At 53.8% G+C, this 57,671-nt stretch carries 50 protein-coding genes and 3 pseudogenes (1 of these 53 running past the window's edge); 44 read left to right on the top strand and 9 right to left on the bottom strand.

Annotated elements, in window-relative coordinates; translation table 11 throughout:
* The 16 genes and pseudogenes from mobQ to ODJ80_RS13105 form a co-directional block, all read left to right on the top strand.
* Positions 1-1,365, top strand: partial view of a MobQ family relaxase gene (mobQ, locus tag ODJ80_RS13185; protein WP_263042441.1) — the 3' portion only. The gene continues 144 nt to the left of window position 1, outside the view; 1,365 of the gene's 1,509 nt are visible here — the last part of the coding sequence; its start codon lies off the left edge, out of view; the stop codon is at positions 1,363-1,365.
* A 15-nt stretch (positions 1,366-1,380) separates the two neighbouring features.
* Complete coding sequence (locus tag ODJ80_RS13180; RefSeq protein WP_263042440.1) at positions 1,381-3,282, top strand: AAA family ATPase; 1,902 nt, start codon at positions 1,381-1,383, stop codon at positions 3,280-3,282.
* Positions 3,283-3,367: 85 nt separating this feature from the next.
* Positions 3,368-4,906: pseudogene (locus ODJ80_RS13175) on the top strand (VirD4-like conjugal transfer protein, CD1115 family); the annotation flags it as partial.
* A gap of 215 nt (positions 4,907-5,121) precedes the next feature.
* The gene (locus ODJ80_RS13170; RefSeq protein ID WP_002588903.1) at positions 5,122-5,340 is read left to right on the top strand and encodes a Maff2 family mobile element protein; all 219 of its coding nucleotides are present in this window, start codon (positions 5,122-5,124) and stop codon (positions 5,338-5,340) included.
* Between the two features lie 83 nt (positions 5,341-5,423).
* Entirely contained in the window at positions 5,424-6,293 is an 870-nt protein-coding gene (locus ODJ80_RS13165) for a VirB6/TrbL-like conjugal transfer protein, CD1112 family (RefSeq protein WP_002578790.1), read from the top strand.
* A 20-nt stretch (positions 6,294-6,313) separates the two neighbouring features.
* On the top strand, positions 6,314-6,736 hold the full coding sequence (locus ODJ80_RS13160) for a PrgI family protein (RefSeq protein WP_002578789.1): 423 nt from the start codon (positions 6,314-6,316) through the stop codon (positions 6,734-6,736).
* Positions 6,737-6,746: 10 nt separating this feature from the next.
* Positions 6,747-9,128 carry a VirB4-like conjugal transfer ATPase, CD1110 family gene (locus ODJ80_RS13155; protein WP_263042444.1) on the top strand — a complete coding sequence of 794 codons (2,382 nt, stop codon included), beginning with the start codon at positions 6,747-6,749 and terminating at the stop codon, positions 9,126-9,128.
* Positions 9,129-9,130: 2 nt separating this feature from the next.
* Positions 9,131-9,499, top strand: a complete 369-nt coding sequence (locus ODJ80_RS13150) for a DUF3851 domain-containing protein (protein ID WP_263042439.1) — start codon at positions 9,131-9,133, stop codon at positions 9,497-9,499.
* A complete protein-coding gene (locus ODJ80_RS13145; protein ID WP_263042438.1) occupies positions 9,492-11,225 on the top strand; it encodes a CD1108 family mobile element protein in 1,734 nt (577 codons plus the stop codon). The genes ODJ80_RS13150 and ODJ80_RS13145 overlap by 8 nt, the downstream gene beginning before the upstream one ends.
* Positions 11,226-11,257: 32 nt before the next feature.
* Entirely contained in the window at positions 11,258-11,515 is a 258-nt protein-coding gene (locus ODJ80_RS13140; protein ID WP_002588926.1) for a DUF4315 family protein, read from the top strand.
* A complete protein-coding gene (locus tag ODJ80_RS13135; RefSeq protein ID WP_263042437.1) occupies positions 11,505-12,278 on the top strand; it encodes a DUF4366 domain-containing protein in 774 nt (257 codons plus the stop codon). Before ODJ80_RS13140 ends, ODJ80_RS13135 begins: the two co-directional genes overlap by 11 nt.
* Positions 12,279-12,473: 195 nt before the next feature.
* Positions 12,474-14,573: a type IA DNA topoisomerase gene (locus ODJ80_RS13125; protein WP_263042436.1), complete on the top strand. Its 2,100-nt coding sequence runs from the start codon at positions 12,474-12,476 to the stop codon at positions 14,571-14,573.
* Positions 14,570-14,836, top strand: coding sequence for an immunoglobulin (locus ODJ80_RS13120; RefSeq protein ID WP_263042435.1), 267 nt, complete (start codon positions 14,570-14,572; stop codon positions 14,834-14,836). The genes ODJ80_RS13125 and ODJ80_RS13120 overlap by 4 nt, the downstream gene beginning before the upstream one ends.
* A 129-nt stretch (positions 14,837-14,965) precedes the next feature.
* The gene (locus ODJ80_RS13115; RefSeq protein ID WP_263042434.1) at positions 14,966-15,532 is read left to right on the top strand and encodes a hypothetical protein; all 567 of its coding nucleotides are present in this window, start codon (positions 14,966-14,968) and stop codon (positions 15,530-15,532) included.
* A gap of 125 nt (positions 15,533-15,657) precedes the next feature.
* On the top strand, positions 15,658-18,045 hold the full coding sequence (locus ODJ80_RS13110) for an LPD16 domain-containing protein (RefSeq protein WP_263042433.1): 2,388 nt from the start codon (positions 15,658-15,660) through the stop codon (positions 18,043-18,045).
* A 1-nt stretch (position 18,046) separates the two neighbouring features.
* Positions 18,047-18,262 carry a transposon-transfer assisting family protein gene (locus ODJ80_RS13105; RefSeq protein ID WP_263042432.1) on the top strand — a complete coding sequence of 72 codons (216 nt, stop codon included), beginning with the start codon at positions 18,047-18,049 and terminating at the stop codon, positions 18,260-18,262.
* A 47-nt stretch (positions 18,263-18,309) separates the two neighbouring features.
* Here the strand turns inward: ODJ80_RS13105 and ODJ80_RS13100 are convergent, their stop codons facing one another.
* Positions 18,310-19,113: a hypothetical protein gene (locus ODJ80_RS13100; RefSeq protein WP_263042431.1), complete on the bottom strand. Its 804-nt coding sequence runs from the start codon at positions 19,111-19,113 to the stop codon at positions 18,310-18,312.
* On the opposite strand from ODJ80_RS13100, the gene ODJ80_RS13095 reads away from it, so the two are divergent.
* The 14 genes and pseudogenes from ODJ80_RS13095 (at position 19,112) to ODJ80_RS13030 (ending at position 34,515) form a co-directional block, all read left to right on the top strand.
* Positions 19,112-19,468 (top strand): TnpV protein, encoded by a 357-nt coding sequence (locus tag ODJ80_RS13095; protein WP_006571762.1) that lies wholly within the window; start codon positions 19,112-19,114, stop codon positions 19,466-19,468. The two genes, ODJ80_RS13100 and ODJ80_RS13095, sit on opposite strands and share 2 nt — an antisense overlap.
* Entirely contained in the window at positions 19,396-26,139 is a 6,744-nt protein-coding gene (locus ODJ80_RS13090) for an SNF2-related protein (protein ID WP_442863924.1), read from the top strand. The genes ODJ80_RS13095 and ODJ80_RS13090 overlap by 73 nt, the downstream gene beginning before the upstream one ends.
* Before the next feature lies 1 nt (position 26,140).
* Positions 26,141-26,842, top strand: a pseudogene (locus ODJ80_RS13085) (DUF3849 domain-containing protein); the annotation flags it as partial.
* A 359-nt stretch (positions 26,843-27,201) separates the two neighbouring features.
* Positions 27,202-27,546, top strand: a complete 345-nt coding sequence (locus ODJ80_RS13080; RefSeq protein WP_263042429.1) for a MobC family plasmid mobilization relaxosome protein — start codon at positions 27,202-27,204, stop codon at positions 27,544-27,546.
* A 151-nt stretch (positions 27,547-27,697) separates the two neighbouring features.
* Positions 27,698-28,006, top strand: coding sequence for a hypothetical protein (locus tag ODJ80_RS13075; protein WP_263042428.1), 309 nt, complete (start codon positions 27,698-27,700; stop codon positions 28,004-28,006).
* On the top strand, positions 28,003-28,293 hold the full coding sequence (locus ODJ80_RS13070; protein ID WP_263042427.1) for a CD1845 family protein: 291 nt from the start codon (positions 28,003-28,005) through the stop codon (positions 28,291-28,293). Before ODJ80_RS13075 ends, ODJ80_RS13070 begins: the two co-directional genes overlap by 4 nt.
* Positions 28,294-28,607: 314 nt before the next feature.
* Complete coding sequence (locus ODJ80_RS13065) at positions 28,608-29,729, top strand: DUF2971 domain-containing protein (RefSeq protein WP_263042426.1); 1,122 nt, start codon at positions 28,608-28,610, stop codon at positions 29,727-29,729.
* Positions 29,730-29,915: 186 nt separating this feature from the next.
* Entirely contained in the window at positions 29,916-31,328 is a 1,413-nt protein-coding gene (locus ODJ80_RS13060) for a relaxase/mobilization nuclease domain-containing protein (protein WP_263042425.1), read from the top strand.
* Between the two features lie 317 nt (positions 31,329-31,645).
* On the top strand, positions 31,646-32,020 hold the full coding sequence (locus tag ODJ80_RS13055) for a GntR family transcriptional regulator (protein WP_087231096.1): 375 nt from the start codon (positions 31,646-31,648) through the stop codon (positions 32,018-32,020).
* A 1-nt stretch (position 32,021) separates the two neighbouring features.
* Positions 32,022-32,882 (top strand): ABC transporter ATP-binding protein, encoded by an 861-nt coding sequence (locus ODJ80_RS13050; protein ID WP_263042424.1) that lies wholly within the window; start codon positions 32,022-32,024, stop codon positions 32,880-32,882.
* Positions 32,882-33,520 (top strand): ABC-2 transporter permease, encoded by a 639-nt coding sequence (locus tag ODJ80_RS13045; RefSeq protein ID WP_263042423.1) that lies wholly within the window; start codon positions 32,882-32,884, stop codon positions 33,518-33,520. The genes ODJ80_RS13050 and ODJ80_RS13045 overlap by 1 nt, the downstream gene beginning before the upstream one ends.
* 14 nt (positions 33,521-33,534) lie before the next feature.
* Positions 33,535-33,915 carry a DUF3592 domain-containing protein gene (locus ODJ80_RS13040; protein ID WP_263042422.1) on the top strand — a complete coding sequence of 127 codons (381 nt, stop codon included), beginning with the start codon at positions 33,535-33,537 and terminating at the stop codon, positions 33,913-33,915.
* A 128-nt stretch (positions 33,916-34,043) separates the two neighbouring features.
* A complete protein-coding gene (locus ODJ80_RS13035; protein WP_263042421.1) occupies positions 34,044-34,232 on the top strand; it encodes a cysteine-rich KTR domain-containing protein in 189 nt (62 codons plus the stop codon).
* 97 nt (positions 34,233-34,329) lie between these two features.
* Positions 34,330-34,515 (top strand): cysteine-rich KTR domain-containing protein, encoded by a 186-nt coding sequence (locus ODJ80_RS13030; protein WP_263042420.1) that lies wholly within the window; start codon positions 34,330-34,332, stop codon positions 34,513-34,515.
* 55 nt (positions 34,516-34,570) lie between these two features.
* Here ODJ80_RS13030 and ODJ80_RS13025 read toward each other — a convergent pair whose 3' ends face one another.
* Positions 34,571-34,921: a helix-turn-helix transcriptional regulator gene (locus tag ODJ80_RS13025; RefSeq protein WP_263042419.1), complete on the bottom strand. Its 351-nt coding sequence runs from the start codon at positions 34,919-34,921 to the stop codon at positions 34,571-34,573.
* Between the two features lie 304 nt (positions 34,922-35,225).
* Between ODJ80_RS13025 and ODJ80_RS13020 the strand changes: the two genes are divergently transcribed.
* The 7 genes from ODJ80_RS13020 to ODJ80_RS12990 all read left to right on the top strand — a co-directional run bounded on the left by ODJ80_RS13020 (position 35,226) and on the right by ODJ80_RS12990 (position 45,230).
* The gene (locus ODJ80_RS13020; protein WP_263042418.1) at positions 35,226-35,654 is read left to right on the top strand and encodes a sigma-70 family RNA polymerase sigma factor; all 429 of its coding nucleotides are present in this window, start codon (positions 35,226-35,228) and stop codon (positions 35,652-35,654) included.
* A gap of 532 nt (positions 35,655-36,186) precedes the next feature.
* Entirely contained in the window at positions 36,187-36,411 is a 225-nt protein-coding gene (locus tag ODJ80_RS13015) for a DUF6870 family protein (RefSeq protein WP_263042417.1), read from the top strand.
* A 122-nt stretch (positions 36,412-36,533) separates the two neighbouring features.
* On the top strand, positions 36,534-38,162 hold the full coding sequence (locus tag ODJ80_RS13010) for a recombinase family protein (RefSeq protein WP_263042416.1): 1,629 nt from the start codon (positions 36,534-36,536) through the stop codon (positions 38,160-38,162).
* A gap of 3 nt (positions 38,163-38,165) precedes the next feature.
* Positions 38,166-39,824 carry a recombinase family protein gene (locus tag ODJ80_RS13005; protein WP_263042415.1) on the top strand — a complete coding sequence of 553 codons (1,659 nt, stop codon included), beginning with the start codon at positions 38,166-38,168 and terminating at the stop codon, positions 39,822-39,824.
* Positions 39,809-41,335 (top strand): recombinase family protein, encoded by a 1,527-nt coding sequence (locus ODJ80_RS13000; RefSeq protein ID WP_263042414.1) that lies wholly within the window; start codon positions 39,809-39,811, stop codon positions 41,333-41,335. Before ODJ80_RS13005 ends, ODJ80_RS13000 begins: the two co-directional genes overlap by 16 nt.
* A gap of 122 nt (positions 41,336-41,457) precedes the next feature.
* Positions 41,458-43,476: an ATP-dependent nuclease gene (locus tag ODJ80_RS12995; protein ID WP_263042413.1), complete on the top strand. Its 2,019-nt coding sequence runs from the start codon at positions 41,458-41,460 to the stop codon at positions 43,474-43,476.
* Between the two features lie 5 nt (positions 43,477-43,481).
* A complete protein-coding gene (locus ODJ80_RS12990) occupies positions 43,482-45,230 on the top strand; it encodes an ATP-dependent helicase (protein WP_263042412.1) in 1,749 nt (582 codons plus the stop codon).
* A 53-nt stretch (positions 45,231-45,283) separates the two neighbouring features.
* On the opposite strand, the gene ODJ80_RS12985 is transcribed toward ODJ80_RS12990, so the two are convergent.
* The 7 genes and pseudogenes from ODJ80_RS12985 to ODJ80_RS12960 all read right to left on the bottom strand — a co-directional run bounded on the left by ODJ80_RS12985 (position 45,284) and on the right by ODJ80_RS12960 (position 49,952).
* Entirely contained in the window at positions 45,284-46,408 is a 1,125-nt protein-coding gene (locus tag ODJ80_RS12985; protein WP_263042411.1) for a tyrosine-type recombinase/integrase, read from the bottom strand.
* Between the two features lie 81 nt (positions 46,409-46,489).
* Positions 46,490-46,732: a helix-turn-helix domain-containing protein gene (locus tag ODJ80_RS12980; protein ID WP_178864971.1), complete on the bottom strand. Its 243-nt coding sequence runs from the start codon at positions 46,730-46,732 to the stop codon at positions 46,490-46,492.
* 17 nt (positions 46,733-46,749) lie between these two features.
* On the bottom strand, positions 46,750-46,920 hold the full coding sequence (locus ODJ80_RS12975) for a hypothetical protein (protein WP_263042410.1): 171 nt from the start codon (positions 46,918-46,920) through the stop codon (positions 46,750-46,752).
* Complete coding sequence (locus ODJ80_RS12970) at positions 46,917-47,477, bottom strand: hypothetical protein (protein ID WP_263042409.1); 561 nt, start codon at positions 47,475-47,477, stop codon at positions 46,917-46,919. Before ODJ80_RS12970 ends, ODJ80_RS12975 begins: the two co-directional genes overlap by 4 nt.
* 343 nt (positions 47,478-47,820) lie before the next feature.
* Positions 47,821-48,165, bottom strand: a pseudogene (locus ODJ80_RS14210) (relaxase/mobilization nuclease domain-containing protein); the annotation flags it as partial.
* A gap of 47 nt (positions 48,166-48,212) precedes the next feature.
* On the bottom strand, positions 48,213-48,542 hold the full coding sequence (locus ODJ80_RS12965; protein ID WP_263042408.1) for a MobC family plasmid mobilization relaxosome protein: 330 nt from the start codon (positions 48,540-48,542) through the stop codon (positions 48,213-48,215).
* Positions 48,543-48,902: 360 nt separating this feature from the next.
* Positions 48,903-49,952 carry an AAA family ATPase gene (locus ODJ80_RS12960; RefSeq protein WP_263042407.1) on the bottom strand — a complete coding sequence of 350 codons (1,050 nt, stop codon included), beginning with the start codon at positions 49,950-49,952 and terminating at the stop codon, positions 48,903-48,905.
* A 735-nt stretch (positions 49,953-50,687) separates the two neighbouring features.
* Here ODJ80_RS12960 and ODJ80_RS12955 point away from each other — a divergent pair.
* The 7 genes from ODJ80_RS12955 to ODJ80_RS12925 form a co-directional block, all read left to right on the top strand.
* Positions 50,688-51,230, top strand: a complete 543-nt coding sequence (locus ODJ80_RS12955; RefSeq protein ID WP_263042406.1) for an AbrB/MazE/SpoVT family DNA-binding domain-containing protein — start codon at positions 50,688-50,690, stop codon at positions 51,228-51,230.
* A gap of 2 nt (positions 51,231-51,232) precedes the next feature.
* Positions 51,233-52,045, top strand: a complete 813-nt coding sequence (locus tag ODJ80_RS12950; RefSeq protein WP_263042405.1) for a hypothetical protein — start codon at positions 51,233-51,235, stop codon at positions 52,043-52,045.
* Between the two features lie 97 nt (positions 52,046-52,142).
* Positions 52,143-55,178, top strand: coding sequence for an RNA dependent RNA polymerase (locus ODJ80_RS12945; protein WP_263042404.1), 3,036 nt, complete (start codon positions 52,143-52,145; stop codon positions 55,176-55,178).
* Entirely contained in the window at positions 55,171-56,073 is a 903-nt protein-coding gene (locus ODJ80_RS12940) for a hypothetical protein (RefSeq protein WP_263042403.1), read from the top strand. The genes ODJ80_RS12945 and ODJ80_RS12940 overlap by 8 nt, the downstream gene beginning before the upstream one ends.
* Complete coding sequence (locus tag ODJ80_RS12935; protein WP_263042402.1) at positions 56,061-56,633, top strand: SGNH/GDSL hydrolase family protein; 573 nt, start codon at positions 56,061-56,063, stop codon at positions 56,631-56,633. Before ODJ80_RS12940 ends, ODJ80_RS12935 begins: the two co-directional genes overlap by 13 nt.
* A complete protein-coding gene (locus ODJ80_RS12930; protein ID WP_263042401.1) occupies positions 56,630-57,040 on the top strand; it encodes a peptide deformylase in 411 nt (136 codons plus the stop codon). The genes ODJ80_RS12935 and ODJ80_RS12930 overlap by 4 nt, the downstream gene beginning before the upstream one ends.
* A gap of 325 nt (positions 57,041-57,365) precedes the next feature.
* Positions 57,366-57,671 (top strand): AAA family ATPase (locus tag ODJ80_RS12925; RefSeq protein WP_263042400.1); only part of this gene is annotated, 306 nt, incomplete at its 3' end.

Here is a 57,671-nt window from a genome sequence, read left to right as displayed (position 1 = left end):
CGCGGCGTTGTCCATACGGAAATCCTACTGCCGCCCCATGCCCCGCCCTCTTTCTCTGACCGCGCTACCCTATGGAACAGTGTGGAGCTTTACGAGAAAGCCGGGAACGCCCAGCTTGCCAGAGAGATTGACGCGGCACTTCCCATAGAGTTATCCAGAGAGGAACAGATCCGGCTTGTCCGAGAATACTGTTCCTCTCAATTTGTTTCCAGAGGAATGTGCGTTGATTTTGCCATTCACGACACCGACAGCGGCAACCCCCATTGTCATATCATGCTTACCATGCGCCCCCTTGACGAGCGCGGCGCATGGGCGGCAAAGTCCCAAAAGGAATATGACCTTGATGAAAACGGCGAGCGTATCCGCTTGCCAAGCGGCAGATACAAGACGCACAAAGTTGACCTGACCGGCTGGAACGACAAGGGCAACGCCCTCTTGTGGCGTAAGGCATGGGCGGATATTTCAAACGCCTACCTTGAACGAGCCGGAAGCCCGGAGCGTATCGACCACCGCAGCAACGCCGAGCGCGGCATTGGCGAGATACCCACCGTCCACATGGGCGTGGCGGCTTGCCAGATGGAGAAGAAAGGTATTGCCACCGAGAAAGGCGAACTGAACCGGAATATCCAAAAGGCAAACCGCCTTATACGGGAAATCCGAGCGCAGATTGGAAAGCTCAAAGAATGGATTGCCGACCTGTTCAAAGCGTGGGAAACCGCCCCGGAACAGCCGCAACAATCCCCCGGCCTTGCAAATCTGCTGATGAAGTATTTGAGCGTTCAGAGAGAAAAGAGCCGGAAGTATTCGCAGCGTTGGCAACAACAGCACACAGCCGATGAACTGAAAACCATAGCGGCAGCGGTCAACTATCTGACCGAGCATGGTATCTCTACCCTTGATGAGCTGGACGCAGCCCTTTCCTCTGTCAGCGAACAGGCCGACACTATCCGGGCAGGAATGAAAACCGCCGAGGAACGCATGAAGAAGCTGCAAAAGCTGATTGAATACGGGAAGAACTACACCGAGTACAAGCCCGTTCACGATGAGCTGAAAAAGCTGCAAAACGGCTGGACAAACAAGCGCGACAAGTACGAGGAAGCCCACCGCGCCGAGTTGACCCTATGGAACGCAGCAAGCCGCTATCTCCATGCAAATCTGCCGAAAGGGACAAAGACCTTGCCTATCTCTGAATGGGAAAAAGAGTACGCCACTCTCAGCGGGCAGAGAACAGCGGAATATACCAAGCTGAAAGAAACCCGCGCCGAGGTTGCCGAGCTGCACAATATCCGCAAGTGCGTTGATATTGCGCTGAAAGCCGACCAGCCGGAGCAGACCCGCACCAAGCAGCACGACTTAGAACGATGAAAGGAGTTGAGATTTTTGTACTACACCCAAGAACAGATAAACCGGGCGAACCAAGCCGACCTTGTTTCTTTCCTGCAATCACAGGGCGAGCAACTTACCCGCGCCGGGAATGAATACCGCTGGAAACGGCACGACAGCTTGACCGTCCGGGGAAACAAATGGTACAGGCACAGCCAGAGCAAGGGCGGCGGCCCCGTTGATTTTATCATGGAGTTTTTCGGCAAGAGCTTTACCGAAGCCGTGGAACTTCTCACAGGAGAAAAGGGAGCCGCACCACCGCCGGACAAACCTTGCCCCGCGTCCCTCTCTGACTTCCGGCTACCGCCCCCAAACAACGACAACAGAATAGCGAGGAACTACCTCACAGCCGCCCGCCGCATTGATGAAGATGTGACGGGCTTTTTCTTTGCCCGCGGCGATATTTACGAGGACACAGCCCACCACAACGCCGTATTTGTGGGGCGGGACGAGGACGGAATACCGCGCTACGCCCACAGCAAGGGAACGGCGGGAAACTTCCGGCTTGATGTGAAAGGCAGCGACAAAGCCTTTAATTTCTGCTACCGGGGCGAGGGTGACAGGCTTTTTGTCTTTGAAGCCCCCGTTGACCTGCTCTCTTTCCTCTGCCTGTTCAAAAAGGCATGGCAGAAGCAGAGCTATTTGTCATTGGGCGGCGTGGGAGAAAAAGCCCTGTTGCGTTTCCTCTCTGACCGTCCGAACATCAAGACCGTCTACCTCTGCCTTGACAGCGACCAAGCGGGAAACGACGCTTGCAGCCGCCTTGCGGAGCTTGTGCCGGAGGGCTTGACCGTCCACCGCCTTGTGCCGCTTTACAAGGACTGGAACGAGGTATTGCAGCACCGGGCAGAAATCACAGACGGGAAGTATATCCGGGAAGCGGTTTACGGCTTGAAAGAGCCGCCGCAGGAAGAAACCGTCGAGATTATCCGCATGAGCGAGGTTGACACGCAGACCGTTGAATGGCTATGGGAGCCGTATATCCCTTTCGGGAAAGTAACCATTGTGCAAGGCAACCCCGGCGAGGGCAAGACCACCTTTGCCCTACGCCTTGCCGCCGCCTGTACCACCGGGGGAACGCTGCCGGGAATGAAGCCCTTGCTGCCATTCCATGTGATTTACCAGACCGCCGAGGACGGGCTGGGCGATACCGTCAAGCCCCGCTTGATAGAAGCCGAAGCCGACCTTGACCGCGTGCTTGTGATTGATGAAGCCAAACGGGAGCTTACCCTCTCCGACGAGCGCATAGAAAAGGCAATCACGCAGAACGGGGCGCGGTTGATTATCCTTGACCCCATACAGGCGTACATGGGCGAAAAGACCGACATGAACAGGGCAAACGAAGTGCGCCCCATGTTCCGCCGCCTTGCCGATGTTGCCGAGCGTACCGGGTGCGCCGTTATCCTTATCGGACACTTGAACAAAGCCGCCGGAGGACAGAGCGCATACCGGGGCTTAGGTTCTATTGACTTCCGCGCCGCAGCAAGGAGCGTCCTGCTGATCGGGCGCGTGAAGCGGGAGCCGAATGTGCGCGTTATCGTCCATGACAAATCTTCCCTTGCGCCGGAGGGCAAGCCCGTTGCCTTTTGCCTTGACCCGGAAACAGGCTTTTCATGGATAGGCGAATATGACATAACCGCCGACGAGCTGCTATCCGGCGCGGGCGGGAACACCGCCACCAAGACCGAGCAAGCCGAGAAGCTGATACTTGACCTGCTTGCAGACGGGAAAGAACTTGCCAGCGAGGACATTGTAAAGGCCGCAGCCGAAGCCGGAATATCCGAGAGGACGGTACAGAACGCCAAGCGCAACATGGGCGGTATTTTAGGCGCAAGGCGTGTCGGCGGTCAATGGTATAACTTCATCAAGAAGAAGCAGCCACCCGAACCCGCAAGCTGAAAGTGCAAAACGCAGACCCTTTGCACTTTGCACTTTCGCACTTTCACAAGAATTTGCGTCAATAACTCAAAAAAGCACTTGACAAAACGCTTCATGGGGCACCCATGAGGACATCGCACCCTACATCGACCCGGTGTTCCAGAACAATGTGATTCTGACTAAAACCGAGAGCCTGACCATGAACAGCCGCCCCAAGGACCCCAAGACCGCCAGAAACAAAAATGTGCTGGTGATCGGTGGCTCCGGTTCCGGCAAGACCCGCTTCTGGCTGAAACCGAACCTGATGCAGATGCACAGCTCCTATGTGGTGACAGACCCAAAAGGCACCATCCTGGTGGAGTGCGGCAAAATGCTTCAGCGCGGCACACCCAAGCTGGGCAAGGACGGCAAGCCCATGAAGGATAAGCACGGCAAGGACATCTATGAGCCTTATCGGATCAAAGTCCTCAATACCATCAACTTCAAGAAGTCCATGCACTATAATCCCTTTGCCTACATCCACTCCGAAAAGGACATCTTGAAACTGGTCACGACGCTGATCGCCAACACCAAGGGCGAGGGCAAGGCCGGGGACGATTTTTGGGTTAAGGCCGAGACGCTTTTGTACTGCGCCCTCATTGGGTATATCCACTACGAGGCCCCGGTGGAGGAACAGAATTTCTCCACCCTCATCGAGTTCATCAACGCGATGGAGGTCCGGGAGGATGACGAGGAGTTCAAGAACCCCGTGGACCTGATGTTTGACGCGCTGGAGGCAGAGAAGCCCAACCACTTCGCCGTCCGTCAGTACAAAAAGTACAAGCTGGCTGCGGGCAAAACCGCAAAATCCATCCTGATTTCCTGCGGTGCGCGCCTTGCCGTGTTCGACATCGCGGAGCTGCGGGAGGTCACGGCCTACGACGAGCTGGAGCTGGATACCCTGGGAGACCGGAAAACCGCCTTGTTCTTGATTATGAGCGACACGGACGATAGCTTTAACTTCCTGATCTCCATGTGCTACACCCAGCTGTTCAATCTGCTCTGCGAAAAAGCGGACGATGTGTACGGCGGGCGGCTGCCGGTCCATGTGCGGTGCCTCATTGACGAGGCCGCCAATATTGGACAGATCCCTCGGCTGGAAAAGCTGGTTGCCACCATCCGAAGCCGTGAGATTTCCGCCTGCCTGGTGCTGCAAGCACAGTCCCAGCTCAAAGCTATCTACAAGGACAACGCCGATACCATCATCGGCAACATGGATACCTCCATCTTCCTGGGCGGCAAAGAGCCGACAACCCTCAAGGAGCTGGCCGCCGTGCTGGGCAAGGAGACCATCGACACCTACAACACCGGCGAGAGCCGGGGCCGCGAGACATCCCATTCTCTTAACTACCAAAAGCTCGGCAAAGAGCTTATGAGCCAGGATGAACTGGCCGTCATGGACGGCGGCAAGTGTATCCTCCAGCTGCGCGGTGTGCGGCCTTTCCTCTCGGACAAGTACGACATCACCAAGCACCCCAATTACCCGTACACCGCCGACGCGGACCCCAAGAACGCCTTTGACATCGAGGCGTTCCTGTCCACCCGGCTCAAGCTCAAGCCCAACGAGGTCTACGATGTGTATGAAGTAGACGCAGAGGGCGTGTAAATCTGTTCCGCTGTGAAAGGAGTGATCTTATCTACCCGCCTCAACCGCCCCGGATGGGGCCATCGGCGTACAAAGCGGACAATCACCAAAAAATAATGAAAAAAGGAGGACAGCCGGAATCAGGCCCCGGAAACCGGGTGCCGATTGTTCCGGCTTTTGTATGCCTATGAATGACTAAATCAAACTTTTCAAATGATTCCGGCTAACTATAATTTATGGCATTTTTCAATCAGGCTATCACCGTTCTTCAGACCCTCGTTATCGCTCTGGGCGCTGGTCTCGGCATCTGGGGTGTCATCAACCTGCTGGAAGGTTACGGCAACGACAACCCCGGTGCGAAGTCCCAGGGCATGAAGCAGCTCATGGCTGGCGCTGGCGTCGCCGTGGTCGGCATGGTCCTCGTACCCCTGCTCTCCAGCCTGTTCACCGTCTGATCGCTCCCGTCGTTAAGCTGTCATAAGAAATCCTTGCCGCCCCTGCCCCCAAGCGGGGGCGGCTGAAAGGAGGTTGACACCGTATGGATTTCTTACTCGATGCCCTTACTGACTGGCTCAAGGAAATGTTGGTAGGCGGCATTATGAGCAACTTATCGGGGATGTTCGATAGCGTGAACCAGCAGGTCGCAGACATTGCGACACAGGTGGGCCAGACCCCGCAGGGCTGGAACGGGAGTATTTTCAGCATGATCCAAAATCTCTCCAACTCCATCATGGTGCCGATTGCTGGCGTGATCCTGGCTATCGTGATGACGCTGGAGCTGATTCAGATGATTACCGACAAGAACAACCTGCATGATGTGGACACCTGGATGATCTTCAAATGGGTGTTCAAATCTGCCGCTGCCATCCTCATCGTCTCAAACACCTGGAACATCGTGATGGGCGTGTTTGACGCAGCTCAAAGTGTGGTGGCGCAGGCGGCGGGCATCATCGGTTCCGACGCTTCCATCGACATCTCCTCTGTCATGACCGATATGGAGTCCCGGCTGATGGATATGGACCTGGGGCCGCTGTTCGGCCTGTGGTTCCAGTCGCTCTTTATCGGCATTACCATGTGGGCGCTTTACATTTGTATCTTTATCGTGATTTATGGCCGTATGATTGAGATTTACCTTGTGACCTCGGTGGCTCCCATCCCTATGGCCACCATGATGGGCAAGGAATGGGGCGGTATGGGCCAGAACTATCTGCGCTCGTTGATCGCCCTGGGCTTCCAGGCATTTCTCATCATCGTCTGTGTGGCGATCTACGCCGTGCTGGTGCAGAGTATTGCCACCGAATCCGACATCATTATGGCCATCTGGAGCTGCGTGGGCTATACGGTCCTGTTGTGCTTTACGCTCTTTAAGACCGGCAGCCTCGCAAAATCCGTTTTCAATGCACATTAACCAGGAAGGAGGTAATCCCTTTGGCTTATGTACCCGTACCCAAGGATCTTACGAAAGTCAAAACCAAGGTCGCGTTCAACTTAACCAAGAGGCAGCTTGTCTGCTTCGGCGGCGGTGCGCTGATCGGCGTACCGCTTTTCTTCCTGCTCCGGGGGCCTGTGGGAAACAGCGTGGCTGCCATGTGTATGATGCTGGTCATGCTGCCCTTCTTCATGCTGGCGATGTATGAAAAACACGGTCAGCCCCTGGAAAAGATCGTGGGCAATATCATCAAGGTGGCCGTCATCCGGCCCAAGGAGCGCCCGTATCAGACCAACAACTTCTATGCCGTTTTGGAACGGCAGGAAAAACTCGACAAGGAGGTGTATGACATTGTTCACGGTAATCAAAAGCTGGCTGCACCGGCTGTTCGGAAAAGACGAAAAGACCGCGCAGCCGGTTAATCAGAAAAAGATGAAAAAGCTGTCCCGCGCCGACAGAAAGCAGATCGAGGCTGCCATTGCCCGTGCCAATCGCACAGACAAAAAGAAAAAATCGGCTCAGGACAGTATCCCCTATGAACGGATGTGGCCGGACGGCATCTGCCGTGTGGCAGGCAGCCGCTACACAAAGACCATCCAATTCCAGGACATCAACTATCAGCTCTCGCAGAACGAGGACAAGACAGCGATCTTCGAGGGCTGGTGCGATTTCCTCAACTACTTCGACAGCTCCATTCAGTTCCAGCTGTCCTTTTTGAACCTGGCAGCCTCTGAGGAGACCTTTGCCCGCGCCATCAACATTCCTCTCCAGGGGGATGATTTTGACAGCATCCGGGTGGAGTACACCACCATGCTGCAAAACCAGCTGGCAAGAGGCAACAACGGTCTTATCAAGACCAAGTACCTGACTTTCGGCATCGACGCCGACAGCCTCAAGGCCGCCAAGCCCCGTCTGGAGCGCATTGAGACCGACATTCTCAACAACTTCAAACGCCTGGGCGTGGCCGCCGAGACCCTGGACGGCAAGGCGCGGCTGGCACAGCTTCACGGCATTTTCCACATGGATGAACAGGTGCCGTTCCGCTTTGAATGGGACTGGCTGGCTCCGTCCGGTCTGTCCACCAAGGATTTCATCGCGCCGTCCGGCTTCGAGTTCCGCACCGGCAAACAGTTCCGTATGGGTAAAAAATACGGGGCTGTTTCTTTTTTGCAGATCCTCGCCCCGGAGCTGAATGACCGGATGCTGGCGGATTTTCTGGATATGGAAAGCTCTCTGATCGTCAGCCTGCATATCCAGTCCGTAGATCAGATCAAGGCCATCAAGACGGTCAAGCGGAAAATCACCGACCTGGATAAATCCAAAATTGAGGAACAGAAAAAAGCCGTCCGCGCCGGATATGACATGGACATCATTCCCTCCGACCTTGCCACCTACGGTGCCGAGGCCAAGAAGCTCTTGCAGGATTTGCAGAGCCGTAACGAGCGAATGTTCCTTGTGACCTTCCTGGTACTGAACACGGCGGACAATCCCCGGCAGCTGGGCAACAATGTGTTCCAGGCCAGCTCCATCGCACAGAAGTACAACTGCCAGCTGACCCGGCTGGACTTCCAGCAGGAAGAAGGGCTGATGTCTGCGCTGCCCCTGGGCCTCAATCAGATCGAGATTCAGCGGGGACTGACCACCAGCTCCACGGCCATCTTTGTTCCGTTCACCACCCAGGAGCTGTTCCAGTCTGGCCGCGAGGCGCTGTACTACGGGATCAACGCGCTGTCCAACAACCTGATTATGGTGGACCGGAAGCTGCTGAAAAACCCCAACGGCCTGATCCTCGGCACCCCTGGTTCCGGCAAGTCCTTCAGCGCCAAGCGCGAGATCGCCAACTGTTTCCTGCTCACCAATGATGACATCATCATCTGTGACCCGGAGGCCGAGTATGCGCCCCTGGTGGAGCGCCTGCATGGGCAGGTCATTAAGATTTCGCCCACCAGCAGCAATTACATTAACCCGATGGACCTGAATCTGGACTACTCGGACGAGGACAATCCATTGTCCCTCAAGTCTGACTTCATTCTCAGCTTGTGTGAGCTGATTGTGGGCGGCAAAGAGGGCTTGCAGCCGGTTCAGAAAACCATCATTGACCGCTGTGTGCGGCTGGTCTATCAGACCTACCTGGGTGACCCCCGACCGGAGAATATGCCCATCCTGGAGGACCTCTACAACCTACTGCGGGTGCAGGAGGAAAAGGAGGCACAGTACATCGCCACGGCGCTGGAAATCTATGTGACCGGCTCCCTTAATGTGTTCAACCATCAGAGTAATGTAGACATCAACAACCGTATCGTCTGCTACGACATCAAGGAGCTGGGCAAGCAGCTGAAAAAGATCGGTATGCTGGTGGTTCAGGATCAGGTGTGGAACCGCGTCACCATCAACCGTGCTGCCCACAAGTCCACCCGTTACTACATCGACGAGATGCACCTGCTGCTGAAAGAGGAACAGACCGCCGCCTACACGGTGGAGATCTGGAAGCGGTTCAGAAAATGGGGCGGCATCCCCACCGGAATCACGCAGAATGTCAAAGACCTGCTTTCTTCCCGTGAGGTGGAGAACATCTTTGAGAACTCCGACTTCGTGTATATGCTCAACCAGGCGGGCGGAGACCGACAGATTCTTGCCAAACAGCTGGGTATTTCCACGCACCAACTTTCCTATGTGACCCACTCCAGTGAGGGCGAGGGCCTGCTGTTTTACGGCTCCACCATTCTGCCTTTTGTGGATCACTTCCCCAAAAATACCGAGCTGTATCGCATTATGACCACCAAACCCCAGGAACTGAAAAAGGAGGATGAATGATTATGAACCCCAATACTGAACTGGATACCATGATGTTTTTCGACAATGCTCTGGAGAGTGAGCGCACCCAGCTGCTCACCGAGCTGGCCGATGCCGTCAGCGAGACCCGAACAGCGGCGGATCAGGCGGCGGAGCTGAACGAGGATGGTGAAGCGGCCCTGCTGCGCCTGACGGAAATCTGGTGCGCCATGAACGGAGTTCCCGCCATTGTCATCTTCGAGGGCGGGCAGTCCGAGCTGCTGGCCAATGTGGTGGCGCAGATCTACGCCCACCTGCTCCAGCATCATTTTCGTGACCCTGTGGGGCTGGCTGTCTATGTGGAGCTGCGCTACATGACGGCCTCCCTCATGCTGGGGGAATGGTTTGAATAAAAAAACGCGCCTGCGCTTTACGGAGGAAGAACGGGCTGACCCGGCGCTGGAGAAGCCCATCCGTAAGGTGGACAAGGCTGCCGCCAAAGCGGATAAGGCGCAGGCTAAAATTCCGAAAAAACAGGTCCGGCAAAAGACGGTAGACCCGGAGACCGGTAAAGTGACCACCAAGCTGGTGATGGAGGACAAGAAGAAGCCGCCCTCCAAGCTGTCCCATGCGGTGCGGGATACCCCCGCCAATGCCGCCCTGGGGAAAGTTCACAAGGAAATCCGGGAGACCGAACAGGACAATGTGGGCGTTGAGAGCGCCCACAAGTCCGAGGAGGCTGCCGAGACCGGCGCACGGCTGATGCGGGAAAGCTACCGCAGCCACAAACTGAAGCCCTACCGCAAGGCAGCCCAGGCCGAGCAGAAGCTGAAAAAGGCCAATGTAAACGCCCTGTATCAGAAGTCCCTGCGGGAAAATCCCCAGCTTGCCAGCAACCCCATTTCCCGCTGGCAGCAGAAACAGGCCATCAAAAAGGAATACGCTGCCGCCAAGCGCGCCGGTCAAGCTGCCGGGAATACCGCAAGCACAGCCCAAAAGACCGGCAAGGCCGCCAAGACGGTCAAGGAAAAGGCACAGGAGGCCGGGGCATTCGTCATGCGCCACAAAAAGGGCTTTCTGATTGCTGGCGCGATCTTCCTGCTGGTCTGTATGCTGCTCAACACCATGTCCTCCTGCTCCATGATGGCGCAGAGCATCGGTTCTGTGGTGTCCGGCACCACCTATCCGTCGGATGACCCGGAGCTGGTGGCGGTGGAGGCGGACTACGCTGCCAAGGAAGCGGCGCTGCAAGCCGAGATCGACAACATCGAAAGCAGCCATCCGGGGTATGACGAGTACCGCTACGACCTCGACATGATCGGGCATGACCCCCATGAGCTGGCGGCCTACCTGTCCGCTGTCTTGCAGGGCTACACCCGACAGAGCGCCCAGGCAGAGCTGGAGCGTGTATTTGATGCCCAGTATCAGCTGACGCTCACCGAGGAAGTTGAAGTACGCTATCGGACGGAAACCCGGACTGACAGCGAGGGCAATAGCTACACCGTTCAGGTTCCTTACAACTACTACATTCTGAATGTGAAGCTCACCAGCAAGCCCATTTCGTCCGTTGCCTCGGAGCTGTTGACCCCGGAACAGCTGGAGATGTACCAGGTGTACCGGCAGACGCTGGGCAACAAGCCGCTGATTTTCGGCGGTGGTTCCTCCGACACCAGCGATTCCGAGAGTTTAGCTGGTGTTGAGTTCGTCAACGGCACCCGCCCCGGCAATCAGGCCGTGGTGGATATAGCGAAAAGTCAGGTGGGCAATGTGGGCGGTCAGCCCTACTGGAGCTGGTACGGCTTCAATTCCCGTGTGGAATGGTGCGCCTGCTTCGTGTCCTGGTGCTACGGCCAGATGGGGCTGTCTGAGCCGCGTTTTGCCGCCTGCCAGTCTCAGGGCATCCCGTGGTTCCAATCCCACGGACAATGGGGCGGGCGTGATTACGCCAATATTGCCCCCGGCGACGCCATCTTCTTCGATTGGGACCTGGATGGCAGCGCCGACCATGTGGGCCTTGTGGTCGGCACGGACGGCAGCCGAGTTTATACGGTCGAGGGTAACAGCGGCGACGCCTGCAAGATCAAGAGTTATTCCCTGACCTACGAGTGTATCAAGGGCTACGGCCTGATGAACTGGTAACAGAGTTTTTTCAAGAAGAGGAGTGATTGATTATGGCTAAGAACAAAATCCAGCGCATTGACCAGGAGATTGCCAAGGTCCGCGAGAAGATCGCGGAGTACCAGGACAAGCTGAAAACCTTGGAGGCGCAGAAAACCGAGGCGGAGAACCTGGAGATCGTCCAGATGGTGCGCGCCCTGCGGCTGACCCCGGAGCAGCTGAACGCCATGCTCTCCGGTGGTACGGTCCCTGGCATGGCCGCTGCCTCCGCCAACTACAACGAACAGGAGGACACCGACCATGAAGAATAAGAGAATTTTCAAGACCTTTTCGGCCCTCTGCGCCGCCTTGGTGCTGATGATGGGCCCTTCCGTGACCGCCTTTGCCCAGGGGACGGACCAGCCCCCGGCGGAGGACGCCACAAACGACGCCAATGTGGTGGTGGAGGAAACCGAGGACAGTCCGGCGCTGACCCCGAATGGCAACGCCGCCCTGGTGGATGATTTCGGCGGCAACAAACAGCTTATCACCGTCACCACCAAGGCGGGCAACTATTTCTATATCCTCATTGACCGGGCCAACGAGGACAAGGAAACCGCTGTCCACTTCTTGAACCAGGTGGACGAGGCGGACCTGATGGCGTTGATGGAGGACGGTCAGACCACCCAGGAGCAGCCCGCCACCTGTACCTGTACGGAGAAATGTGTGGCCGGTGCGGTGAATACGGCCTGCCCGGTGTGTGCCACCAATATGAGCGCCTGCACGGGTAAGGAGCCGGAGCCGGAGACCCCGGAGGAAACCCCGGAGCCGGAGGAACCGGCGCAGAAACCTGCTGGGCTGAATCCGGCCATTCTTTTAGCGGTGCTGGCTCTGATGGGTGGCGGCGGTGCTTTTGCCTACTTTAAGCTGGTGAAAAACAAACCCAAGACCAAGGGCAACGACAATTTGGACGATTATGACTACGGCGAGGATGATACCGACCAGGAGGACGAGGACTCCTGGGAGACCGAGGAATCTGACGAGCTGGACGCTGACGGGGGCGGCGACGAGGAAAGCGAGGACAAGGCGGATTGACCCGCTTCACCGACAGCCCCTATGAACGCATGATGACACGCAGGCCGGAGGGCGGGAAGGAAACTTCCCGTCCTCCTACTTTATCTCCCGGCCACCCCTGTTATGGCTGCGGAAATTACCGTGACGGTCAGCCCTGCGTGGGATTCTGCCACCGGCAGCTGACCGCATGGCTGCGGGAAAGGAGGATGAAAAACCATGAAGCTGGTGATCGCTGAGAAACCGTCCGTTGCCCAAAGTCTGGCCGCCGTGATCGGGGCCACCACCCGCAAGGACGGCTACCTGGAGGGCGGCGGCTGGCGGGTCAGCTGGTGTGTGGGCCACCTGGCTGGGCTGGCCGACGCCGACGCTTATAACCCGGACTACGCCAAGTGGCGCTATGACGATCTGCCCATTCTGCCGGAACACTGGCGCTTTACCATCACCAAGAATAAACGGGAGCAGTTCGATGTCCTGCGTACCCTTCTGCGTCAGGAGGATGTAACCGAGGTGGTCAACGCCTGCGATGCCGGACGCGAGGGGGAGTTGATTTTCCGCACAGTCTACTGCATGGCAGGCTGTACCAAACCTATGAAGCGGCTCTGGATTTCCTCGATGGAGGATTCCGCCATCCGGGAGGGCTTTGCAAACCTGCGCCCCGGTGCGGACTATGACGGCCTGCGGGATGCGGCCCTCTGCCGCGCCAAAGCGGACTGGCTGGTGGGTATCAATGCCACCCGGCTGTTTTCCGTGCTGTACCACCGGACCCTCAACATCGGACGTGTCATGTCCCCGACGCTGGCCCTCATTGTCCAGCGGGAAGCCGAGATTGACACCTTCAAACCGGTGCCGTTTTACACGGTGACGCTGGAGCTGCCCGGTTTTTCCGCTTCCGGGGAACGCATGGCGGACAAGGCCGACGCCCAGAAGCTGAAAACGGCCTGCCAAGGTGCGGCTGCCACAGTGAAAAAAGTGGAGCGCAAGGAGAAATCCGAGAAGCCGCCCGCCCTCTATGACCTGACCACCCTCCAACGGGACGCCAACCGGCTGCTGGGGTTCACCGCCCAGCAAACCCTGGACTACCTGCAAAATTTGTATGAAAAGAAGCTCTGTACCTACCCTCGGACGGACAGCCGCTATCTGACTTCGGACATGGCGGCGAGTCTGCCGGAGCTGGTCCAGCTCACTGCCGGGGCGATGCCCTTTTCCAATGGCATGGAGATTGCCTGCAATGCCGCCCAGATTGTCAACGACAAGAAAGTGACCGACCATCATGCAGTGATCCCTACCCGCAACCTCCAGGGCGCGGACCTGTCCGGCCTGCCGGTGGGCGAAAAGGCGGTGCTGGAGCTGGTGGCTCTGCGGCTGCTGTGCGCCGTGGCCCAGCCCTATACCTTTGCGGAAACCGCCGTTGTTGTCGAGTGCGCCGGAGCGGAGTTTACTGCCAAGGGCCGCACAGTGAAAAATCACGGCTGGCGGGCGCTGGACGCTGCCTATCGCGCAGGGCTGAAGAATGTGGAGCAGGATAAAGAAACCGAGGACAAGGCTCTGCCTGAGCTATCTGAAGGTCAGACGCTGCCCCTTTCTGGTGCTGCCGTCAAGGAGGGCAAGACCACCCCGCCCAAGCACTTCACCGAAGATACGCTACTCTCCGCAATGGAGACTGCCGGGAAGGACGATATGCCGGAGGATGCCGAGCGCAAGGGCCTGGGGACCCCGGCCACCCGCGCCGGGATTCTGGAAAAGCTGGTTTCCACCGGCTTTTTGGAGCGCAAAAAGAGCAAGAAAACCGTGCAGCTCATGCCATCCCATGACGCGGTATCCCTTATCACCGTGCTGCCGGAGCAGCTGCAATCGCCCCTGCTGACCGCTGAATGGGAGTACCGACTGGGTGAGATCGAGCGCGGCGAGCTGGCCCCGGAGGATTTCATGGATGGAATTTCCACCATGCTCAAGGAGCTGGTGGGAACCTATCGGATGATTAAAGGCACCGAGTATCTGTTCACGCCGCCCCGCGAGGTGGTGGGCAAATGCCCCCGCTGCGGTGGCGATGTGGCGGAGCTGCAAAAGGGGTTCTTCTGCCAGAACGAGGGCTGTAAATTTGCCATTTGGAAAAACAACAAGTGGTGGGAGCTGAAGCGCAAGCAGCCAACCAAAGCCATCGTGACGGCGCTACTCAAAAATGGCCGCGCCCATGTAAGCGGCCTGCACTCCGAGAAAACCGGCAAGACCTACGATGCCACCGTGGTGCTGGAGGACGATGGGCAGTACGCCAACTTCAAGCTGGAGTTTGACCGGCAGAAAGGTGGTAAACGATGAAGCTCTCCCTCTATGAACAGGAAACCATCATCCTCTACAACCAGGCTGAAGCCACCGCCGAGGTCTATACCCATGACCCCCGGCTACTGGAAAAGCTGCGGCGGCTGGCGGAGAAATACCCGGATCAGATTGTGAAAAAGGACCGCCAAACCTTTCTCGTTCCCAAACGCTGCGTGTCCATCCGAGAACCGTACAGCGCCGAGCGCCGCAAGGCAGCCAGTGAACGGGCCAAGGCTGCCGGGTACAGGCCGCCTAAACGCTAATAAAGCAGTAATTTTAAAAAACGAACTACACTGAAGCCACACTCTTCCCTTCTACAAATTCTCTTCATTCTATGCTATACTGAATATAGTTTAAAATGAACGTTATGTTTTGGGGTGGGAGGTGTCACAATGGATTGGAATAAAGCAGGTGTCCCCCATAAGGGATGGTCTTGCGTTGGTGTAGAAGATATTGCAGATTCTTCTTGTGATGGTGAAGATATTGAATATGAGCGATGTGAAATGTGTGGACAGGAAAAGATTCGTTTTGTCCACATTATGAGGCATCCAGAATATCCATATGAATTACGGGTAGGGTGTATTTGCGCCGAAAAGATGTCCGATGACTATGTGAATCCTCGCAGGGCCGAGGATTCACTGAGAAATCGAGCATTAAGACGGAAAAATTTTGATAAGACAACGTGGAATTACAATCCACGCAAAAATACATACAGCAAAAAGTATAAAGGCGAATACATCACTATAATGCAAAGTCGATATGGAAATTGGGGAATATTTTTTGCAGAAAATCGAATCTGGGATTATAACGGAAGAAAAATACGTTCTATGGAAGATGCTAACCGAGTAGCATTTGAGATTTTTGAACAATATCATACCACACAAGAAGAACGAGACCGACGTTTTTGGAGGGAGCAGGCGGAGCGTGTACGTGATCTTTGGCCTGATCAAGACGAATAAATAACTATATTTTTGAACTTTAACAAGGGTTGTTTTGAATTATCACTTAGATTTGCAGGAGACCTATTTTAGGGCTCCTGCTTTTCTTTTGCCCGAAACAATGTTGAGAAAGGAGCGGAATTACCATGCAGGAAACTAAGCCCACCAACCGGGAACGGTTGCAGGAGATCACGGAGGGCATCGAACAGAGTATCAAGGAGCTGTTTGAGAGCGAGAAGTATATGCGCTACCTGTCCGTCATGTCCAAGTTCCACCGCTACTCCGTCAACAACACCATGCTCATCTATATGCAGCGCCCGGACGCCACTTTGGTGGCCGGATTCAACAAGTGGAAAAACCAGTTTGAGCGCCATGTGAAAAAGGGCGAGCATGGTATCACCATCATCGCCCCTACGCCGTTCAAGAAAAAAATCGAGGAAATGAAGCGTGACCCGGATACCCAGTCTCCTATTCTGGACGCAGACGGCAAGGCGGTCATGGAGGAAAAGGAAATCGAAATTCCCATGTTCCGCCCGGTCAAGGTGTTCGATGTGAGCCAGACGGACGGCAAGCCCCTGCCGGAGCTGGCCGTCAGCCTGTCCGGTACGGTGCCGCACTACGAGGCATTCCTGGAGGCGCTGCGCCGCTCTGCCCCGGTCCCCATCGAGTTTGAGCCGATGGCCGCCAATATGGACGGTTATTTTTCCTCCGAGCAGCAGCGGATCGCCATTCGGGAAGGCATGAGCGAGGTACAGACTGTTTCTGCCGCAGTCCATGAGGTTGCACACAGCAAGCTCCACGACCCGAAAAAATATGAAATCGAGCAGTCCTGGAAAGTTGTCATGGATAGCGGTGGAGGTACAGTAAGAGATTTTCAATCTGGATTTGCAACTGAGGCCGAGGCAGAACAGTTTGCTACCGAAATGGGCTGGCGCTTTGTGGACGAGAATCGGTTTGAGTGGCGGCTGGAGGTGGAGGAAGATCTGACGGCGGTGAAACAGGCCGCCAAGAACCGCAACACCGAGGAAGTGGAGGCCGAGAGTATTTCCTATGCGGTCTGCCAGTATTTCGGCATTCAAACCGGCGAGAACAGCTTTGGCTACATTGCTTCCTGGTCCAAAGATAAAGAGCTGAAGGAGCTGCGGGCCAGCCTGGAGACCATCAACAAGACTTCCTGTGAGTTGATCTCCGGCATCGAGCGCCACTACAAGGAAATTTGCAAGGAGCGCGGCATTGACCTGACCGTAGCCCCGGAGCCGGAGCAGGCACCCCAGCAAGCTACGGAGGCAAAGCCCCTTGTAGAAGAAGTTTCTCAGCCCAGCGCCGAGTACCGGGAGGCGCTGCTGGTGCTGGACGATACCACCTATCTTCATGTCCAGCCTTGTGATACCGGCTGGGACTACACCCTCTATGATGCGGCAACCGTGAAGCAGTTGGACGGCGGCCAGCTGGATGGGCCGGACTTGGGCCGCTCCGCAGTGGTCAGCCATATCTGCGAGGACCTGGGGATGGGCGGCAAGTCCATCAAATATGCTCCGCTGTCTATGATCGAGACCTTGCAGGAACAGGCCAGCCAGCAGACCGCAAAAGCCGTAGTCACCCAGCTGCCGGATGCCCAGGAGCAGGCGTTGGACGAATACCCCATGCCGGACCCGGCGCTGACCCAGGATGATCTGGAAAAGTGCGGATACCTGGACAGCGATCTTCTGCCGCTCTCCAAAGAACGAGCCTATGAGCTGATGGAGCGTGACCTGACCGTTTACATTATCCAAGAGGGCGAGAATCCGGCGATGGCCTTTGATACCGCCGACCTGGACGCCCATGACGGCATCTTCGCCGTGTCCCGCGAGGAATGGGAGGAAAGCCCGGAGTTTGATAAGCTGGTCAAGGACCGCATGGCCCACCAGGAGGAACGGGAGCAGGCGTTTCTCACCCACAAGGGGGACTGCTTCGCCATTTATCAGGTGAAACACACCGACGAGCTGCGGGACATCCGCTACGAGGGCCTGGAATGGCTCCAATCCATCGGGCAGACGGTGCAGCGGGACAACTATGAGCTGGTCTACACCGCTCCGTTGCTACCCTCTGATCTGAAAGGCGACACCGCTGAACAGCTCTTTTACCGCTTCAACAATGAACATCCTGTCGATTATGGCCATCCGTCCATGAGCGTAAGCGACATCGTTGCCATCAAGCGGGATGGCAAGGTATCCTGTCATTACTGCGACAGCTTCGGCTTTGAGCAGGTTCCCGGATTTCTGCCGGACAATCCGCTGAAAAATGCGGAAATGGCCGTGGAGGATGACTACGGTATGATCGACGGCATCATCAACAACGGCCCCAAGGAACCGACGGTGGCCCAACTGGAACAGCAGGCCCGCACCGGCCAGCCGATCTCTCTCATGGATTTGGCTGCCGCCGCCCACCGGGAGGACCGGGACAAGAAAAAGTCCGTCATGGAGCAGCTGAAAAGCCAGCCCAAGGCGGAACACAAAAAAACAGCGCCCAAAAAGAGCGCGGAAAGGGAGATTTGATATGGGAAACTTCACTTTTGAGGAAACGAACCTGCTTTGTATCTACAACACTGGCAGCCGTACCGGGCTGATCGAGGCTCTGACCGAGATGCGCGGTGAACTTTCGCCGGAGGAAATCGAACTTCGGGAACTGACGGACAGCGCCCTGGAAAAGCTCCAGGCCATGAGTGACGCCGAGTTTGCCGAGCTGGAGCTGTACCCGGATTTCGACGAGTAAGAACCACACCAAGACCCAGCGGGGCGGCCTGATGTGCCGCCCCATTTCTATTTAACATGAAGGGAGGACAGAAAACCATGCCATCCAAAGCTGAATTTTACCGGCAGATGGCCGAGCAGGTATCGACCCGGCTTGTGGGCAGCTGGAAGGAATGGACGGCCTTTCTCACTACTGCCGCCCGCCTCTACAAATATCCGTTCCATGAGCAGATGATGATTTACGCCCAACGCCCGGACGCCATCGCCTGCGCCGAGTACGACCTGTGGAACGACAAAATGGGCCGGTATGTGCGCCGTGGCTCCAAGGGTATCGCCCTGGTGGACGATTCCGGCGACAGGCCCCGCCTGCGCTATGTGTTCGATATTTCCGACACTGGCACCCGTGAACATTCCCGTACCCCCTGGCTGTGGCAGCTGGAGGAACAACACATCGGGCCTGTGTCGGCCATGCTGGAGCGCAGCTACGGCGTTGCCGGTGATGATCTCGCCCAGCAGCTCACTGATGTGGCTGGAAAGCTGGCGAGTGAGTATTGGGACGAACATCAGCAGGACTTCCGCTACATCGTTGACGGTTCGTTCCTGGAGGAGTACGATGATCTCAACATCGAAGTCCAATTCAAGTCTGCCGCCACCGTCAGCATCGCCTACGCCCTGATGTCCCGATGTGGGCTGGATACGGAGCAATATTTCCAGCATGAGGACTTCATGCCGATTTTCGATTTTAATACCCCGGCCACGGTTGGGGCATTGGGAGCGGCGGTCAGTCAGATGAACCAGCAGGTGCTGCGGCAGATCGGCGTCACCATCCAGAATTATGAGCGCGAACAACTCGCGGAAAGGAGCAACCACCATGAAGAACAACCTGACTTACACGCAGAACGGGGATTACCTGATTCCCGACCTGAGCCTGAGCGAACAGCCGGAGAAGCCCCTGGGCAAGTACGGGCGGCTGCGGAAAGCGTATCTGAAGGAACACCGGCCCCTGATTTACAACCAGCTGCTGCTGACCGAGAAGCTGTACCCGCACCTCATCGAGATCGACGAGACGGCGAACAGCCGTCTGGAGCAGATGATGCCCCAGCTGGCGGAGTCGGCGGGCGCGACGGAGGAGCTGAAAGCCCGCGATCCGATGCGCTGGGTGGGCCTGATGAACACCTGCAAGGCTCAGGCCGAGGAGATTCTGATGGCGGAGCTTATCAACAGCTGACCTTAAACCTGTTTCTTTCCGAAGCGGAACAAATCCAAAGAATAGATGAAGCAGAGAATGTGCAAACATCCTCTGCTTTTTCTTTTGCCCAAGAACAGCCGCAGCCGGAAACTACCGGCCATGAGGCAGAGGCGGCAAAACCTACCCTCCGCGAGCTGCATGAGCAATACAAGCCCATCGTGCTGGAGGCTGTTACCCAGGACATCAGATACCGGAACGCCTGTGGTCACAGTGACTATGAGAACGCTGTGATTGAGGGCAACGCCGCTATTCGCCGTGCCGTCCTGGGGTCTGACAACATGGGGCTGCTTCGCCTCTATTCGGATACGCCGGAGTTCCGGCATCGCCTTCATCGGGAAGTCATCGACGAGACCTATCCCAAGCTCCATGAGCTGCTGCGCCCACTTTCGGACAATGACATTGACCGGGCTATCCAGAACTGGAATGGCAAGATCGAGAGCAAACACGCCGTTGTCCGCTACATGAAAGACCATGCGCGGGAAAAAGACACCGCCGCATGGCTGGCTCATCAGTTTGACGGCGGTGACGGTAAAACCCCGTTTGCGGTCCGCCCGGAAAGCCCCGAAGGAACGGCGCTGCCCTGGCCCAAGGTACAGCGCCGGATTGCCCAGCTCATTAAGGAGGACCGTTTCTACACCCAGGTCGAACAGGACAATCTGGACGATGTGGACCCCATCGCCATCCGAGAGACCCTTGCCCAGCGCGGCATTGTGGACGGTCATGTGGTGGACCCGGAAAAGCTGGACAACGATCCCTTTGTTCAGCAGGTCATGCGGGATGTGGAGGCCATATCCAGAGCGACCGCCCAAGCAGACCAGCCGGAACAGCCTTCCTCCGGCAATTCGAGTGTTCCCGTGTCAACCGAAGAATACGCTGCGGCCCGTGGCACGGTCCGGGAGCGGACTTCCTATGATCCAACAGTCCCTCCCTACCATGTGGGGGATATTGTCTATCTGGATGACCGCGCTCACCAAATCACAGAGCTGCGGGATGACACGGTGCAGCTGCTGCCCACCGGCATGAGCTATCCCATCTACCGGGCCGAGCGTCAGGAACAGTTTGAGCAGCTTCTTCGGGCAGATAACCGCAACGACTTCTATACCGAGTTTCTTCCGGCAAACCCGGATGCGGTAGACCAGGACCTGCGGGATGTGCTGGCCCACGGCTTGATCGGTGAGGCGGACAAGGCGGAGCTTTCCCAGCTGCTGCACAATGGCAAGAGCAACCGGGAGGTTGCCCTGTGGCTGAGCCGAGCCTATCCCAACATTGTGGAGACGATGGAGCTGGAGACCGGCGACACCGCCGACTACCGCACAATGCCTGAAGGTATCGAGCTGGAAGTGCTGGACGCAGACGAAAAGCGGCTGGCCATGCTGTTTTTCCGCTGGGAGGAGGTTGCGCCTTTGCTGCGCGGGCTGTATGCCCGTCAGCTGGACGGTTTTGGGCAGGAACGCCCCGAACCGTCTGCCGAAACTCCGGCTTATCACGCCGAGACGGTGGCCGTCTATCCGGGCGATAAGAACCATCTGCCCTATGATGTGATCGTTCAAACCATGCGGACCAATGAGCCGGAGCCGCCAGCGCCTGCCGCCGAGCCGGAGAAAATCCCGGATGAAGTGCTGGACGAACACCCCATTTCTATCCAAGTTAATGGTGAGTGGCAGACCTTCCCCAATGCCAGGGCTGCCGAGGAAGCCGCCTACGGGGAATACAAGGAGAACCTGCGCCGCACCGCCGAGAATTTCCACATCATCGACGATCATCTGGGCGAAGGCGGCCCCAAGGCCAAGTTCCAGGCCAATATCGAGGCAATCAAGCTACTGAAATACCTGGAGGAAACCACCGGGCAGGCAACGCCGGAGCAGCAGCAAGTCCTCTCTCGGTATGTGGGCTGGGGCGGCCTTGCCGATGTCTTTGACCCCGACAAGGAAAGCTGGAGCAAGGAATATGCTCAGCTGAAGGAGCTGCTGACCCCGGAGGAATACGCTGCCGCCAGAGGGTCCACCCTCAATGCCCACTACACCAGCCCCACGGTGATTCGCGCCATCTATGAAGCCGTGGGCCGCATGGGGTTTGAGACCGGAAATATCCTGGAGCCGTCCTGCGGCGTGGGGAATTTTTTCGGTATGCTGCCGGAGAACATGGCCGGAAGCAAGCTGTACGGCGTGGAGCTGGATTCCATCAGCGGGCGGATTGCCCAGCAACTCTACCCCAAGGCCGACATCACCGTGGCAGGGTTTGAGACCACCGACAGGCGAGATTTCTACGATCTGGCGGTGGGCAATGTTCCGTTTGGCCAATATCAAGTTCGGGACAAAGCCTACGACAAGCTGAATTTCAGCATTCACAACTACTTTTTCGCCAAGGCTCTGGACCAGGTGCGTCCCGGCGGCGTGGTGGCCTTTGTCACCAGCCGCTACACGATGGACGCCAAGGATTCCACCGTGCGCCGGTATCTTGCTCAGCGCGCCGAGCTACTGGGGGCCATCCGTCTGCCCAACAATGCATTCAAGGCCAATGCGGGGACCGAGGTCGTATCGGACATCATTTTCCTGCAAAAGCGGGACCGTCCGCTGGACATTGTGCCGGAATGGACGCAGACCGGCCAGACCGAGGATGGCTTTGCCATCAACCGCTATTTCCTGGACCACCCGGAAATGGTGCTGGGCCGACAGGAACCGGAAAGCACCGCTCACGGCATGGACTATACCGTGAACCCCATCGAAGGTCTGGAACTGGCCGATCAGCTGCACGATGCCGTGAAGTACATTCGCGGTACCTACCAGGAGGCCGAGCTGCCGGAGCTGGGCGAGGGCGAAGCCATCGACACATCCATCCCCGCCGACCCTAATGTGAAGAACTACTCCTACACCGTGGTGGATGGAGTTGTGTATTTCCGGGAGAACAGCCGTATGGTGCGCCCCGATCTCAATGCCACCGCCGAAGCCCGTGTCAAAGGCATGGTGGGGCTGCGGGATTGCGTCCAGGAACTGATCGACCTGCAAATGGACGCCGCCACACCGGACAGCGACATCCGGGGCAAACAGGCGGAGCTGAACCGGCTCTATGATGATTTTTCCACCAAGTACGGCCTTATCAATGACCGGGCAAACCGACTGGCCTTTGCTGATGATTCCAGCTATTATCTGCTCTGCGCGCTGGAAATCGTGGATGAGGATGGCAGACTGGAACGCAAGGCGGATATGTTCACCAAGCGGACCATCAAACCCCATGAGGCGGTGACTTCGGTGGACACCGCCAGCGAAGCTCTGGCTGTATCCATCGCAGAAAAAGCCCGTGTGGACATGGAGTACATGGAACAGCTCACCGGCAAGACCAGCGACGAGCTGGCCGCCGAGCTACAAGGCGTGATCTTCCGTGTGCCGGGACAGGTGGAGAAAGACGGCACTCCCCATTATGTGACCGCCGACGAATATCTGTCCGGCAATGTACGGCGCAAGTTGCGTCAGGCACAGCGGGCCGCACAGCAGGACCCAGCTTTTGCCATCAATGTGGAGGCCCTGACCGCTGCCCAGCCTAAAGACCTGGACGCTTCGGAGATCGAGGTGCGCCTGGGCGCTACCTGGATTGATAAAGAGTATATCCAGCAGTTCATGTATGAGACCTTTAACACTCCGTACTACCTCCAGCGCGCCATTCAGGTCAATTACGCCTCTTACACCGCCGAATGGCAGGTCACGGGCAAAAGCTCTGTATCCGAAAAAGATGTGGCGGCCTACACCACCTACGGAACGAGCCGCGCCAATGCCTACAAGATTTTGGAGGATTCCTTAAACCTGCGGGATGTCCGTATCTATGACACTGTGGAGGACGCGGACGGCAAAGAGCGCCGGGTGCTGAATGCCAAAGAGACCACCCTGGCAGCCCAAAAGCAGCAGGCCATCCGGGATGCTTTCAAAGACTGGATTTGGAAAGACCCGGAGCGCCGTCAGACGCTGGTGCGCCAGTACAATGAGGAAATGAACTCCACCCGGCCCCGTGAATATGACGGGTCCCATATTACCTTCGGCGGCATGAATCCGGCTATCACTCTCCGAGACCACCAGCTGGGGGCTATCGCCCATATCCTCTATGGCGGTAACACGCTGCTGGCACACGAGGTAGGTGCGGGCAAGACCTTTGAAATGGTCGCCGCCGCGATGGAGGCAAAGCGGCTGGGATTGTGCCAAAAGTCCCTCTTTGTGGTGCCGAACCACCTGACCGAACAATGGGCGTCGGAGTTTCTGCGGCTCTATCCCTCTGCAAAAATTCTGGTCACGACCAAGAAAGACTTTGAGACCCACAACCGGAAGAAGTTCTGCGCCAGGATCGCCACCGGCGACTACGACGCCGTTATCATCGGCCACTCGCAGTTTGAGCGTATTCCTATCAGCCGGGAGCGTCAGGAAAGGCTCCTTCAGGAGCAGATTGACGAGATCACCGAGGGCATTGCCGAGGTGAAGTACAGCGGCGGGGAGCGTTTCACGGTCAAGCAGCTGGAACGCACCAAGAAATCCCTGGAGGCCAGACTGGAAAAGCTCCAGGCCGAGGGCCGTAAGGACGATGTGGTAACTTTCGAGCAGCTGGGCGTGGATCGGCTGTTTGTAGACGAGGCACACAACTACAAGAACCTGTTTCTTTACACCAAAATGCGGAATGTGGCGGGCCTCTCCACCAGTGACGCCCAAAAGTCCAGCGATATGTTTGCCAAGTGCCGCTATATGGACGAGATCACCGGCAGCCGGGGTGTTATCTTTGCCACCGGCACCCCGGTCAGCAACTCCATGACTGAGCTTTACACCATGCAGCGGTATCTCCAGTATGACCGCTTGCAGGAACTGAGCATGACCCATTTCGATTGCTGGGCGTCGCGCTTTGGCGAAACGACAACGGCGTTGGAGCTGGCACCGGAAGGCACCGGCTACCGGGCGCGCACCCGCTTCTCCAAGTTTTTCAATCTCCCGGAGCTGATGAACCTGTTCCGCGAAGTTGCTGACATTAAGACTGCCGATCAGCTGAATCTGCCCACCCCGGAGGTGGAATACCACAACATTGTGGCCCAGCCCACCGAGCAGCAGCAGGAAATGGTGAAGGCGCTATCCGAGCGTGCCTCCCTGGTACACAGTGGCACGGTGGACCCCTCCCAGGACAATATGCTCAAGATCACCAGCGATGGCCGCAAGCTGGGCCTGGACCAGCGCATTATCAATCAGGCACTGCCGGACGAACCCGGCACCAAGGTCAACCAATGTGTCGCAAACATCATGCAGATCTGGCGGGACGGCGAGGCTGACAAGCTGACCCAGCTGGTATTCTGCGACATTTCCACGCCCCAGGCCACCCCCTCAAAAAAGGTAGCCAAGGCACTGGACAATCCCACGCTTCATGCGCTGGAGCAGGCTGTGCCACTGGACGAACCGGAGCCGGTCTTTACCATCTACGAGGACATCCGGCAGAAGCTCATCGCCCAGGGAATGCCCGCCGATCAGATCGCCTTTATCCATGAGGCCAACACCGAAGTGCGGAAAAAGGAGCTGTTTGCCAAGGTCCGCACCGGCCAGGTGCGTGTCCTGCTGGGCAGCACCGCCAAGATGGGCGCTGGCACCAATGTGCAGGACCGGCTTGTGGCGCTGCATGACCTGGACTGCCCGTGGCGGCCGGGAGACCTTGCCCAGCGTAAGGGTCGTATTGAGCGCCAGGGCAACCAAAACCCCCTGGTCCATGTCTACCGCTATGTCACCGAGGGAACTTTCGATGCCTACCTATGGCAAACCGTCGAGAATAAGCAGAAGTTCATCAGCCAGATTATGACCTCTAAATCGCCGGTGAGAAGCTGCGACGATGTGGACGAAACGGCACTGTCCTTTGCCGAGATCAAGGCCCTGTGCGCCGGAGACCCCCGTATCAAGGAGCGCATGGACCTGGATGTGGAGGTCGCCAAATTGAAGCTCATGAAAGCCGACCACCAGAGCAAGCAGTACCGTCTGGAGGATCAGCTACTGAAATACTTCCCAGAGGAAATTGAAAAGCACAAAGGCTTTATTCAAGGCTTTGAAGCAGACCTGGAGGCCCTGGCTGCCCATCCCCACCCAGAGGACGGCTTTATCGGCATGGAAATTCGGGGGGATGTTTTGACCGACAAAGAGAATGCCGGTGCCGCCCTGCTGGATGCCTGTAAGGAGGTCAAAGGCTCCGAACCGGTGCAGATCGGCAGCTATCGGGGCTTTACTATGTCCGTGGAGTTTTCCGCTTGGAAACAGGAATATACGCTCCTGTTGAAAGGCCAGATGACCCACCGGGCAAGCCTCGGTACGGACCCACGCGGCAACCTGACCCGTATCGACAATGCACTCGCGCAGATGTCCCAGCGTTTGGATGCGACCAAGGCCCAGCTGGACAATCTGTACCAGCAGCAGGCCGCTGCCAAAGAGGAAGTGGGCAAGCCTTTCCCTTATGAGGATGATCTGCGGGTAAAGTCCGCCCGTCTGGTGGAGCTGGACACGCTTCTGAACCTGGATGGCAGAGGCCGTTCCCAGCCGGAGTCCGTGATTGCCAAGAGCGCACGGCCCTCGGTGCTGGACAGCTTGAAGCGCCCGGTGCCGCCCCGAAGCCCCGAAAAGAAATCGAAACAGCATGAGGAGGTGCGATAACATGAATACCAACGAATTGAATACGGCTCTCTATGAGAAGATGGCCGCCGAACAGGAAAAATACCGGGACTGGCTGAAAAGCCAGCCCCCGGTGGAGGTTCTGAACCACGCCTACGAATACACCGTCCGGGAGGACATTGTGATGGCGATGGAGGAGCTGGAGCTGACCGACGCCCAGGCCCAGGCGCTGCTGGATTCGCCCACGCCCCTGGCCGATGTGTACCGCCACTTTGAGAAGCTGGAGACCGGCTATATGGATGTGATCCGGGAAAGTATTGAGAGCCGGGCTGATGATGCTTGCAAGGCGCAGGCGGAGCTACGAAAGGCTGCCATCTATCCGCACTCCGCCATCTATGCGAAAGAGCATGGGGAGCTGGAGCAGTACCGGGCTTCCAATAACGCCAATCTCCAATGCAAAGAGGCTATTGAAACTGCGGTGAGGGAACATTTCGACGGGATGTATCTCAGTCACGATGCCGCCAAGGGCGTGATCGAGACCTACGGCATGGACCGGGTCATGCTGGTCCTTGCCAACACCGTCCAGCTCCAGGACTGGGACGCACGCTATTCACCCCGGAACAAGGAATGGGCCAAGACCATTCCCAACTACAACTCTGATACCGTCCGGTGCGGCTATGCCCTGAACAGCCACCCCGCCGTTCTGAATGGCTTTATTGATCTTGTGCGCGAGGAACATCTGCGCCGCCAGCCCTTGACGGCAGAGGACATCCAGGCAGAGGCAGAACGGATTTTGCGGGAGCTGCGCGCACCGGATGTGCCGAACAGCCCACACGGGACCCATTACATGGCCCGCATTTCCCCGGAGTTTCTGAATCGTGCCGGGAGCAAAGACCATGACCGGCTGATGAATCTCCTGCCGTTTCGCAGCTTGACTTTTACCGGCATGAAAGGGCTGCCTGGGACCTATGCCACCATCCTGGCCAATGAGGACCGCTCCAAAGAGCTGCGTCAGATCCGGCCCTCTGTCCGGGAGTATTTGAAGCAGGAGCCGAAACAGACAACCACGAAAGCTCCGGCCCATAAGAAACAGGAGCCGGAGCGGTGAGCGGCCCGAAACGCAAGCGTGATGTCCAGGTAAATTTCCGGGTCTCCCCGGAGGAGCTGGCGCTGATCGAGCAGAAAATGTCCCAACTTGGGACCAATAATCGGGAAGCCTATCTACGAAAGATGGCCCTGGACGGTTATGTGGTGCAGCTAGATTTACCGGAGCTGAAGGAGTTGGTGTCCCTGCTGCGCCGGAGCAGCAACAATCTGAACCAGCTTACCCGCCGAGTACATGAGACCGGGCGTATCTACGATGCTGATCTGGAGGATATAGCCCAGCGGCAGGAGCAGCTATGGGCAGGTGTGAAGGAAATCCTGACCCAGCTCTCCAATCTTTCGTGACAGGGGCATATACCCCATCTGCGGAGGGAGGAACGGCGTTCTTTTCGCCGCGCCTCCCTCCGCTTTTTCTTTTTGCCCGCATCCTTGCGAAGATAAGAAGAATGTGGGTACAATAATATCAGAAACAAACCTGTTGAGGATCTGACAAATCATGCTGACAGATAGAATTGTGTTTAAAATCTTTGAAGATTATTTGAAGGCAGATACAGCTTTAGAAGTTGTGCAAACTAAGCATGGCTATGCAGTCATGTTGTGGGATGCTGCCGCACAGGACTGGTCGGATGTTGTATGTTGCCCAACGCCGAAATCAATGTTTAATAAGCTACTCGAATCTGCTACTGCGTATAACGAGTATCTCATCTTGCGAAAGAGACATCTTGAGGTTTTGGATGCAGAAGGAGAAAAAACGATTGCGTATATCCGGCAGCACTATTTGGAATTGAAGGGGGCGATGGCATGAAAGTATTACTCAAAATCGTGATTGCGCCGGTGGTGCTGCTGCTCACCCTGGCCATCTGGATTTGCGTAGGGTTGATCTATGTGTCGGGTTTGGTGCTGGGGCTGGCCAGTATGGTAGTCACCTTTCTCGGAACTGCGGTATTGGTTACTTACTCCCCCAAAAATGGACTTATCCTATTAGCGATTGCATTTCTTCTCGGCCCGCTTGGATTGCCAAAACTGGCCTTTTGGCTGCTGGGAAAAGTGCAGAATTTTCGATATTTTCTGCAAGATACAGTTTATGGATAGAATGAACGCTCTATTTGATAAAGGATTGAATGATCCCATCAGATAGAGCGTTTTATTCAATCGCTAATGTTGTCTTTACTCCCCACCTTATTTCGACAACTTACATTGAAGATGGAACATAAAAAGGGTATACTGTAAAAAAGGTTAAAGGATTCAAGAATGTCAAAATAATCTATGCCGAGATATTTCCCAAATAGCAGTCTAGACTGAAGTCAGTTAGCAGTAATGGAAAATTAAAGTATTCCGGTATTTTACAATGTGGTTTTGGATTGCTTGCAAAACCATACCTATACTCACGTTGTTGGAGAATCACTATGGATAAAAGAATAGAATTTGAACGCTTATTATATGGAACAACAGTTGATAGCCTATCCTCTCAGGAAACTGCAAAAGTCAAAATAAAAACATTACAGGAATGGATAATTACTAATATTCCCGATCGTCTCTATCGTTTTCGAGCAAATACAGAATATGCAGTTAGTGCGTTGAGAAACGATGAAATATGGGGAAGCAATCTGTGGGAATTTAATGATCCCTATGAGTGTATTCCGTTTTATAATCTGGATACGATACAGAGCGAGTTGGAAAGAGAGCTATCTTTTGAACACATTTTAAATCTAATACAGCTGTTTAAAAGTGGAAATATCCCTGCAGCCATGACAAATGCTTTTGGTGCAGAAATGGTTGAACGGATAATTGCCAATATCCCGGACAGATTAGATGAAAGCGCCTTGCGAACAAACTGCGAAATAATGAAACAACAGATTATCGCTTTTATTGTTCAAAATTTCAATGACCTATGCGACCAGTTCTTTACTGGAATTCTGCAAGCAGAATCACAGAGACATATTGCGTGTTTTAGCGAGCATAACGATTCATCGCTGATGTGGGGCCACTATGCAAATGGGCATCACGGATTTTGTTTGGAGTATGATTTCAAATCTATTCTCAAACCATGTCAACAAGGGTGCACGGATATTAAAGGGTGTAACAATTTTATGATTACTCCGTCTATTGCACCAGTTATATATAGCAAGTCAAGGTTTGATGCAACATCGCATTTATTGACTGTAATTCAAGCCAATATAATAGCAAGGGCAGAAGCCCCCATGGAACTGTACTATGGAGATACATTGTTGATTTCTAAATGTTTGCTGACCAAATCACTTGATTGGGAATATGAAAAAGAATGGCGGCTTTTTTCGCCGCCAAGCATTGATTCTGTGACAAATCACAAAGTGATTTTTTCTTTAAAACCTACAGCAGTATACATTGGGCGTAGGTCATCAGCAGAACAAGCTCAAATATTAAACGAAATTTGCAAAGAGAAAGATATTCCTTGCTATCAAATGATTCAGAACTATCATGGAGATGATTTTAAATTGTTTCCAGTTTCATATGCGGAATACATGAAGGGTACTTCTCCGCGCAAATGACTAACAAGCATCCAGAAAGATAATCAGTATTGATTCAGTAAATCGCCTATTATAGTGTACATTTCCTGCATTTGTTCATACTGCTACATAGCAAATTTGTTCTTACAACACAACACTGTTTCGAAAAACTTATAGAGCGGTCTGCTTCGGCAGGCCGCTATTTTTTCAAAAGGAGGGTTCATAACAATGGCAACCACACGCATCATGCCGCTGCACATCGGCAAGGGCCGAACCGAGAGCCGAGCCATCAGCGAGATCATCGACTATGTGGCCAACCCGCAAAAGACCGACCACGGCAGGCTCATCACCGGCTATGAGTGCGACAGCCGTGTGGCCGATGCCGAGTTCATGCTAGCTAAGCGCCAGTATATCGCCGCCACCGGACGGGTTCGGGGCGCAGATGATGTGATCGCCTACCATGTCCGCCAGTCTTTCTGCCCTGGGGAGATCACGCCGGAGGAAGCGAACCGGCTGGGCGTGGAGTTTGCCAAGCGGTTCACCAAGGGCAAACACGCCTTTATCGTTTGTACCCACATTGACAAGGCCCATGTCCATAATCATATCATTTGGAGTTCGGTCAACCTGGACTGTGACCGGAAGTTCCGCAACTTTTGGGGCAGCACAAAAGCCGTCCGTCGATTGAGCGACACCATCTGCATTGAAAACGGACTTTCCATTGTCGAGAACCCAAAGCCCCACGGCAAAAGTTACGACCAATGGCTGGGCGATCAGGCGAAGCCCTCCCATCGGGAATTGCTCCGTGCTGCCATTGACAACGCCCTGGCACAAAAGCCTGCTGACCTGGACGAGCTGCTGAAGCTGCTCCGGGAATCCGGCTGCGAAGTATCCAAGCGCGGGAAATCCTACCGTTTGAAGTTCCCCGGCTGGAGAAAAGTGTCCCGCTTGGACAGCCTGGGCAAAGGCTACACTCTGGAGGATCTGCTGGCTGTCCTCGCCGGTCAAAAAGAACATACACCTCGTCAGAAACCAGTCAAGCAAGCAGATCCGCCAAAGGTCAATCTGTTGGTTGACATCCAGGCAAAGCTTCAGGCCGGAAAAGGTGCTGGGTATGTGCGGTGGGCCAAGGTCTTTAATCTGAAACAGATGGCGCAGACCGTGAATTATCTCACCGAGCATAATCTGTTGGAGTATGCAGTGCTGGAGGAGAAAGCTGCTGCGGCCACGGCCCACCACAATGAGCTGTCTGCAAAAATCAAGGCAGCGGAGAAACGCATGGCGGAGATCGCCGTCCTGCGGACCCATATCATCAACTATGCCAAGACTCGTGACACCTATGTGGCCTACCGAAAAGCTGGCTACTCAAAGAAATTCCGCGAGGAACATGAGGAAGAAATTCTGCTCCATCAGGCGGCAAAAAATGTCTTTGATGATATGGGGGTCAAGAAGTTGCCCAAAGTCAAGGAACTGCAAGCTGAATATGCTCGGCTGCTGGAGGAAAAGAAAAAGACCTATACCGAGTACCGGCGCTCCCGTGAGGAAATGCGGGAGCTGCTGGCGGCAAAGGCCAATGTGGATCGGCTCTTACATACGGAGACGGAACACGATACCGAAAAGGAAAAAGGCCACGAGCAGCGGTGATCTGATCGTAGTCAAAAGCGTCCATCGGACGCGTAGCCGCAGAATGAAATTCTGCGTTCATGGGGGCTTGGGGGATACCCTCAACAAGCAGCGCTGGAAGCCGAATGGCTATCCAGGGGCATTGCTTGCTACTTGACATCCCAAAAATGATGGCAAAGACAGCGCTCCTATCAGTTAGATTATAAGAATACAACGGAGATTGATATGAAATACTGCTCCTTTTTGGTGATTCGCAAGTGATTCTTGACTTAATTGTGTTTGTAGTGTATAGTGTGTATGTGAGAACATCACATTAAAGCACAGGAGGAAAATACTTTGTGAAGATATTGATTTCTAATACTTCGGAAAATCCTCTATACCAGCAAATCAAAGACCAGATTAAAGATGCTATCTTAAAAGAGGAATTAGTCGAGGGTGATCCACTTCCATCTATTCGAGCCTTCGCAAACGATTTGTCTGTTAGCGTCTTAACCATACGGCGGGTTTATGAGGAACTGGAAAAAGAAGGTTTTGTCACAAGTCAAGTAGGAAAGGGTACTTTTGTATCAACCAGCAATATTGAACTATTGCGAGATTCTAAGCGCCGCCTTGTGGAACAGAAAATGCAAGATATGATACAGACGGCGAAAACAATGGGAATTACCAAAGATGAATTAAATGCTATGATGGATATTCTGTACGAGGAGGATTGAAATGGACAATATTTTGAAAGTAACTGGCCTAAATAAATCGTATGACGATTTCAGTTTGAAGGATGTTTCCTTTACCCTGCCGGAAGGATGTATCACGGGATTTATTGGCGTTAACGGCGCAGGCAAAACAACCACTCTACGATCTATATTAGGGCTTACCAGTCGCATTTCTGGCCATATTAATTTTTTTGGTATGGACATTGAAAAAGATGCTCGTCAAATTAAAGATCGTATTGGCGTTGTCTTGGATGATGGCTGCTTTTATGACGAACTATCATTAGCTGAAATGAAAGATGTAATTGCCTCGGCATACTCGGCGTGGAGTGAACAGGATTTCAAGGAATATATGGAGCGGTTTGAACTCAGTCCAAAGCAGAAAATCAATACACTTTCTAAAGGCATGAAAATGAAATACGCTCTTGCACTGGCACTTTCACATAATGCCGAATTGCTGATTATGGACGAGCCAACCAGTGGCCTTGATCCGCTTATCCGCGGACAACTTTTAACCATACTGACAGACTACATGAGTAAAGGCGGAAAAGGTGTTTTTTTCTCAACGCATATTACATCCGATCTGGATAAGATTGCCGATATGCTTATTCTGATTGACAATGGACGTATTGTGTTTCAAGAGGAAAAAGATACCTTGTTGGATAGTTACCGTATTGTTAAAGGCGATATGCGTAAGATGGACGAAAATATCCGCAAGCTATTTTTGCGAATTTCCGAAACAGCCTATGGGTTTACCGGAATTACCCAAAGGGTGTCTGAGGTTCAGCAGCATATTCCAGACATTATTATTGAGCGTCCGACAATCGAGGATATTATGCTCGGCAATATTGAAGGAGGAAAAGAATAATGTTATTTCACTTGATAAAAAAAGATTTTTTGATTGTTAAGAAGTATGTTCTGATTGTATTGGTGGCTGCTATTCTTATTCCACCGGTCATGCGCTGGCGGACACCAGAGTTTGCTGGAACTTTTGGCTTCATCCTTTCCGTAATTTTTTCGGTTTTTATGCTGCTTCAATATGTATCTCTAAAAGAATATCAATTTCCTAAAGCTACGACATTACTATGTGCCACGCCGTTTTCAAGGAGCATGATGGTATTATCAAAATACATTTTCTGTATTGCAATATATGTTGCGTGCTGCATCATTTTTGGAATTGAAACACTTCTTATTCCGGGGCTGGGTACATCTGGCATAGCATTGTTTATCCTTATGTTCTTTGTAACATCTGTTTTTATTGGGATTTACTTGCCAATTCAATATAAGCTGGGGTACGAGAAAACAAAATTTGCATTTGCCGTTATTATTGTTGCTTCACCGTTCATTCTCCCTATGCTTATGCGAATGGATACCGCCAACTTGGATTTTCTTGCTTCAATCCCCGCTTATTTTGTTTATAGCGGCGTTTTGGTGGGTGGCTTTATAATTTTGGTGGTGTCGTCTATGTTGTCTATAAAAATCTACAACGAAACTGATTTAGCATAAAGAAAGGTGGGACTATGAGAGATACTATTTTTCTCTATATCATTGCTATTTTGGCATTTGGCTTTGGTTTTATAAATTTCATTCAGTATTTGCTGAAAAGGAACCAAACAGCGCAGGTAGTTGGAACAATTATTTCAATTAAAACACCAAATCCTCAGAACTCAAAATTCCGCAATTCAAAATGGGCAACATTGTCATACAAGGTAAAAGGAAAAACCTATCAATCTCAAAACAGAATACAAGTACCTATGGCATCACAAGTTGGAACTACAATTTCTGTTCGTTATGACATCAATCATCCAGAAAAATTGTACAGCTTTTCTGTGTGGAGGATAGTTGTATCGTTTTTAATTGCTGTTGCCTGTGTTGCGTTGGCAATGTCTAATTTTATATAAGAAGGAGGGAGTAACTATGCCGCATTTTCCAAGCTGGTTTGTAGCAATATGTATTTTGCTTCCTATCGCAAATGCAATATACAGAGCATGGAAGAATAAGAAGAAAAAATAGATAAGGTGGTGATACATTGCATGAAATTCAATGGGTACTATGCCCTATCTGCCACAATAAAACACGACTAAAGATTCGAGGGGATACGGTTCTAATAAATTTCCCCTTGTATTGTCCGAAATGCAAACAGGAAACTTTAGTTAATGTAAACCATATGAATACATCAGTTATCAAAGAGCCAGACGCACAGACGCAGAGCCGATAATAGACAAGGTAGCCTTGTTTGTTGTCGGCTTTCTTTTTAAGATAGGCAAAAGCCAGACATTATATGCAGAGCTAAGCCGTTTATAGGAGGCGATATAGTGAACCACAATCAAACGCCTTCTTCGTGGATTCGCTGTCCGATCTGCGGTGGAAAAACAAGAACAAAGGTGTATGAGGACACAGTTCTCGTGAAGTTCCCACTCTACTGTCCAAAGTGCAAGAAAGAGCTTCGAATCGATGTTGTAAAATTGAAACTGGTACTTAGCAAAGAGCCAGACGCATAAAGCGCAGAGCCTGCTCCCCGATAGCAAGGGTAGCAGGCTCTTTTGTTTATATAACCTATTTGATTTTTGTTGCTCGTGGGGAGCGCAAAGCAGATAAAACGGATTCCATCACGGGAAGTAGCGTGGCAGCTTCTTCTTCATTGCAGTCATCAATCAGTAAGCGCAAATAACGAATAGATGGTGCATCCAAATTAGGAGCCACATCAAAAATTTCTCTTGAATCCATTTTAAGTGCGCGGATTAACGGAAACAGAGTTTCAAGCTTGGGATTCCCTCTGCCTTGTTCCATATTGATGATTGTCCGCACATCAGTACCACTCTTTTCCGCCACCTGCTCTTGAGTAAGACCAAGCTCTAATCGAGCCTTCTTAATCGCATCAGCCAATCGCTGAGAATATTCTTGCATCCCAATTCACCTCAAATATATTCTACAATACACCTCGTTTTGTTTTAATTCACTGCGGTGCGCCCTGAAACTGTATTGTATTTCATCTTTTCAGTGAAAGGAGTTGCGCCTTGAAAAGGAATAACTGGTTCAAGTATGTTGCGCTGAACATGAATTTCAATGTTTTCTATTAAGTCATTGCGTTGTTGAACCTGTATTCCAATACAGATTTAGAGGTAAAAGCAGTAATACTCCTGGCTGTCGTTCTCCGCCTCATTTCGGCTCACCCGTCAACTGGACTTGTGAACCGAAATGGAGGTACATAATGCAGAAAATCAATCTTCGGGATCTGTATCCCGATATATATAAAACAGACATTTTTTTGGATGTGACCGATGAAGTACACGCTGTGTTTTTGGCAGACAAACGAGCTGACGCTGCCTATGAGCGCCAGATGTATCGCTATAAGGCATACTATTCTTTGGACTATGACAATGGCATTGAAAATGCCGTAATAAATCGCCCACTTACCCCGGAGGAAATCTTGGAGGACGAACAACGGCGGGAACAGCTCTACGCTGCGGTGATGGAACTGCCGGACAAACAGGCCAAACGGATCTATGCTCGGTTCTACTTGGATATGAGCGTGAAGGAGATTGCCCAGGCCGAAGGCGTTGACCCGCGCCGTGTGCGTGACAGCATCCATCTTGGATTAAAAAAACTGGTAAAAGTTTTTTCCCAAGCGTCCGAATGATGCCATTTTTGTCAGTGTTATTAGAAGGACAACTTTTGCCTTCATTGGAACATTGACAACTGAATAGACGGCATTTCTGGTACATAACCCATGTACGAGCGGATCAGGCGCGCCGCCAAGAAGGACAAGCCAAGGAGGTGATAAGCAGGCTGTCCTGAGCGATCAACGCAAGCCTGAAACCCGGAGGTGGCACTTCGGGTCGCTGTGACTGCATGGGGGCTTAAAGATACTTCCTCACGGCCTCCTAAAGACTTGGGGGGAACCCTGCGGCGCACGAGTAAAACGACGCTGCGGAGTTATGACATCCGCGCCAGCGGAGACCAGGAATGTCCCTATCGTCAGGGGCGCGTGGCAAATGTGACGAAAGCAACGGATATAATCTGAAAGGCTGCGTCCATTGGCTGTTAGCAACAACAAAGCATCATTTGGGTGCAGTCCTTTCTTTTCAAAGTCAGATACCATGAGCTGGCAGCTCCGGTTGCCAGCTCATTCATGTGATTTTGAAACCGACTTCAAAGAAAGGAGAACCCTTATGAGCCAGTTGACGCAATGCTGTCCACAAACGATAAACGATGAATTGGTTGACATCCGTGAAGTCACGGTAGACAAAGACCTCCCCAAAGAGGAACGGATCGCGGCCTTTCTGCACCAGATCAAAAACCCCTATCGCTTTCGCTGCGGCGATTTTGTAGTAAACGCCGCATTTGCCAGCAACGGGGTCACATTGGAGGAATGCCTGCAAGGGATTTTAAGGTAATCGACATCCTCGCTCTTTTTCCAAAAGAGTGTTACGATGTGCATGGAAAAGGATGAAAACTGAAAACCTCAAAATCCACTCTTTTCTTGCAGGAGCTTCCGGGAGGAAAGGAGTGCTTTTTCATGCCAAAATATCAAGCTACAGCTTACATTCGTCTGTCTTACACAGATGATCGCTCCAGCGAGAGCGACAGCGTTACCAACCAGCGGAAGCTGATTGAGAACTTCATTGAACGAAACCCGGACATCCAAATCGTATCCGAAAAAATCGACGATGGTTACAGCGGTATCATTTTTGACCGTCCGGCGTTTAAGGAAATGATGCAGGACATTACCGATGGCAAGATCAACTGCGTCATTGTAAAGGACCTCTCCCGCCTGGGACGAGAGTACATCGAAACCGGACGCTATCTGCGCCGGGTGTTCCCCACTTATGGGGTCCGCTTTATTGCCATCACGGATAACATCGACACCGCCCATGAAGGCAGCGGTGACGATCTGACCGTATCCGTCAAAAACATTATGAACGAAGCCTACTGCCGGGATATTTCCATCAAGACCCGTACCTCTTTGGATATAAAGCGTCGTAACGGAGATTTTGTTGGAGCCTTTCCCGTTTACGGCTATATGAAGTCCGAGGAAAACAAAAACCTGCTTGTGCCTGACCCGTATGCTTCCCGTGTTGTCCGGGACATCTTCCGTATGCGCCTGGATGGGACAAGCGCCCTGCGAATCGCCACCGTTCTGAACGAAATGGGCATCCTCTCCCCCCTGGCCTATAAGAAAAACAATGGCTTTCCCTATGCCAAACACGGTTATGCCGACAAAGAGGATTGCAAGTGGTCTGCTACAACGATCATCCGCATTTTGCAGGATGAAACCTACATCGGCACATTGGTACAGGGGAAGCAAGGCACGCCACACTACAAAATCAAGCAAATGGAGCAGCGGCCATCCTCTGAATGGATTCGCGTTCCTGACGCCCATGAGCCGCTGATTGCCAAGCAGGATTTTGAGCTGGTCCAGCGTATCCGCAGACTGGATACCCGGACTTCTCCCAAGCAGGATACAGTGTATCTGTTTTCCGGCGTCTTGATCTGCGGGTGCTGTGGGAGCCGCATGACGCGGAAAACGAACCGGGTCAAGGGCAAAGAGTACCACTATTATTATTGCCCCACCGGGAAAAAGCATGGCTGCGCCAACCCGGTAATGCTCAAGGAAAGCGATCTTGTAGAGTGCGTCAAGGACAGTCTAAAAGGCTACATCGACAATGTGAGCTGCCTGCAAGCTATCCTGGACGGCATCGACCAGAGCAGTATCAATCAGGCGCTTGCCAATGAATACGCCTCCCACATCGCCGCCAATGAGCAGCAGGTGGAACAGGCGCTTGAATTTAAGGCCCGTCTCTACGAAAGCCTGATTACTGGCACCATCAGCAAAGAGGAATATACCGACTATAAGGCCAGATACACGAGGATTGCGGAAAATGCAAAAGAGAGCATTCGGGTCTTAAAGGAAAAGCTGGCTGATGTTCTGGAGAACCGGAGTGAACGGAACCGCTGGATTTCCCACTTCACACAGTTTTCTACGATGGAGACCCTGGACCGCAAAGCTGTGGTTCACATGATACAGAGCATCAAGGTGATTGGGAAAAAGGAATTGGAGATTACCTTTACATACCAGGATGAATACCAGAAAGCAATCCAGCTGATTCAACTGGCAGAGCAAACAGGCCAAAGAAAGGTGGGATGATTTGTGGCAAGAAAAAGCAGAAAAGAAACTGTGGTGCTTCCTGCGCCGGAGATAGATACCTCTTGCCGCGCCGGAGTTTATGTGCGGCTTTCCGTTGAGGATAAGCATACTCACACCGCCTCTATTGAAACCCAGCAGCTGATTATCGCCCGGTATCTGGAGCAGAACCCGGAGATTATTGTGGTACAGACCTACATTGACAATGGCGCAACAGGTACGAACTTCCACCGTCCCGGCTTCCAGCAGATGCTCTCCGATATTGAAGCGGGTCTTATCAACTGTGTCATTGTAAAAGATTTGTCCCGGCTGGGGCGAAATGTCATAGACACCGGCTATTATATCGAGCGTTACTTTCCCATGCAGAAAGTCCGCTTTATTGCTGTGAATGACCGCTACGATTCTTCTTCCCCGGACAATGCCCACGATGGTATTATCATTCCGCTGCGGAACATGATTAACGAAGCCTATGCGATGGATATTGCCAGAAAAATCAAAGCCCAGCAGCGGCAGGCCATGAAAGACGGCAAGTATGTTGGTGCGCGTACACCCTATGGATATTTGAAGGCTCCTGATGACTGCCACCAGCTGATCGTTGACCCGGTGGCTGCCGAGGTAGTCAAAACCATGTTTCAATGGGCCGCCGAGGGCGCAGGATTAAACACTATCGCAGTACGCTTGAACGAGGCCGGGTATCTCTCTCCCAGCCACTACAAGAGGACCTTGGGAGAGATCACCCATGAGAATTTGGTGGGCAATGGGCATTGGCAAACCCGCACCGTTACCAAAATTCTCCGCGCAGAGGTTTATACCGGAGATCTGGTGCAAGGGGTATCTAAAATCATCGACCACAAGCAGGTCAGAGCCAGCGCCGATGAATGGACAACGGTACGCGGCACCCATGAAGCCATTATCAGCCGGGAGCTGTTTGCCGCTGTTCAGAAAGCATTGGACCAGGCTGCACAGCAGGCAAAAGACAGGGAGATACATTCCTGGTCTCCTAATCTTTTGAGAGGCAAAATCTTCTGCGCCCACTGCGGACGCAGCCTTCACCGACAAAAATGCGTCCGCAGAAAGTCACAGGAGTTATATGTCTACCACTGTATCAGCAACAACCGTATCAAAAAGGGCGTTTGTCCTGGTGCGTTTATCTTTGAAAAAGAGCTACTGGATGCCCTGGCCGATATGATACAGGAACAGCTTGATACCACACTGGGGCAATACTCTCTTGGTCTGGAAAACCTCACCAAAGAAGCCGAGGAACAGAAAAACATACAGGCTAAAATCGCCAGCCGGAAACAGGAAATCCAGCAGCTGCGAACCTATCAGCGCGGATTGTATGAGGGCCTGATCCAGAACCATCTGTCAAAAGACGAGTATTTTACCTTCAAAGAGAAATACGAAGCCAAAATCGAGGCGATCAGCGAGGAAATTGAGCAGCTGAAAGCAGGGCTTGCAATCATCGCCAAGCAGCTGGAACAGTACAAAATGCTGTCCCAGGATGCACAGCATATCAAGGAAGATCGCCAGCTGACGGCAGCCCTGATTGACCGCCTGATTGACCGTGTAGAGGTCTCAAAAGAAAAGCGGATTACGGTTCGTTTCCGCTTCCAGAGCGAATTTGAACATTGTGAGGAGGTGCTGAGCCAGTGCAGAAATATGTGATTGCCCTTTATATCCGCCTTTCCTTGGAGGATTATAAATACGACAGTATGAGCATTGAAAACCAGCACCTTGCGCTGAACGAATTTGTTTCTTCCATGCCGGAGTCCGCTAATGCAGAAGTCCTTGAATTTATCGACAACGGGTATAGCGGGACAAACTTCGAACGCCCCAAAGTCCAGGAGCTGATTGAGATGGTACGGGCCAATAAAATCGACTGCATCATCGTAAAAGACTTTTCCCGATTTGGACGAAACAGCATTGAGACTGGCTATTTCATTGAGCGTGTGTTTCCGCTGTTTCACACCCGGTTCATTTCTATCAACGATGATTTTGACAGCGATCAGCACAAGGGCGATACTGGCGGTATGGATGTGGCTTTCAAGTATCTGATCAGCGAGTATTACAGCCGCGATATGTCCATCAAGACCAAAAGCGCCAAGTACGCCAAAATGCAGCGTGGCGAATACCAGAGCAAAGTTTGCCCTTACGGGTATCGCAAAAGCGCCGATGGCAGAATGGAACCGAACCCGGAAACCGCTGCTGTGGTACAGCTCATTTTCCAACTTGCCGCAACCGGAATTGGAGCAGCAGCCGTTACCAGGGAACTGTTTAAGCGAGGTATCCCGACCCCCGGCGAATACAAAGCAGCTCATGGGCAGCAGTACCACGATGTCTCACGCTCCCGTGGACGCTGGAGCAGTTCTACGGTTCTCCGTATCCTGGAGGATGAACGCTATATCGGCTCCTATGTCATCGGACGTCGTGCTGTTATTGAAGTGGGCGGCACACGAAGCCGCAGGAAAGGCCGGGACAAGTGGTTCATTATTCCCGACCATCATCCGGCAATCGTTGACAAAGAACTATTTGAAAAGGTGCAGGCTGTGCAGCGCAGGTTTTTCTTGCCGAACAGGAAAACCAGGGAGTACCCGCTGAAAGGCAAAGTCTATTGCGGCTGCTGCGATCATGCACTCTCCCGCATCGCCCAAAAGAGACCGTTTTATATGTGCCGCCATTCTACCGCCGATGTGAACAGCCGCTGCCGCGATGTCCGGGCAGATGCTGCCGGTCTGGAAGAAGCCGTCCTCCTCACTTTGAAAAAGCAGCTGGAAATCCTGCTGCCCGTACATAAAGACGGCACCATTCACCTGGAGGCCACCGCTGCCAAATGTTCTGAATATGAGAAGCAGCTGGAAACTCTGAAGGACCAGAAGCAAGCTCTCTTTGAACGGTATCTCCTGGGGCAGATCGAGCTGGACACTTATAAATCGGAGAAAGCAGTTTATGACGCAGAAATACTGAAAGTCAAAAATGCCTATGCTGCTGTCACCGCCCAGGCAAAACTGAAGCGAGAAGAACAGGCCCGCCAAAGCAGCCGACAAGAGATTGTTCACTCAATTGCGGAAGCGGATGTGCTGACCTCGGAGTTGACCGATCTGCTGATTGAAAAGGTGTATGTATTCCCCGACAACCGCATTGAGATTATTTACAAAGTCCATGACCTCTTTGAATAATTGAAGATACAAAAACGGAAAACCCAGGCTATCAAATCCATCTTGGTAGCTTGGGTTTTCTGTTTTTCGGCGCTTTTATAGATAAGTAATAAGTGGTACAATATGTAAAGGGGGGTGAAGCAATGTACATATCTAAGATAACAATTAGAAATTTTAGAATATTCGATGAAATAGGCATAACAGCTTTTTTTAAAAAGGGTGTTAATGCTATTATTAGCGAAAATAATTGTGGAAAAACAGCGATAATTGATGCAATGCGAATCGCATTTTCTACAGTACCATATAAAAAAGACATTTATTTCAATTTATCGGACTTTCATGTCCGTAATGATGGCGTTCGTTGTGATGAAGCTTTTATTAGTGTTTATTTTGATGAAATATCACCGGATTTTTTTGAGATTTGGGACCCTGAGAATCCATCCAAGGGAGAATTTCATATTCGGTATTATACAATAAAAACTCCTGAGGGAAAGGAAAAAATTCGCTATAATATTTGGGGAGGACCTGTTGAAGGGAATCCCGTTTCTGCTGATATTTTTGAAGCAATTCAGTTAGTGTTTCTTGGCGCATTAAGAGATGCCGAAACGGAGATGCGTCCCTCACGGTCAAGTAAGTTGGCCTCGCTATTTAGCACTGCCACAAATACAGACGAAGCGAAGGAAGAAATCATAAATGTTTTGCGCATGGCAAACAGTGAAATTTTAAAAAAGGATTCTTTAATTCGAGTGGGGCACATTGTCAACGATAACCTTTCAACGATTGAACAGGATGTTTTAAAACAAAGTATAGAACTTGGCTTAGTAGAGCCGCGCTTTGAGGCCATTGCAGGAGCCTTAAGAGCATGGATCAAGCCCCGTTGGGTGTACTTGCGAAAGGATCATTCGGAATTTCAGCTGCTCAAGGATTCATATTCTGAAGAAGAGTGGGCGAAAAACACCTCAGAAGACGAGACGGGAGTATATCTTGACATCTTGGCACTAAGACAACTGAAAAAGAATCTCCCAGCTGCTGTTGTAATGCTATTAGATACATTATCATTAAATTCTTTTGAGCTTTTTCAAAACGGCTTAGGCTATAATAATATCTTGTTTATGTCCACTGTTTTAGGAGACATGAAAACAAGCGCAGACACTGCACTATTCAACCTTTTATTGGTTGAAGAACCAGAAGCCCATCTGCACCCACAATTACAGGAATTAGTACATGGCTTTTTTGATAAAAACTCAAACCGTGAAAGTTTTCAGGTAATATATACATCGCATTCTCCCACATTGGTTTCGCGTATTGGGATAGATAAACTTGTACTTCTTTATGAGCAAAAACATCGAGTAAATTGTCTTTCTCTGTCACAAAGTAATATTGATGAAGATGATAGAGATAATCTTGAACGATATCTTGATGTTACAAAATCTCAAATGCTTTTTGCAAAAGGAATTTTGTTTGTAGAGGGAATTAGCGAGGCGCTATTACTCCCGATCTTTGCAGAATATTTAAATCGTCCCCTAGATAAATACGCAGTCGAGGTTATCAATGTAGATGGTGTTTCTTTTAAACCCTTTGCAAATCTGTTATGTTATGCAAATGATACTCAGCAAGTAACTATTAAGGCAACCATTATCACCGATGATGATAGGTGTACTAACAAAGAAGATAAAGAAACCTATATTGTAAAAGACATTGATTATGATACAGACGATATTGATTCCATTGTTTTGAAACTCAAAGCAACTACACCCTCTGAACGTTTTCAAAGTATTGATGCCTTATGTCAAAAAGCGCACGTAAATATTTTGGGAGCCCGAAAGACTTTCGAGTACGAACTTGCTGCTTATCCGGAAAATATTCCTTATCTTCTTGAGGCAATTATTCAGGCTCAGCCTGTAGCTGGTAAGAGACTAGCCTCTGTTCTCGCGAAGCTTCATACTGATGAAGAAAAGGCCGCTTGCCTGTGGTTGTATATTCGAGATCGCTCTAAATATAAAGGCGAAATAGCACAAAACCTTGCTCGCCGGTTAAAAAGAGAATTAACCACTATGCTCTGGCCACGTCCTGAAAGCTCTGATATTTGCGCCATCACTAAACCGTTTATTGTTCCAGATTACATTAAAAAAGCAGTATATTCTGTAACGGAGGAAGCATAACGCCTATGGGACTAACCGTGGAGCAACAAGATTTTTTGGCCGCCGAGGGGCGCATTGTGCTATGTGCAGTCCCTGGAAGTGGCAAAACTTTTATCGTTGCAAAAAAAATAATTAAATACTTAGAAGATTGGCGCTTTCCACACCGGGGAGTTGCAGCACTTTCGTTTACAAATGTAGCTAGTGACGAAATACGAAATCAAGTATCAGATACAACTTATGCGTATAGTGACATCGGGTATCCCCATTTTGTTGGTACGCTGGATAGCTTCATAAACAATTTTATTCTTCTTAGGTTTGGCTATCTAATGCAAAAAGAGAATCGTACGCGTCCAATAATCGTGCATGAAAATTTCAGCAAACTTACATTTCAATCGAAATATGCAGTTTGTCATAAACAAATGTGTACACAACACCCAGAATGGTTTCACTGGTCAACGACAAAGCTCTTAAAAGAAGGAAAAACCATTGATTGTGATGTTTCTCCCAAACCTTGCGTCCTCTACAAAAAAAGTTTGATAAAACGTGGGATGGTGTTCCAACGCGAGGCTCCAGCACTTTCTTTGCTGTTAATGAGGAAATATCCGCAAATTGCCAAAGAGATTGCCTATCGATTTCCGGTCATTATTGTTGACGAAGCACAAGATACATCCTGTGAACAAATGGAGATATTAGAGTGTCTTGCACAGGCTGGCGTTCAGACAATGATACTGGTAGGAGATCCAGATCAATCATTGTATGAATGGCGGGATGCTACTCCTGAATACTTTCTCAAGAAAATGAGCGATGCACATTGGCATTGTATGTATTTAACATATAATTTCCGAAGCTCACAATTAATTTGCAATGCAGTTCAACCGTTTTCGAGTATCCTTTGTGAACCTGGAAAATCACCAGCTCTTGCCAAAGGAGAAAATGCAGCTTTTGCTAGTAAACCAGTGCTTCTACAAGTTTCTAAAGGAAAAAGCAAAGGCGATATTATAGAGACGTTTTTAAAATTATGCTCTAAAAACAACATTACCATTTCTCCACAAAATGTTGCGATCTTAACGCGAGGGAAAATCCATTCTGACATTATTTCTGATGCGTGGAAAACGCCCGAAACGGAATTGCTAGCCAAAGCCTCATACTTATGGCATTGCTCAGATCGAAAAGAGGCATATCGGATTTGCGAAAAAGTACTCTATGAAATTGAAATTGGTAACCCCATTGGGCTATCTCGTAATGAAATTACTGCTATATCTGAAGAAAGATTTACACCAACTCTTTGGAAAAATAAAATTATCAATCTACTAAAAGTATTACCACATCCCACTCTTACTCTAGTGGATTGGAAGGACCAAATGATTGTGAGCATTTCCCACCATATAGATTCCGGCACAATAAAACCATATGATGGTAAATGCGCCCCAGATATAATCAAGATAAAGTCTTGGGATAAAAAACAACCAGATTTTAAAGAGCATAGGTTAATGGAGTACTTTGAAAAACGAGCAGAAACCAATTATACACTTTCTTCTGTACACGGTGTAAAAGGCGAGACTTTTGACGCAACTTTGCTAATTGTTGATAGTACAAGAGGCGCAAATACATTAACTCCTACGGTGCTTAATAGTGGAAATCTGAACACAGAGCTTATTCGCATAGCATATGTTGCAATGACGCGTCCTCGAAAACTTTTGGTGGTTTCGGTTCCCAAAACAAAAACTACACTATCTAGATTTTCTACAGCCTTGTGGGATTATCAAGAACTTTAAATAAAAATAGCGAATTTAAGGTATCTAGCCATTTATGATCTGCTCTACGTCAATTATAAAAGCAGAAAACCCAGATTATCAGGTCGATTCTCTGATAGTTTGGGTTTTCTGCTTTTCAGAATTATATTTTTTGTCGTGTGCTTGACATACGGGTGACGCAGGTCGTGGAAGCGGATGTGCCGCAGGCCGTACTTCTCCAGCAGCTCCCGGAAGTGATCGGTGACATAGCTGGGGCGAAGCAGCTCTCCCAGTTGGTTGACGCACACATAGTCCAGGTACTGGGCGTTGTAGCTGCCTTGGAACATCTTCCGGTACACCTCCCGGTGCTCTTTCTGCACCTGGAGCATCTCCACCACCGGGTCGGGGAGAGGCAGGGTGCGGCGGCTGGATTTGTTCTTCATCTCCTCCACCGGCTCCACCTTCTTTTTCCCGTTTTCCCGGTACTCCACGATTTTGGTGTCCAGCAGCACCGTGCGCTTCTCCCAGTCGATGCGCGACCACCGCACGCCCAAGGCCTCGCTGCGGCGCAGACCCATGGCCCCCGCCAGGAGAATGGCCGGGTAGATCACATCTCCCCGGGCCAGGTGCAGCAAGGTGAGCAGCTCCTCCTGGGTGTAATTCTCCCCGTGGAACTTGTTCTTTTTGGGACGTCCCACCCGGTCGAAGGGGTTGGCGTCGATTCTCTCCTCCTTAAAGGCCTGCTGGAAGGCCCGCCGCAGCAGGGCGTGGTAGTGGATCACCGTGTTGGCCACCACTCCGTCCGCGAAGAGGCTTTGGTAAAAGTCCTGAATGTCCTGGGGTTTTAGATTCCCCACGGTGAGCTGGGGCCGGCGCTGAAAGTACCGGCGGATCTTCCCGTTGGTCATGCTCCGGTAGCTGACGATGGTGTTCTTTTGCAGCTCCGGCTCCACCTGTTTCAGGTAGGACACCAGGTAGTCGTACACGGGGATATCTGCCGGGGGACGGCCTCCCCGCTCCTGTTCCTCCCAGAACTCCTGCTCATACTGGGCCACCACCTCCCGGAAGGCCTTGTTCACCTTGGTCTTGTTGGCCCCCTCGGGCAGGCCCAAAGCCCGCCACACCGGCTTGGTGGTTCCGTCCTTTTTCACTTGCATCACGGCGTAGAGCCGCCCTTTCTTGCTTTGCACGCTGGCGGCAAAGTGAGGTTTCGCTGCCATGCTGCCTCGCTCCTTTCTGTGTTTTGTGTTTCCGGCAACCGGAACCATACTCCAAAACCCGCCGGAAGTCCACCCCTTTTCTCAAGAGTTATCAGTTTGGACACATTTGGGGTTCGTGCCCCTTTTGTCACGCTCCCGCAGGAAGTTTACCAGCTCCACCTTGGCCACCCGGTTCTCTCTTCCCACCTTGCAGGCGGGGAGGGCTCCTTCCTTGAGCAGTTTATACACGGTTTTGGTGCTCACCCGCAGGATCTCCGAAAGCTCCTTCACAGTGAGGGCCGCCGGATACTCCTTCAGGGATTTTGTAATTTCTCGTTTGGTCAACGCTTCCTCCTGTATGCTTACATAGTAAAAGCAGGGCCCTCCTCCTGGAGAAGAGGGTCCTCGTCCTCCAGCAACGTGGAAGCCAGCCCCAGGGCAACTCCCAGGGCGGCGCCCAAGTCCTGGCCGTTTTCCTCCGCCAGGATGCGCTCCCGGCGCTGTTCTTCGTCCTCCTCCTCATTCTCAATCACCGCAGCAGCATCCACAATGCCCCGCAGGCCAAGGCCCAGGAGAGCAGCAGCCCCAGGGTAAACCTCCGGCGAAGCTGCCGCCACCGGCGCTCCGTCTGCTGCTGAAAATCCTCCAGCTCGTTCTTCCAGGCGGAGAACTCTTCGGACAGCTTGGAAGTAAACCGCTCTTGCTCCTTCCCAACCTGTTGTTGGAACGTCTCCCGGCTGGCCTGCTCCTTCTCCAGTTCCTCCTGGATTTGGGACAGGGTCTGCCGGTTGTTCTGGGCCACCAGCGACAAGGCCTTCTGCACGGTCTGTTCCTGGGTTTCCTCCAGCTGGGCTGCCAGCTCCTGCACCTCCTCCCAGGTGGCCAGAGGCTGCAGCTTCTGGTACAGGGTGGGCTGGAAGGTGGCGGCGTTCTGCAACAGATTTATCATAGCCGTCCAGATGGTGTCCGGTATGGCGTACACCGTGGGGGTGTAGGGTTTCAGCTGGATCTCCGCCAGGTCTTGGGTGTTCTTCTCCAACAAGGCTTGCAGCAAGCTGTCGGAGGTGTTCTTCTCGGATGGTGAATTCATACTCCATGTTCTCCTTTCTGAATTTGTCTTGATGTAGTCGGATGTCCCGGCACTTTTGTCCGCCGGGAGTGGTGTAGGTGATGTACTTCCGGTTGTCCTCCCAGGCCACCTGGTAACCCCGGCGCTCCATGGCGCGGAGGAAGTCCCGGCGGGTGCCGCTGCGCTCCATGGCCTGGGTAATGGCCCCCATCAGCCGGAACTTCCAGCTCTCCCCCTTCTGAGCAGCCCGGTACTCCCGGGAGGAGAGCTTGGCCCCCGGCTTCTCATACCGGGGCAATACCGAGAGCCCCTGGGCGGCGCAGATCTCATCGCTCAGGGCCCGGAGGGTCTGCAAGGTCTTGGGGGATTGCCGCAGCTTCAAGCCCGTCTCCCAGCTGACGGAGTTCACCACAAAGTGGGAATGCAGGTGCCCGGCGTCCCGGTGAGTGGCCACCAACACCTCGAAGCCCGGCCAAGCTTTTTGTGCAAACTCCAAAGCGATGGCGTGGGCCTTCTCCAATGTCACCGCCTCTTTTGGAGAGAAGGATTGCACGTACTGGTAGAAGTTCATGCCCTTCGTCTTGCCATAGGTGCGCTTGGTGGCCAGAAATTCCCGGCAGGCATTGTCCCCCAGGCAGTGGACGCCGGTGACAAACCGCTGGCCGGTGACCGGGTCCCTGGTCTTTTTCTCCTGGCAGACGTAGCCCATCACCCCTTTCATGGCCCCCAGGGACTGCTTCTTCTCCGGGATATACATCACCGTTGCCATGGGCTGCTCCTGGTAAGGCGGCACAGCTCTTCGTGCAACGCGCCCAGCTGGTCCACCATCTCCTGGAAGTTGTAGGAGGTAAAAGCCCCGGCGTTTACCTTCTGGGCGATTTGGTTCACGTTGCTGCCCATGCGTTTCAGCTCCACCAGCAGGGGACGGGTGTCCGGCCCCAGGTAGATGGGTGTCTCCCAGGACAGGGCCACCAGGTAGTCGGTGACGCTGCGCCGGGCTTTCTTGGCCTGGGTCTGGATGCGCTCTTTCTCCGCCTGGGTCAGGCGGACGGTCAAAGTCTGATTTCGTTTTCTTGGTTTTGCCATGTGTCGTCTCCTTTCTCTTTTTGCACCTTGTTTGTAACGATGGGGGCAGGGGGGCGAGGCCCCCAAAAAACAGTGCCAGGCAGGACAGCCAGGCGCTCTGCTTGCCCCGGACTAACGTCCGGGAAAAGGGCTTTTATTCTGGAATCACGTTTTCCCAGATGAAGTGAGTTTTGCGTCCCCCTCCCCTTCCGCCAGGGCCGCAAGGAACGGCAGGGGCGGCGGTTTCCTCCCCACCGGTTTGTGGTAGCTTCCCCAGGCCTGTTGTCTCCCCCAAAACCGGCCCCAGCGGCCCCACAGAGGCCTTTTCTTGGCTTGGGCGGGGTGGGACTCCACCGGGCGCTCCAGGGGCGGACAGAGGCCTCACAGGGGCGCAGCCGGGCTTTTCCCGGTCCCAGGGGATTCTGCGTCACCGCCGTCACCCTCGTCACCGGGAGGGGTGTAGAACACCTCCACCAACCGGCGGCCGTTGCTGCGGCGGTTCACAAAGCGCACTCCCTGGTCCTCCAGGCAGAACCGCCACTGTTTCATCAGCTGTTTCAGCACCTTGGCGGTGAGCTGCGTCCCGGCGTACTGGTTGAAAGCTTGGGCAAAGTCGCCGTTGCCCCCCTTGTAGGTTTTCACCTTTTTCATAAAGCCCACCAGGGACTGCATCTCCTGAGGCAATCGCTTTTCCGGCTGCTCCAAGGTGTCGGAGAGCAGTTCCCAAGAACAGGTCTCCCGGTGGAAGCGCAGCTCCATCTCCCGGTACTCCGTGTCCCGGCCAGTGGCGTAGAAGGTGGCGCAGTCCGCGCTGCGGCGGCTGCGTTCCAGGATCAAGACGGTGTCCGCTGCCCCCACAATGCCCGTGGTGCCGGAGAGCCGGTTGAGAGGATCGCTGTCCCCCAGCTTGCGGACGTGGTGCACCATCAGCAAAGTGATCTTCAGCTCATCCGCCAAAGCTTTCAGCTGGCGCACCTCCTGATAGTCGCTGCCGTAGGTCTGGTCCCCGCCAAGGGCACGCACCACGGCGAAGGTGTCCACCACCACCAGCACGGTGTCCGGGTGCTGCCCCACAAAGCGGCGGATCTCCTCCAGCAGGCCGCCGGCCATGGTCTCCGCCTGGGCGGAGAAGTAGGCGTTCCCCGGCACCTCCTCGGTGATGCGGTTCAGCCGATCCTGCACCCGGCGGAGGGTGTCCTCCAGACACAGGTACAGGGTGGTTCCCTTCTGGGTGGGCAGCCCCCACACCGGCTCTCCCTTGGCAATGCGGACGCACCAGTCCAGCACCATCCAGGACTTGCCAATCTTGGACGCCCCGCCCAGAAAGCACACCCCCTGGGGCAGCAGCGTGTCCACGCAGAAGCGGGTGGGCTCCAGGTGAAGGCCCATCAAGGTGGCACCGTCAATGGCTTGCAGGTTTCTCTCTTCCATAGAATCATCTCCTTTATTTTTTCATTCCCGCCCCCGCCGGAGAGAGAAAAGGTGGGAGCAGTGTTTTACATTCCGGATTTCATGGAAATTCAAAACCCAAGGGCTTTCCCAAACCGCCCGGAGCGATGGCGGGACAACCCGGAAGATGCAGGAGATTTTTCCCCCGGCAAGGGCCGACTCTCCCGTTATGCACCAATGCATTTTTGCAGAGGGGTGGCCCCATCTTTTCCCCCAATCCCGCAGGGAATGGGAAACACAATAGTTGCCACCGAGGAAAAAGGTGGGAGCACTGTTTTATATTCCAGATTGCATGAAAATCCGAACCCTAAGGGCTTTCCCAAACCGCCCGGAGCGATGGCGGGACAATCTGGAAAGCGCGGAAGATTTTTCTCCCGGCGAGGGCTGACTCTCCCGTTATACACCGGCGCATTTTTGCAGCGGGGCGGCCCTTTCTTCTCCTCAATCCCGAATGGGATGGGAATACAAAACTCCCACTTCTTTTGCAAAAGGTGGGAGTAGTGTTTATAAATGCAGAACCAACAGATAAAGCTGGGGGGGAAGAAAACTGAAAAGGGGTTGGGAGGAGCATCCTGCACTTTGCCGCAACCATTGCGAATGAGAAAGCTGAAAATGCCTGGCGCCGCCTGCTTTCCAGGCGGCACTTTCGTTCCCGCCGATGAAAACTTCTTGCTTTATTGGTGTCCAATGTATATACTATTAGCAGAGGTGATGGTCATGGAAGAGCGCAAGGCGAAAATTCTCATCAACAGGGCAGGGGGCAACGCCGGGACGCAATCCAAGGGCTACCGGGTGGCGCTGCCCTCTGCCTGGATGAAGAGCCTGGGTATCACCGAGAACGACCGGGAAGTGCTGCTGCAATTTGACGGGGAGTGCGTCATCCTCCGACGGCCTGGGCCCTCCGGCTACGAGGCGTTTCTGAGAGAAGCACGGCGCCTGGGCCACGACCTACTCCGCCTCCACTACTATGACGGAGACACCCTGTGCACCAAAATCTGCGCGGACAAGGTGACCCACTGCCTGGCAGTGGAAAACCTGGTGGACGACTCCCTGTCCACTGCCTTTGGGGTGAACACGTCCCCCACCTGGGAGGACTTGGAGAATTTCTTGGAGGAGCGGTGCGTTCCCCGCCAGCGGGACGGGCTGCCGTACTACCTGAGAGAGCTGGGGCTGGATCACTACGATCCCCTGGCCATCGTCCGCAAGACCCAGGGGCGCATGGCAGAGGACAATTGCTGGCTGGATATTGTGGAGGGATGAGCATGACCATGAAACTGACCACAGGAAAACGTATTGCAGAGACCTCCTCCAAAGGCAACCAGGAAAAGTGGCGGGATGGCGGCCGCTGGTACAAGCTGGATCTGTTCGGCTACGAAGGCCTGGCGGAGACGGTAGCCTCCCGGCTGCTGGAGCACACCAACCTGGGGGAGCTGGGCTTTTCTTTCGTTCCCTACCGCATGGAGCAGCTGGAAGTTCACCGGCGCAAGCGAACCGGCTGCTCCAGCCCGGACTTTCTCCAGGAAGGGGAGGCCATCCTCACCCTGGCGGAGCTGTTCCGCAAAGGGGTAGGACCGGACTGGCAAGCCCAAGTCTCCCGCCTGCCCAACCTTGCCAGCCGGGTGCGGTGGATGGCGGACACCACCCGGCGGCTCACAGGCCTTGACCGGTTTGGAGAATACCTCACCGCTCTGTTCGAGGCGGATATGCTCTTTGGCAACGAAGACAGGCATCTGAACAACATTGCCGTCCTCCGGCGGGGCGGCGGTTTTGCCTACTGCCCCTTCTTTGACTTTGGGGCCGGGCTGCTCTCCAACACCCGGGACTTTCCTCTGGACATCGTCCCCAAAGCGCTTGTGGGGCAGCTGCGGGCCCAGCCCCTAGGTACTCTCTTTGCCCGGCAGGTCCACGCCGCCCAAGGGGAATTTGGCTCCCAATTGCGATGGGATTTCACGGAAACCCACATCGCCGCCGCCCTAGTGGAGGCTCTCCCCTACTATGCCCAACGAGACAGAGGGCTTCTCCAGGACAGGGTGGAGTGGTGCCTGAAGGTGCAGCAGAGGAAACTTCTCTCCTAGTCAAAGCAGAAAAAGAATGGCAATCCGCCCCTTTCCCATTGCGCAGGGGGCGGGTTTTTGCTATGCTAGAAACAGAAACTGGAAAGGAGGCCGGCCCATGCCCCGCCGCTATCGGATTTATTTGCTCTCCGCCCAGTCCATCCTGAGCTACGCCAAGGAGGAGGACGGGGCTGTTACCATCGCTCTCAACCGAGACGCCACCCGGCGGTGCGTAGTACCAGGCCGTCAGGAGCAGGAGGAGAACGCCCTGTTCTTCCAGATCCAGTGCGCTCTCCACGGGGACGGGTTCACCCCCACGGAAGAGTCTGGTGTCGTGGAGGACTTGTCCGCCGTCCTGTACTATGTGGACTTCTCCGGTATCTTCGACCGGAGCCCTGCCTCGCCTCGGGTGGCACGGCTCCAAGCCCTGGCGGAGGCGATGTTCCGGCCGGAGGGCGTCACCCTGGACTTGGGGGACGGCCCCCGGCAGTACGTTGCTTTCGAGCGTTCCAACTCCATGAGCCGCCAGGGCAGGCTCTCCTTCCTTCGGGCGGATTTGTGGGAGACAGTGCGCAGGCGCATCATGCTGGACTTAGAGCTGGGCCGGTGCCAGCTCTCCAAGCTCTACGCCTACAACGGGCTCATGCTTTCCTCTGGCGCCCGGGTGGAGGGCATGGAGATCGACAGGCCCCACCGGGTCATTGTGGTGGACAATCATGTCCTGCAGCGCAGCGCCAGGGTCATCACCGTGGAGGATGTGGGCGGCACGGACAGCGTGCGGCGCTACCAACGTGTGGAGCGGGTGGAGGACTTTTCCGTCACCGAGTTTGACGGGGAAGGCCTCATCTCCAAAGAGTACGCCGCCCGGCTCAACAAAACGCTGGGCGGCCGCCACACCTCTTTCCAGATTCGCCTGCCCTTTGTGAAGGGGATGCTCCACCAGGTGGATTTTCACGACTTCTTCCGCTCCGCAGGCACCACCCACCTCACCGACCTGTGGGGCGCGAATCACCCGGTGGCGAAGGTGGACGTCATCCTCACCAAGAGTATGTTCAAAGGCTATGGGTGGCTAACGGAAAACGGCAAGTCCTGGGAGGATTACTGGACAGCTTTCCGCAAGTACCGCCACGCCCTGTATGTGACCAACACCAGCAAAGAGCGGCCCCAGGGGTTCACCCAGCTGAACTACCAGTTTCTCACCACCCTGTCCATGACCGGGGAGGAGTTCCGGCCCCGAGACCTGCCGGACGGCTGGGAACACAGCCCGAAAGAGGACGCCCGCCAGTGGTTGACCAAGGCCACGGAGACAGAATACTACAAGCTGCGGGCGGACGCAGCTTACCGCCGCCAGGTGTTCACCCGGCAGGCAGGCTGGTGGGGCGCCGACCGCAAAAGCCGGGCCTACCTTCTGGGTAAGCTGCTGGAAAAGAACCCTGCTTTCATCGGAGAGTCGGTGTACCAGGAGCAGCTGGAAGCCATGGCCCAGCGGCTACTGAAAGACTACGCCCTGGGCAGGCTGCAGGTGGCCGGGGACGTCCGGTTCCTCTCCGGGGACTTGCTGCGGTTTCTGGTGATGCTGCTGGATGTGACTCCTAAAAAGCGCACCAAGTCCCAGTGGACCTTTCTGTCCGTCGCACAATCCATAGAGTTTCAAGACCACGCTTTCTACGCGCCCCGTCCCGGGTATAAGGGCAAGTCCGCCTGCACCATTCTCCGCAATCCCCACATCGCCCGAAATGAGGAAATTCTCCTCGACCCCTACCGGCCTGTGGAGCAGATGCGCAAGCACTACCTGGGCCACCTCACGGATGTGGTGATGGTCAGCTCCACCATGTACGCCGCCGAGCGGCTGGGGGGAGCGGACTTCGACGGGGACATGGTGAAGACCATCGCCGACCCCATTGTCAACCGGTGTGTGCAGAAAAACTACCAGTACCAAAATCTGGACAACTTGGGCAACCTGCCTTTCCTGAAAATCCCCTCCATCCAGGCCCGTGTCCAGGACGCCAAAGACTGGCGCGCCCGGTTCCAGACGGTGCGGGACACTTTCTCCTCCCGTGTGGGGCAGATCTCCAACGCCGCCCTGGCCCGGAGCGTCATCGCCTACAACGAGAACTCACAGGCAGAGGAGCGCCAGCAGGCCCGGGAAGAGGTGGAGACGCTGACCATTCTCACCGGCTTGGAAATCGACTCCGCCAAAAGCGGCGTGAAGCCCGACCTGTCTCCTTACCTGGGCAAGCCTCGCAAACAAAAGAACCTGTTTCTCACCTACAAGTATCAGATGGAGGGCAAGGCAGAAAAAAGAAAAGGGGCCTGGTCCTCCGCCAAACAGGCCAGGGACTTCCTCCGCTCCACCGATTGGGAGCAGGTAGACGCCAACCTGGAGCGACTGCCCTATCTGGCCTGGCAGCTGGAAGAGCACACTCCCAAGCTGCGGGAGCCCTCCCAGCCAGACGAGGTGCTGTTCAGCTTTGCCCAAGACCCCCAGTGGAAAGAGAAGCTGCCCCAGGCCTCCCTCAAGCTGGTGGAGGAAATGATCCTGGAATACCAGCGGTGTCTGGGCCGCATCCGGGTCAGCATGGCTCCTGTCCGGGAACAGCCCCATCGCACGGATGTGGAGCGCATCCTGTATGCCCGGGGCCAGGAGGAGCTGGTGACTGCGGAGGAGCTGTACGCCGCCTTCTCCGCCCTGGAACCGGAACAGGTGACGGCCCTGCTGGAGGAAATCCGGGAGCAGGTATGGCAGTTCCTGCCCCCTGGGGAGCGGGAAAGCTTCCTCCGGGAACACCTTCCTGCTGACATTGTAGATGCTTTTGGAGAGCTGCTCTGCGACTTCCGGGCGGGAGGGTACCGGATTCTGGGGGACCTGCTGCTGGATGTGGAGCGGGAAAACCGGCTGCAAGCCAGCCGCCAGCTCCACCGGGCAGGGGACTCGGAGCAGATGGAGGAAATGCTGGAGAGCTACGAAAACAAGACGGTCCAGGAGTCCTACCGGGAGGCGGCGGCCCGGGGCTGCCGCCAGTATCTGGAGCGGCACATCCAGCCCAAGCTGGCGGTGCAGTGCGCCGCGGCGTTGGGAAAGCGGGGCTTCCTGTGGGACGTGCTGCTGGACGCGGTTTTGGCCACCGCTCGAAAGGAGGAGCGCCGTGATTGACGAGAGAGCCGAGTTCGCCGCCTACACCGGGGCGGTGGTGTACGACGCCACGAACAAGCAGGACAGCGCCTACCTGGGGCGGTTCACCTTTGACACCCTGCTTCGTGGGGAGGGGCTGCAGCGTATCCTGACGATTGTGGCCCGCGGCTACCTGTGGCAGACCGATAAACCGGATATGGACCGCGCCCGGGACGCCCTCCGGGCCTGGTGCAGCATCCCGGACAGCAAAAAAGCCAAGCCCAAGGAGGCCTGGCAGTACGAGACGGATTTTCGAGGACTCCATGATGGATTCCCGGAGCTGGTGGACGACCAGGGCAACGGGTGGTTTGTCCGGCACGTCCACGGTGTGCGGGATTTTCTCAAACACCATCCAGAGAAAGTGAGCAAGCCCGCCCTGAAAAACCTGGAACCGCTCTCCCATGGCTGGGACAGGGATTGGCGGGACAAAGTGACCCGATTCCAGATTCCGCTGTTCTCCCCGGAGACCAAGGGCGGCTGGGTGCTGCGCTTTGACGACATTCTCGCCGACGCCTTGGAGCTGGGGCCCCTGCGCTCCCCTATCCTTACTCTGCCGCCCGGCCTGGAACAGCGGCTGGCGGATTCCTTCCCTTCTGTCAAACCTGAGGTGCTTCTCACCCTGCTGGAGTATTATGTGGCGAACAAGCAGGAGGACTCCCCTTGGGTGGTGCTGCCTGTGGCCAACTTCGACGCCTACTTCGGCACCACCGCCTTCAGCAAGAAATGGCTGACCAAGATTCCCGCCGCGTTTATGGAGCGGCAAAACCAGCACTTCGGCGTGTGCCGGTACCGGGTGAGGGAGGAATGGGTGGAGGGGTGTCTCTCCCGTGACGCCACATTTCCAGAAGAAACGAGGGAAAAACCATGCGCATTCTGATGTTGGGCAACAGCTTTACCGCCGCCAACAACTTGCCCCAGCGGCTGGCCCGGCTCACTGAGGCGGAGGTGATGGCCCACACCCGGGGCGGGGCGCGGCTGGCGGAGCAGCTCAACCCCAAGACAAAACTGGGCGCCAGGACCCTGGCCGCTCTAGAGGGGGAACCCTTGGATTTCGTCATTCTCCAGGAGATGAGCCACGGGCCCATCTCCTCGCCTCAAAGCTTTTTCATCAGCGTGAAGCGACTCTGTGAGTGGATTCGGGCAAAGGGGGCTACTCCCGTCCTGTTCGCCACCTGGGCCTACGAGAAGGACAGCGCCAAGCTGGCCGCCAAAGGCTGGGACTACGAGGGCATGGCCCATCAGCTTTCTGCGGCCTACCGCCAGGCCGCCCAGGAAAACCGCGCTCTGCTGGCGGAAGTGGGCCAGCGGTTCTACGACCTCTCCCCCACCCACCCTCTCTACGCTGCCGACGGCGTCCACCCCAATGAGGAAGGCACCCAGCTGGCGGCAGAGGTGATCGCGGAAACACTCTTGACACACAAGGAGCTTACCCCATGATTCGAGACATCTGCAAAGACGAGGCTTTTCTGTCCCAAAAAGCCCAGCCCGCCACCCCGGACGACCTCTCCGTGGGACAGGATCTGCTGGACACCCTGACCCACCACAAGGAAGAGTGCGTAGGCATGGCCGCCAACATGATCGGCGCGAACAAGCGCATCATCGTCTTCGACAACGAGGGCGTTTACCAGGTGATGTACAACCCGGAGATTGTAAAGAAATCCGGCCCCTATGAGACGGAGGAGGGCTGCCTGTCCCTCACCGGCACCCGGCCCGCCAAACGGTGGAAGTCCATCAAGGTGCGGTGGCAGAATGAAAAGTTTCAAGAGCGGGTCAAGACCTTCACCGGCTGGACGGCCCAGATCATCCAGCACGAGCTCGACCACTGCCAGGGGATTGTGATTTAGGCAAGGCCAAAATCTGATTTGCAAGCGTCACTTGGGTCTCCACTTGGCCCCCACCCTGCGGCCCGACCTTTTCCACGGCAATCGGGGCCAGCGGGACAACGGTGCGGAACACATCGCCAAATATATGTCCACTTATGATAATGAAACTTAAATAAATAATATTTCGCGTCTACTTTCCTTGACTGGTACAAGCGGGCGGCTTCATTTTCAGAAAAATGTGTTTATTCAAGTTATAAAATGCCGGAAAAATGTGTGCAATACCCTTTGTAGATCTCAGAAAAATGTGTTATACTATTTTCGAGCAAAGAGCAAGGTGGTGACTCGCATGAAGCGAAACGCGTTTTCGCAGCTTGTAAAATGGAAGGATAACCCGGAACGGAAGCCGCTGATTATTCGCGGCGCCCGTCAGGTGGGCAAGACTTGGCTTATGAAGGAGTTTGGGCAAAGCTGTTACGACAGTTTTGTCTACTTCAACTTTGATGAGGAAGATGAGCTGAAATCCATTTTCGAGACAAACAAAAACCCCCAGCGGATCATAGAACTGCTTTCCATGATCGCCGGAGAAAAGATTCTGCCTGGGGAGACCCTCGTCATTTTCGATGAGGTACAGGAGTGCCCCGAGGCCCTCAAC

Source organism: Acutalibacter sp. LFL-21 (assembly GCF_025630755.1).
Lineage (GTDB): Bacteria > Bacillota > Clostridia > Oscillospirales > Acutalibacteraceae > Acutalibacter > Acutalibacter stercoravium.
Note: the sequence above shows the minus strand (reverse complement) of the source record. Positions and strands in the feature narration are given on the sequence as shown.

Coding starts and splice junctions, on each gene's coding strand:
- ODJ80_RS13115 (WP_263042434.1), top strand. CDS start 14,966: ATGGATTGGAATAAAGCAGGTGTCCCCCATAAGGGATGGTCTTGCGTT.
- ODJ80_RS13155 (WP_263042444.1), top strand. CDS start 6,747: ATGAAAAAGCTGTCCCGCGCCGACAGAAAGCAGATCGAGGCTGCCATT.
- ODJ80_RS12970 (WP_263042409.1), bottom strand. CDS start 47,477: ATGAATTCACCATCCGAGAAGAACACCTCCGACAGCTTGCTGCAAGCC.
- ODJ80_RS13120 (WP_263042435.1), top strand. CDS start 14,570: ATGAAGCTCTCCCTCTATGAACAGGAAACCATCATCCTCTACAACCAG.
- ODJ80_RS13020 (WP_263042418.1), top strand. CDS start 35,226: ATGCAGAAAATCAATCTTCGGGATCTGTATCCCGATATATATAAAACA.
- ODJ80_RS13070 (WP_263042427.1), top strand. CDS start 28,003: ATGAAAGTATTACTCAAAATCGTGATTGCGCCGGTGGTGCTGCTGCTC.
- ODJ80_RS13140 (WP_002588926.1), top strand. CDS start 11,258: ATGGCTAAGAACAAAATCCAGCGCATTGACCAGGAGATTGCCAAGGTC.
- ODJ80_RS12935 (WP_263042402.1), top strand. CDS start 56,061: ATGCGCATTCTGATGTTGGGCAACAGCTTTACCGCCGCCAACAACTTG.
- ODJ80_RS13165 (WP_002578790.1), top strand. CDS start 5,424: ATGGATTTCTTACTCGATGCCCTTACTGACTGGCTCAAGGAAATGTTG.
- ODJ80_RS13135 (WP_263042437.1), top strand. CDS start 11,505: ATGAAGAATAAGAGAATTTTCAAGACCTTTTCGGCCCTCTGCGCCGCC.
- ODJ80_RS12965 (WP_263042408.1), bottom strand. CDS start 48,542: ATGGCAAAACCAAGAAAACGAAATCAGACTTTGACCGTCCGCCTGACC.
- ODJ80_RS13095 (WP_006571762.1), top strand. CDS start 19,112: ATGAAGAACAACCTGACTTACACGCAGAACGGGGATTACCTGATTCCC.
- ODJ80_RS12930 (WP_263042401.1), top strand. CDS start 56,630: ATGATTCGAGACATCTGCAAAGACGAGGCTTTTCTGTCCCAAAAAGCC.
- ODJ80_RS12990 (WP_263042412.1), top strand. CDS start 43,482: ATGGGACTAACCGTGGAGCAACAAGATTTTTTGGCCGCCGAGGGGCGC.
- ODJ80_RS13150 (WP_263042439.1), top strand. CDS start 9,131: ATGAACCCCAATACTGAACTGGATACCATGATGTTTTTCGACAATGCT.
- ODJ80_RS12985 (WP_263042411.1), bottom strand. CDS start 46,408: ATGGCAGCGAAACCTCACTTTGCCGCCAGCGTGCAAAGCAAGAAAGGG.
- ODJ80_RS13075 (WP_263042428.1), top strand. CDS start 27,698: ATGCTGACAGATAGAATTGTGTTTAAAATCTTTGAAGATTATTTGAAG.
- ODJ80_RS12945 (WP_263042404.1), top strand. CDS start 52,143: ATGCCCCGCCGCTATCGGATTTATTTGCTCTCCGCCCAGTCCATCCTG.
- ODJ80_RS13060 (WP_263042425.1), top strand. CDS start 29,916: ATGGCAACCACACGCATCATGCCGCTGCACATCGGCAAGGGCCGAACC.
- ODJ80_RS13065 (WP_263042426.1), top strand. CDS start 28,608: ATGGATAAAAGAATAGAATTTGAACGCTTATTATATGGAACAACAGTT.
- ODJ80_RS13010 (WP_263042416.1), top strand. CDS start 36,534: ATGCCAAAATATCAAGCTACAGCTTACATTCGTCTGTCTTACACAGAT.
- ODJ80_RS13110 (WP_263042433.1), top strand. CDS start 15,658: ATGCAGGAAACTAAGCCCACCAACCGGGAACGGTTGCAGGAGATCACG.
- ODJ80_RS12950 (WP_263042405.1), top strand. CDS start 51,233: ATGACCATGAAACTGACCACAGGAAAACGTATTGCAGAGACCTCCTCC.
- ODJ80_RS12955 (WP_263042406.1), top strand. CDS start 50,688: ATGGAAGAGCGCAAGGCGAAAATTCTCATCAACAGGGCAGGGGGCAAC.
- ODJ80_RS13170 (WP_002588903.1), top strand. CDS start 5,122: ATGGCATTTTTCAATCAGGCTATCACCGTTCTTCAGACCCTCGTTATC.
- ODJ80_RS13105 (WP_263042432.1), top strand. CDS start 18,047: ATGGGAAACTTCACTTTTGAGGAAACGAACCTGCTTTGTATCTACAAC.
- ODJ80_RS13050 (WP_263042424.1), top strand. CDS start 32,022: ATGGACAATATTTTGAAAGTAACTGGCCTAAATAAATCGTATGACGAT.
- ODJ80_RS13025 (WP_263042419.1), bottom strand. CDS start 34,921: ATGCAAGAATATTCTCAGCGATTGGCTGATGCGATTAAGAAGGCTCGA.
- ODJ80_RS12995 (WP_263042413.1), top strand. CDS start 41,458: ATGTACATATCTAAGATAACAATTAGAAATTTTAGAATATTCGATGAA.
- ODJ80_RS13100 (WP_263042431.1), bottom strand. CDS start 19,113: ATGGTGGTTGCTCCTTTCCGCGAGTTGTTCGCGCTCATAATTCTGGAT.
- ODJ80_RS13045 (WP_263042423.1), top strand. CDS start 32,882: ATGTTATTTCACTTGATAAAAAAAGATTTTTTGATTGTTAAGAAGTAT.
- ODJ80_RS12960 (WP_263042407.1), bottom strand. CDS start 49,952: ATGGAAGAGAGAAACCTGCAAGCCATTGACGGTGCCACCTTGATGGGC.
- ODJ80_RS13015 (WP_263042417.1), top strand. CDS start 36,187: ATGAGCCAGTTGACGCAATGCTGTCCACAAACGATAAACGATGAATTG.
- ODJ80_RS13040 (WP_263042422.1), top strand. CDS start 33,535: ATGAGAGATACTATTTTTCTCTATATCATTGCTATTTTGGCATTTGGC.
- ODJ80_RS13125 (WP_263042436.1), top strand. CDS start 12,474: ATGAAGCTGGTGATCGCTGAGAAACCGTCCGTTGCCCAAAGTCTGGCC.